This is a genomic window from Tabrizicola thermarum (assembly GCF_003574395.1).
Classification (GTDB): domain Bacteria; phylum Pseudomonadota; class Alphaproteobacteria; order Rhodobacterales; family Rhodobacteraceae; genus Tabrizicola; species Tabrizicola thermarum.
Map to the genome: position 1 here is coordinate 334178 of NZ_QMJY01000013.1, position 55135 is coordinate 389312.

Genomic DNA, 55135 nt, shown 5'->3' on the forward strand with positions numbered 1-55135 from the left:
TGCCCTGTTCGGCTGGTGGCGGATCATCGTCGGCGCCGCCGCGCTTTTCGCGCTGCAACTGGGCTACTGACCCCTCGCTGCCCGCATGTGCCGGGGCGGCCGCCAGGCGACCGCCCCGTGCCGCGTCAAGCCTGGCTCTGGCCCATGGTCGCAAAGCGCTCCGGGTCCGCCGACTTCAGCCGCATCGCCAGAAGATAGCCGATCACGCCGCCCAAGGGGATCAGCGAGGGCAGGATCCAGCTCAGGCTGCCGCCCGTCGTCCCGGTCAGGTCGCCGTAGTTCAGGAAGATGTAGACGAACAGCGCCGCCATGATGATCCCGGCGATGGCAGGCAGGATCTTCGTCGACAGGGGCGAGCCGTCGCCCCGTTTCGCGAAGAAGGCGATCACCGAAGCCGAAGTGATCGCCATCATCCCGATCACCCCCAGCGTGCCGATCTGGCTGATCCAGGTGAACATGTTCAGGATCGGGTCCAGCCCCAGCCCGGCGAAGATCGCCAGCACGATCAGCGCACCCACGGTCTGCACCACCGACCCGACATGCGGGCTTTGATGCGCGTCATGGGTCTGACCAAAGGCCGCGGGCAGCAGCCCGTCACGGCCCGCCACATAGGAATAGCGGGCGATGTAGTTGTGAAAGGCCGACAGTGCGGCGAAGAGGCTCGAGACCAGCAGCAGCCCCGCGATCATCGAGATCGTCGGGTTGGTATAGGTCTCGGCCAGGATGAAGAAATAGGCCGTCGGATCTTCCAGTGCGCCAAGTGTCTCCAGCAGCTTGTCCGCCCCCGTGCCCGCGATCATCAGCCAGGTGGTGAAGACGAAGAACAGCCCGATCATCAGGATCGACAGGTAGGTCGCGCGGGGAATGGTCTTTTCCGGGTTCCTGGCCTCTTCGCCGTAGATCGTGGTGGCCTCGATCCCGATGAAAGACCCCAGGCAGAACAGGACCGCCGCCGTCAGCGATCCCGAGGACAGCGCCGAAAAGTCGAAGATGTTGACGGCAAGCCCCTTGCCCTCGGCCCCGCCTGCACCCAGGATGGCGAAGTCGACGATGAAGACGATCAGATATTCCAGGCCCACCAGCACGACCATCACCCTGGCCGACAGGTCCACCTGCCGATAGCCCAGGATGCCGACCAAGGCGATGGCGATCAGGCTGTAGATCCACCAGGGCAGGTTGATGCCGAACTGGCTGAACACCCCCGCCGAAACGCCGCCCAGAAGACCGATCAGGCCGAACTGCATGGTGTTGTAGGCCACCAGCGCCATCACGGACACCGCCCCGCCCATGCCGCCGCCCAGGCCCCGCGCGGCATAGGCGTAGAAGGCGCCCGCGTTGATGACATGGCGGCTCATCGCCACATAGCCCGCCGCAAAGGCCAGCATGACCAGCGTGAGAAGGATGAAGGTCAGCGGGATCCCGGTCCCGTTGCCCAGAAGAAAGGCCAGAGGCATGGCGCCCGCCACCCCGGTCAGGGGCGCCGCGGCCGAGATGACCATGAAGGTCACGGCGACAAGGCCAAGCGAATTCCGGCGCAGCCGGTTCGGGCCGATTTCGGTAAAGTCAGACATGTTCCCTCCGTGTTGCGCGGCGACCGGTCTTCTTGCCGGTTCACCCTTTGCCCACAGCCATCACGGGCCGCGAGATACTTAACAGTTTAACTATCTCCGCTCAGATGTATAGCCTTTCTGTAGGCCCGCTGCCCGTAAAGCAGCGCCGAACCCTCGCCTGACAGCCGCACCGCCGTGACCCGTCCGACGATGATGTGATGCGTCTCCCACAACAGCGCGGTGGCCAGGCGGCATTCGAAGGCCGCCGTCGCCCCCGACAGGATCGGCTGGCCCAGCGCCCCGGCCTCCCAGGCCGAGCGGTCGAACCGTTCCGCCCGGTCCGTCCCGCTGCGCCCGGCGAACAGGTTCGCCAGGTCCTGCTGGGTCTCGGCCAGAAGGTTGGCGCAGAAGGCCCGGTTCTGCAGGATCGCCGCCGCCGCCGGGGATTGCCGGTTGATGCAGACCAGAAGCGAGGGCTGCTCGCCATCCGCCGAGACCGAGGTCAGCGAGGACACGGTCACCCCGTGCCTCCCGCCCTCGCCATCGGTGGTGGCAACGGCCACGAAGGTCGCGGCGCGGCTCATCCCTTCGACAAAGGCGGCGCGCAGGTCGGCGGTGTCGGTCATCGTGTCATCCAAGATCAAAGAATCGGTCCAGTTCCACATCCGGGACCTTGCGGCGAAACTCGTCGTACTGCGACTCCCGCGTGGCGGTGAACCCGTCCACGAAGCGGTCGCCCAGCCAGTCCCGCGCAAAGGCCGACCCGCGCAGCCGCGCGATCGCCTCGGGCATCGAGCGGGCAAAGTCGCGGTCGGGCGTCCGGGCATAGCCCGAGCCGATGACCTCCGGGTCCGGCTCGATCCTGCCCGATATCCCCGCGATCCCCGCCGCCAGGGTCGCCGCCGTCGTGAGGTAAGGGTTCGTGTCCGACCCAGGCAGCCGGTTTTCCACCCTCAGCGACCCCGGATCATGCCCGACCAGCCGGAAACAGGTGGTGCGGTTTTCATAGCCCCAGGTCAGGCCGGGCGGCGCGAAGGTGCCGGGGGCAAAGCGCCGGTAACTGTTCACCGTGGGCTGGAAGATCAGCGTCATGTCCCCGACATAGGCCTGCAACCCGCCAAGGAAATGCCGGAACGTCTCGCTGACCCCGTTCTTCTGCGCCGCATCCCAGAACACCGGCGCCCCCGCCTTGTCCTTCAGGCTCATGTGCAGGTGGATCGACTGGCTGTCCGCCGTCTCGCTCCAGCGCGGCATGAAGGTCACCGACTTGCCCTGCCGCAGGGCCAGCGCCCGCAGGAAGTTCTTCAGCAGCACCAGCTGGTCCGCCGGCTCCAGCCCGCCGCCCGCCCCGATGCAGGCCTCCATGAACCCCGCGCCGATCTCTTCATGCATCTTGGCCAGATCGACCCTCAACGGCTCGCAGATCGCCGCCAGAGCCTCGTACCATTCCGTCTGCACCGCCTGATACAGGATCAGATCGTGGCTGGCATGCTGGGTCGCGGGCTTGAGATTGCGGTAGCCCTTCGCCCTGGCACTTTCCGGGGTCTCGTCGAACAGCGTGTATTCCAGCTCCATCCCGTATTTCGGGAAGAACCCCGCCTCTGCCGCCCGCGTCAGCACCTTCGACAGGATCGACCGGGGGCACAGCTCCGCCGAGGCCCCGGAGAAATTCGACAGCACCAGCAGGTCATGCCCCGGCTTCGACCACGGCATCCGCCGCACGCTGGCCGGGTCCAGCACCAGCGGATCGTCGTGGAAATCGCCTGCGTCGTCATTCACCCCCGGCAGGTTCAGAAACACATCCGTCGGGTCCAGCGCCAGCTGCGCCGGGGCCATGCCCATCCCGGCCCTGACAATCCCGCGCAGGCTGCTCACCGACACCATCTGCCCGCGCAACAGACCGTTGGTATCCGTCATCGCCACCGTGGCAAAGCGGCTGCCGGGATCGGCCAGATAGTCGTCAAGCGTCATGTCTCACCTGTTGCGAAGGGGCGCTTGCCAGCGCTTCGAGTTGGTGCAGGTCCGGCGCGGGGGCCGTCGAATAGGCCTTCAGGAACACCCGCAGGCCGTTCGTGATATAGCGATGCAGCGTCGCCCGGTCGGGCAGGGCATCGGGCATGTACAATGCCTGCGTCCGGGGCGCCGACAGGATCAGACCCCACAGGTCCTGCGCCGCCAGTTCCGCATCCTCGAACGCCAGCCGCCCGGCGCGGCGCTGGCTGTCCAGATAGCGCATGATCCCGCGCAACAGATGGTCGGGGCCGGATGCCTGATAGGCCCGGCCGATTTCCGGAAACCGCTGCACCTCGCCGATGATAAGCCGCGCCAGCGCCAGCATTTCGGGCCGCATCACCGTGTCGGCATAGGCCCAGGCAAAGACCAAGAGGTCCGCCACCATGTCGCCCGAGGGATGCTCGAACACGTCCAGCATCACGTCGCGCTTGCCCAGCATCATCGCCTGGAACAGGCTCTCCTTCGACGGGAAGTAGCTGTAAAGCGTGGGCTTCGTCACCCCTGCCTCGGCCGCCACCGCATCCATCGAGGCGCCCGTGTAGCCCTGCGCCGCAAAGACCTTCAGCGCCGCATCCAGGATCGCCCGTTCCCGGTTCAGCCGGTTCTGCTGGCGACGCGAGCCGGTCACGGCAGCCGCCCCAGCAGGTCCAGAAGCGGGCGGTTGTAGGCCGCGGGTGCCTCCACATTGCAGACATGGCCTGCGCCTGCAATCACCTCGAACCGCACATCCGGCCGGGGCGCCATGTCCCAGATGCGCCCGGCGATGCCGCGAATCTCGGCCGGCGGCGCGAGGCGGTCATGTTCCCCGGTCATCAGCAAGACGGGCATCGTCAGACGGGAAAAGTCGAACCGCTCCAACGGGTTGGTAAAGCAGGTCAGGGCATCGCGGTAGGTTGCGGCGGGGATGGCGGCCATGCTGTCGAACAACCTCTGCCGCACCGCCTCTGACGCGCCGGGGCTTGCCAGCACCTTCACCACGGCGGGCGCAAAATCGGCCGGGGTCTGCCCCGCGTTCAACGGCACCTCGCGGCTGACCCGGAACGCCTCGCGCTCGTCCGGCCCCGCCTCGGACATGCCGGTGCAGCCGCCGGACAGGACCAGAGCGTCCAGCATCTCGGGATGCCGCATGGCAAAGGAGGTTGCGATCCACGACCCGTAGGACAGCCCCACCAGCACCAGCCGCTTTGCCCCCAGCCTTTCCGCCACCCGCAGGATATCGGCGCAATAGTCGTCCACCGTGGACTGCCGCGCGCCCAGCGAGCTGTCGCCATAGCCCCGCAGATCCAGCGCCGCCGCTCGCATCACGCCGCCCACCGCGCGCAACTGATCCTCCCAGTTCGACCGCCCGCCGCCGATCCCGTGCAGGAACAGGCACAGTCGCCCGCCTGGCGCGTCCCCCCCACCCCCCTCCCCTCCCCACAGGGGGGAGGGGAGGCGCGCAGCGGATGCCGCAGCGCCGGACCCCGAAAGCCGGGAGCCTCCCTCCCCCCGCGTGGGGGAGGGAGGGGGTGGGGGGGCGGCGATGGACAGGGCCAGCCGGGGCAGATCGTCGAAGACGCGCGTCTCCAGCCGGACCCCCGCGTCCGGGCCTGATGCATCTCCCTCTCGCCCGGGGCGCAAGGGTTGGGGAAAGGGTATCGCCGCCGCGTCACCCAGCGCCGCGATGCCCGCTTCGAAAACCCTTTTCGTCCCCTCGCAGATCGCCCCCAGCCGCGCCGCCGGCGCGCGCACTGTCGCGGTCCAGCCGACCACCGACCCGCGCGCCTCGGCCGGGCTCACCGTCACCCGCGCATCATAAGCCTCGCAATCGCGGATGCCCTCCAGATGGGTATAGCCCAGCACACGGTCGCTGTCGGAAAAGTAGGTCAGCTGCTCACGGTAGGTCGTATCCTCGCCCGCGACCGTAAAGGCCCGAATGCGCGCCCCCTTCGCCCCCCGCTCCTCGCGGATCGTCGCCACCCACGGATGCCAGGCCCCGCTGAAATCGCGCACGACCCGCCACACGTCCTCCGGCGCACGGGGCACATGTCCCTGAACCTGGATTATCTCCCGCCCCATCAGCGCAGCGCCTTCAGGGACCCGCTGTCCCCCCGCCACAGGGAATTGCGCGCGCCGCCCTCATCGCCGGGGGCGCTGTCCAACTCGTCCATCTCGTACAGCGCCAGCACCCCGATGTAATCCTCCATGATTTCCGAGGTATAGGGCAACATCAACGCCCCGCAGCGGCTGTCGCGATACATCCGCTCCAGCGGCAGAGACTTCAGCATCGACTGCCCGCCGCAGGTGCGGATCGCCAGGGCGGTGATCTCCTGCACGCCCTCCATCACGTTGTACTGCGCCGCATACATCCGCATCACCTCGGCCTTGGACGGCATCCCCTTCGCCTCGGAAAACGCCTGCCACCACAGCGCCCGCATGTTCGCCAGCCGGGCATACATCTTGCTGACCGCCACCCGCTTGGTCGCATACATCCGCCGGTCGATCGGCGGCTGGCCCGGCACCAGGCCCTTCAGATAGGCGATGGTGAAGTCATAGGCCCCCTGCGCCACGCCCATGTAGGTGGGCGAAAGCGTCGCCATCATGTGCGGCCAGTTCGGCAGGGTCTTGCCGAAGATGCCGCGAGGCATCAGCAGGTCGTCCTTGGTGGCGAAAACGTCTTTCAGAATGAGATCCCGGCTGTTCGTCCCCCGCATCCCCAGCGGGTCCCAGTCCCCCTTCACCGTCAGACCCGGCGCATCCTTGTGGACCACGAACAGCATCGTGTCCTCGTGCCGGGGCTCCTGCCCTTCAAAGACCTCCGTGCAGACGATGGTGTAGTAGTCGCAATACCCCGCCAGCGAGGCGAACTTCTTGAACCCGTTGATCCTCCAGCCGCCCTCGACCGCGCGGCACTGGGTCTGGTTCGGCTTCGAGGTCCAGTTCTGCCCGCCCTCGGATATGGGCTGCGAATAGATCGCCCGCTCCTTCATCGCCCGGGTGAACTGCCGCGCCCGCAGCGGCGCAAACTCCGCCCGCTCGGCCTCGGTCAGGTTCGGCATGTCATACATGAACCGCGACCAGGCCATGGACGAGTTGTGCATGTTGAAGGTCAGCGCCGTCGCCCCGCAGTACTTGGCGATCTCGGCGCCCACCATGGCATATTCGCCCATGGAAAAGCCCCAGCCGCCGAACTCCTCGGGGATCGACAGGCCCAGGAACCCCGCCTCTGCCAGATCGCGGTAATTCGCCTCCGGAAACGACGCCTCGTCATCCACCGCCTTCGCCCGCGCGGCAAAGACCGGCCCCATCGCGTTGATCTTCCGCATCGCCTCGGCCACCTCGGGCCGGACGCGCGTCATGTCGTAGTAATCGGCGGGCATGCTCATCGGCATCGCGGCAACGGGGGTTTGCACGTTCATGGGGCAAGCTCTCCTTGCAGAACGCCGTCCTTCACGACGACGCGCCCGTCGAGGGCGATGGTGCAGTTGCGCATCGGCAAATCGAAATGGCCCAGGGTGTAGCGCCCGGCATACTGGTTCGCGCCCGTGGACCACAGGAACGACCCGGCGATGGCCCGGAACTCCACCGCCTGCATGTCGCGCTTGTCATACATGGCGGCGCTGACCCATGTCGCGCCGGGGTTCATCCCCCAGCCGACATGGCTGATCCCATAGGCGTTCCGGTCGCCCCAGGCCTCCAGGTATTCGCGGAAATGCAGCGCATCGATCCCGTCGCCCCTGATCGCGGTGACGAAGTCGTTCTCGATGGTGACATCGATCCGGCTGGTCAGGACGGTCTTGAAGGTCAGGTTCATGTCGCCCACCCCCATCACGATCCGCCCGTTCACCGCGTTCTGCCCCGGAAAAGCCAGGCACAGCCCCCCCGGCCAATGCGCCACCGACCCCGGAGCCGTCCCGAACCCCGCCGTCCCGCCACAGGGCGCGCCGCGCAGGTCCACCACCAGATCGGTGCCCAGGGCCGAAGTCACCCGCATCTCCGACGCCTCGCGCAACATCTGGATACCCAGCTGAACCTTCGGCCCGTGTTCCGCCTTCGGCTCGGTCCGCTCCAGGATCTCGGGATGCTCGTTGGTGATGACCAAGAGCCGCGTCCGCCCCGCCGCCTCGATCTCCGGCCACTCGGGCGCGTGGATCAGCCCCTCCACCGTGCAATCGACGATCACGTCAACCAGCTTCAGCGCCTCGATCACCGCGCGGTTGCCCTGGATCGCCCAGCTGGTGCCGGTGGATTTGACCGGGACAGGGGCCGTCTGCACCGGGGTCGGCATCTGGATCATGCAGAACTCGGCCCCCAGGTCATAGGCCGCCAACTCGCACAGATGGACCAGCACGGGCCGCGACTGGGTTTCGGACAGGATGGCAATCGGAGTGCCCTTGCCGATCCCGTTCAGCGCCAACACCCGGCGAAAGGCCGCCAGCCATTTGCCTTCGACGCGCTCCTGCAGCATCGCGTTTTCCCCGTTGACGATTCGCGGCTTTGCGAATTTCTTTACTTGTGAGTAAAGGTTCGCGAGCCTGCGACATTCTGTCAACCGAAGTTTCGCAAATCCCGCGAGTTTCGATAAACCCTTGCCGCCTCAGACCTTTCCCTCGGCCTTCAGCCCGGCCCAGGTCGGGCGCGGCAGGTCAAAGCGGTCGTGGGTGCGGATGTATTCCGCCCCGAAACTGCGGGCGACAAGGTCCAGCGCGTCGGTGTCGACATGCGCGCGCTCGGGGTTTTTCAGATAGGCGTCGTCGATATGCACCGCCAGCACCCGGCCGATCACCACGGTCTGACACGGCCCCGTCACCACCGACGACAGCGCCCGACACTCGAAGGCCACCGGGCTGTCCGCGATCCGGGGCGGCACGACATGCGCGCTCGGCAGCACCGCCAACCCGGCCAAGGCCAGCTCGTCCACCCCGCGCGGGGCGTCCGCCGAGGTCAGGTTCATCGCGGCGACCAGCCGCTCCGGCACCAGGTTCACCACGAACTCTCCGGTCTCCAGGATGTTCAGCGCGGTGTCCTTGAACCCCCTGCCAGGGGCTGCCATCAGGCCCAGCGCCACGGTCGGCGGGGCCGATCCCATGACGTTGAAAAAGGAATAGGGTGCTCCGTTCACGCCTTGCGCGCCCTGCGTCACCACCCAGGCGATGGGCCGGGGAATCACCGTCGCGGCCAGCAGCTTGTAGGCGATGGCTTCCGGCACCTGATCCAGATCGTAGCGCATCAGACCTCCCTCGCTGCCGGTTTGGCTTGAGTGTCCACCCCCGGTGCGAACACATCGGGCCGGGCATAATGCCCCGTCACGTCGAAATCAAACCTTGCCCGCATCACCTCGGCCGGGTCGATCTGCGCCCACCCCTTCCGGCGTGCCCAGAGGCTCGGACCTCAGCCAGTATTCCCGGCGCGACTTCGACTACATCGCAAAACTGATGAACGACCGACCCCGAAAGACCCTCGGCTGGCGAACCCCAGCCGAAGCCTTCGCCGAGGAAATCGCAAAAAGCGTTGCAATTGGAACTTGAGTTAACCAATCCCTAACGTCCACAGCTAACCCATTGAAATCCTTTGCGGCCTCCACCGCGCCGCGCGCGGCGCGGGCTCAGCGGTTCACATCCACCACCACCCGTCCCTGCACGCCTCCCTTCAGGATCGCAGCGCCCAAGGCAGGCACCTCCCCCAGACCCACCTCCCGGACCATTGCCTCCAGCTTCCCCATCGGCAGGTCCGCGACCACCCGCCCCCAGGCCCGCACCCGCCGCTCGAAGGGGACGGTCACGGAATCGATCCCCAGCAGGTTCACCCCCCGCAGCAGGAACGGGATGACCGAGGCCGGCAGCGCCGCCCCCCCCGCCAGCCCCACCGCCGCGACCGAGGCGCCGTGCTTCATCTGCCCCAGCACCCGCGCCAGCATCGCGCCGCCCACCGCATCCACGCATCCCGCCCAGGTCTCGCTCTCCAGCGGTCGCTTCACCGTCTCGGCCAGGTCAGCCCGCGGCACGATCCGCGAGGCGCCAAGGTCGCGCAGATACCCCTCAGTCTCTGCCCGCCCCGTCACCGCCGCGACCTGATAGCCCAGACCAGCCAGCACCGCGACAGCCACCGAGCCCACGCCGCCCGAGGCGCCCGTCACCAGCACCTCGCCCTTGTCCGGCGTCAGCCCATGCTCCTCCAGCGCCATCACCGCCAGCATCGCCGTGAACCCCGCCGTCCCCACCGCCATCGCCTGCCGCGTGGTGAGGCCCGAGGGCAGCGGCACCAGCCAGTCCGCCCTGACCCGCGCCTTCTGGGCATAGCCGCCCCAATGGATCTCTCCCACCCGCCAGCCGGTCAGCACCACCTTGTCGCCGGGCCTGTAGCGGGCATCCTCCGACGCCTCGACCGTCCCGGCAAAGTCGATCCCCGCCACATGCGGCCAGGACCGGACGATCCCCCCGCCGGTCGGCGACAGCGCCAACCCGTCCTTGTAGTTCAGCGTCGAATACTCGACCGCCACCGTCACGTCCCCCGCAGGCAGGGCGCTTTCGTCCAGCTCTCGCAGATGCGCCACGGCGGCATCGCCTTCCTTCTCCAGAACCAGTGCGCGGAACATGATCGCCTCCCTTGTTGACCGGCGCCAGTCGGCCCGGTGGAAGCCGGATTGTCAACCCGCGCCGCCTGGGCCACCTTGCCCGGAAAGGAGACCCGCATGACCCAGGAACACATCGGTTTCGCAGGCTTGGGCCTGATGGGCCACGGCATGGCGAAGAACATCGTGGAGAAGGGATACCCCCTGACCGTCACCGCCCACCGCAACCGCGCGCCCGTCGATGACCTGATCGCGCGCGGCGCGACCGAGGCGACCATCGAAGACCTCGCCGCACGCTGCACGATCATCTTCCTCACCCTCCCCGGCTCGCCTCAGGTCTCCGAGGCCGTAGCGAAGATGATCCCCCACCTGAAGCCCGGCGCGGTGATCGTGGACTGCTCCACCTCCGACCCCACGGTCACCGAACGCCTCGCCGCCAACCTCGCCGCCAAAGGTGTCCACTTCGCCGACGCCCCCCTGTCGCGGACGCCCAAGGAGGCGTGGGAGGGCACGCTCGACTGCATGGTGGGGGCCGAGCCCGACATCTTCGCCCGCATCCAGCCCGTCATCGCCACCTGGGCCGGGAAGATCGTCCATATCGGGCGGGTGGGCGACGGGCACCGGATGAAGCTTCTGAACAACTTCCTCTCCCTCGGCTACGCCGCGATCTATGCCGAGGCGCTGGCGCTGGCCGCCAAGGTCGGCATCTCCACCGCCACGTTCGACAGCGTGATCCGCGGGGGCCGGATGGACTGCGGCTTTTACCAGACCTTCATGGGCTACGCGCTGGAGGGCAACCGCGAGGCGCACCGCTTCACCCTGTCGAACGCCTACAAGGACCTGCGCTATCTGGAGAGCATGGCCAACGCCGCCACCGTCACCACCACGATGGCGAGCGCGGCGAAGAACAGCTTCGCATCAGCGGTGGCGCAGGGCGGTGCGGGGCCGGAGGACTATGTGCCCCACCTGACGGATTTCGTCGCATGGGCGAATGGGGTGAAACGCTAGAGTTTCTTCTGGATCCCGGCGTCCTTCAGGATGCCGTTGGCCGTGTGGCGGCTCATGATCTTGTGCGGGACGGTCACGGTCGGCTTGCCGTCGTCATGGCACCATTTCTGGTGTTTCGATCCGCCGTCATGGTAATAGCCCGCCTCGGCCAGAAGCCGCACCACCTCGTCGTAGAAGCCCTTGACCACCCTCAGGCCGCCGCTGCGCCGCCGGTCTGAGGGGCGCGGAACCTGATCCAGGGGATCAGCTCGGACAGCGACCGCTGCGCGAGGTCGCGTTTGGTGATGTGGTTTTCCACGATCAGCTGCGGCCCGAGCTCGGCCGCCGCGGCCTCGAATTCCTCAAGCGTTTCGGCCTCGACATGCAGGCCGATGATGTCGCTTTCCGAGACCCAGACCCCGGCCTCGGAATCCCAGACGGCCTTGACGTAGAATTCAAGGGGTTTCATCGGTAGCTCCTGTTCGCTTGCACTATGCAGCGAGACTGCGGCCAAGATATGGCCCTGCTCCGCACGGATGCAACAGGAAGGTTAGGAATGCGTTCCCTTCGCGCCCCTCACCCGCACTTCGAATGCCCGCACGACCCGCAGGTCAGGCAGCCCTCGACCATCCGCAGATCATACGACCCGCAGGCCGGGCAGGCCTTGCCCTTCGGAGCCTCTCCGACCCGCAAAAGCTCCGCCTTGGGGTCAGACTTCAGCCCCAGCCCCTCGCCCGCGATGAAACCGATGTCGATCAGGTGGCGTTCGATCACGCCTCCGATGGCCGCCAGAATAGACGGGATGTAGCGGCCCTCCATCCAGGCCCCGCCGCGGGGGTCGAAGACGGCTTTCAGCTCCTCGACCACGAACGAGATATCCCCGCCCCGCCGGAAGACGGCCGAGATCATCCGGGTCAGCGCCACGGTCCAGGCGTAATGCTCCATGTTCTTCGAGTTGATGAACACCTCGAAGGGCCGCCGGTGGCCTGCCGTCACGATGTCGTTGATCGTGATATACAGGGCGTGTTCCGTGCCCGGCCATTTCAGCTTGTAGGTCCGCCCCTCCAGCGCCGCAGGCCGGTCGAGCGGTTCGGACAGATACACGACCTCCCCGCCCCGGACCTGATCCGGGGCCTCCCCCGGCACCTTTTCCGAGGACTCGGACACGGTCAGAACACTCCCCGTCACCTCGTTCGGCCGGTAGGTCGTGCAGCCCTTGCAGCCCTGATCCCAGGCGGCCATGTAGACCTCCTTGAAATCGTCAAAGCTGATGTCCGCCGGGCAGTTGATCGTCTTGGAAATCGAGGAATCGACCCATTTCTGCGCCGCCGCCTGCATCCGCACATGGTCGAGCGGCGGCAGGGTCTGGGCGTTGACGAAATGGTCCGGCAGGGGCGCATCGCCGAACTTCTCGCGCCAGAGGCGGACGGCGTAGTCCACCACTTCCTCCTCGGTGCGGGAGCCGTCCTTCTGCAACACCTTGCGGGTGTAGGCATAGGCGAAGACCGGCTCGATGCCCGACGACACGTTCCCGGCGTAAAGCGAGATCGTCCCGGTCGGCGCGATCGAGGTCAGGAGCGCATTGCGGATCCCATGCGCCCGGATCGCCTCACGCACATCGGCGTCCATCCGGGCCATGTTGCCCGAGGCCAGATAGCGTTCGGCGTCGAACAGCGGGAAGGCCCCCTTTTCCCTGGAGAGGTCCACGCTGGCGAGATAGGCCGACCGAGCGATGGCATGCATCCAGATCTCGGTGACGCGCGTGGCCTCCTCGGACCCGTAGCGCAGACCGACCATCAGCAGCGCATCGGCAAGGCCCGTGACCCCCAGCCCGATCCGCCGCTTGGCTTTCGCCTCGGCCTGCTGTTCGGGCAAGGGAAAGCGGCTGACATCGACCACGTTGTCCATCGCCCGGACGGCGGTGCGGACCAGACGGTCCAGCGCCTTCATGTCCATGCTGGAATGCGCGTCGAAGGGATCCTTCACCAGCGTCGGCAGGTTGACCGACCCCAGCAGGCAGGCGCCATAGGGCGGCAGGGGCTGCTCGCCGCAGGGGTTGGTGGCGGCAATGGTCTCGCAATAGTTCAGGTTGTTCATCGCGTTGATGCGGTCGATGAAGATCACCCCCGGCTCGGCATAGTCGAAGGTGGACCGCATGATCTTGTTCCACAGGTCGCGCGCCTGAAGGGTGCGATACACCTTGCCGCCGAAGACCAGCTCCCACGGGCCGTCGGCCTTGACGGCGGCCATGAAGGCATCGGTGACCAGAACCGACAGGTTGAACATGCGCAGCCGCGCGGGGTCGCGCTTGGCCTCGATGAAGGCCTCGATGTCGGGGTGGTCGCAGCGCATCGTCGCCATCATCGCGCCGCGACGGCTGCCCGCGGACATGATCGTCCGGCACATCGCGTCCCAGACATCCATGAAGGACAAGGGCCCCGAGGCATCCGCCGCCACCCCCTTCACCTCGGCCCCGCGCGGGCGGATGGTGGAGAAATCATAGCCGATCCCGCCGCCCTGCTGCATGGTCAGCGCGGCCTCTTTCAGCGCGGTGAAGATGCCCTCCATCGTGTCGGGGATCGTGCCCATGACAAAGCAGTTGAACAGCGTGACGCTGCGCCCCGTCCCCGCGCCCGCCGTGATCCGGCCCGCAGGCAGGAACTTGAACCCTTCAAGCGCCGCGTAGAACTCCGCCTCCCACTTCGCGGGGTCCTGCTCCACCTCGGCCAGGGCGCGCGCGATCCGTCGCCAGGTATCCTCCACGCTGCCGTCGATGGGTGTCCCGTCCGCCTCCTTGAAGCGGTACTTCATGTCCCAGATGGCTTCGGCAATGGGGGCATGGAATCGCGACATCGGGGCGAATCTTTCTGTCTGTTGTGGATAAGTGCGGCGAAGGACCCAAGATACGCCCCAAGCCCCCTCGGGTCAACTTGAAGCCCCCGCCGCAGGCCCTATGATCCGCCGCATGATCCACCTCCTGAAACTCTGCGTCGGCGCCGACTCGGTCGAGGACCTCATCGACTGGCAGCGTGAGCAACGCCCGCATTGGCCCGAAGGCCGCGCGATCCACGTCACCCGCATGTGGCCCAAGCGCGAGGCCGAGGTGCTGGAAGGCTCGCTCTACTGGGTCATCAAGGGTGCGATCCTGGCCCGCCAGCGCATCCTCGACCTGCAAGAGGTGAACCTCGGCGACGGCATCCCGCGCTGCGCCCTGGTGCTGGATCAGGAGGTCATCCGCACCGAAGCCGCTGCCCGCCGCCCCTTCCAGGGCTGGCGCTACCTTGACCCGAAAGAGGCCCCGCGCGACCTGCCCAGGGGCCGGGCCAAGGATGACCCGCTGCCGCCGAAACTGGCGCAGGCCCTGGCGGAACTGGGCCTGCACTGACCCCGCCGGGGACCCGCGGTCACGCTAGAACGGCGACCGGACACCCAGCCGCTGCGCCAGCTGCTCCATCGCCGCCCGGTCCTCCGCCGACCACTCCGCCATCCGGCTGGCCCAAAGCACCGCCTGGCTGGAATGGATCAACCCGTCCGACAGGATGCGCAGGTGGTTGGCCCGCAGGGTCTCGCCCGACGAGGTGATGTCGGCGATGCACTCCGCCGTCCCGTTCTTCACCGTGCCTTCGGTCGCGCCCTGGCTGTCCACCAGCTGATAATCCGCAACCCCTTGCGCCTGAAGGAATTCCCGCACCAGCCGGTGATACTTGGTGGCGATCCGCAGCCGGTGGCCATGCACCTTGCGGAAGGCGGCGGCGGCGGCGTCCAGATCGTCCACCGTTTCCACGTCGATCCAGACGTTCGGCACCGCGATCACCAGATCGGCCTTCCCGAAACCCAGCTTCGCCACCTCGGCCACCTCGTCCTCGGCCAGCTGCTCGCGCACGAGGTCCGACCCGGTCACGCCCAGGTGAATCCGCCCGGCGGCCAGTTCACGCGGGATTTCCCCTGCGGACAGCAGCACCGGGACCACACCCTCCACGCCTTCCACGACGCCCGAATACTCCCGGTCGGACCCGGAGCGCCTCATCATCACGCCCCGTGCGCCGAACCAGTCGAAGCAATCCTGCATCAGCCGCCCCTTGGACGGCACGCCCAGCCGGATCATGCCAGCGCCCCCTTCAGCCGCGCGACGAGGCCGGGCCGGATCACGCCCCCCACCGCCGGGATGAAGGCGCCCGCCCCCAGCACCGCCGTCAGCGCGTCATAGCGCCCGCCACTGGCCACGGGCGGCATACCCTCGGCCAGAAAGCTGAAGACGAAGCCGTCATAGTATTCCAGCGCCGTCCGCCCGTGGCTGGCCTCGAAGGCCAGCGTCGCCACATCGACGCCCCTCGCGGCCAGAGCCTCCAGCCGCGCGGCGAAACGGTCCACCGCAGGGGCGATGGCGGGCAGCATCGGGGTGATCCCGCGCAGATGGGCCAGGGCATGGGCCGCAGGGGCCTCCAGCGACAGAAGGTCGTAGAGCAGCGCCGCCTCGGTCGCCCGGATCGGCGGGGTTTCGGCATCGGCGACCAGAGCCTCGGCCCGGGTGGCGATTTCCTCGGCAGAGCGCAGGCCGACGAAGGTGCCGGCTTCCGCGATCAGCTGCGCCGGGCTTCCCGCCTTAAGCCGTTCCAGCAGCGCCAGCCGCCCCGCCGGAACCGAAGCCCGCCCGGCAAAGCGATCCAGCAGCGCCTTGAACCGGTGCGGCCGCCAGACATGGCGCAAGAGCGCCGCCTTCCGCCGCTCGCTGGTCTCCAGCCCCCGGACGGCGGCCATCAGGATGCCGATGTCGCCGGTGACGGGGCGCAGGTCCAGGCCGGCCAGAAGGTCGCGGAACAGCGCAAAGACCTCGGCATCCGCCACTTCGGGCGCTGCGCGGTCAAACACCTCGTAGCCGACCTGAAGGTATTCGCTGGCCCGGCCCGAACCGCGCGCCTGCTTGCGGAAGACCTCGCCCAGATAGGCATAGCGCGCCGGTTCCGCGCCGTGGGCCATGTGCGCCTGCACCACGGGGACGGTGAAATCGGGGCGCAGCATCATCTCGCCGCGCACCGGATCGTCGGTCACATAGGCCCGTGCCCGGATGTCCTCGCCATACAGGTCCAGCAGCGTGCCCGCCGGTTGCAGGATATCCGCCTCGACCGGCACCGCCCCCGCCTGCACGAAGGCCGCCAGCAGCCGCTCGCCCTCGGCCCGGATGGCGGCCTTGGGGGTCATTGGCCCAGCATCTTCCGGACCGCCGCCACCAGATCGGCGCGCGGCACCTCGACCTGCGCGGGGCGGTCCTTCCATTCTTCCAGCGTGGCGCTTTCGGCGATCTTCGCACCCAGGATCAGGTCCTTGAGGATCACCGTCCCCTTCGCCGCCTCGTCCCCGCCCTGGATCACCGCCACCGGCGATTGCCGCTTGTCGGCGTATTTCAGCTGGTTGCCGAAGTTCTTCGGATTGCCCAGATAGACCTCGGCCCGGATGCCCGCCTGCCGCAACTCGCCGACCATGGCCATGTAATCGGCCATCCGGTCGCGGTCCATCACGGTCACGACGACTGGCCCGGCCGTCTCGCCCCCGACGCGCCCCTTCGCCCGCAGCGCCGCGAGAAGGCGGTCCACCCCGATGGACACCCCCGTCGCGGGCACATCCTGCCCGGTGAAGCGTTTCACCAGCCCATCATACCGTCCGCCCCCGGCGACCGAGCCGAAGTTGCGCGGACGGCCCTTCTCGTCGGTGATCTGGAAGGTCAGTTCCGCCTCATAGACCGGCCCGGTATAGTAGCCGAGGCCCCGGACCACGCCGGGGTCCAGCATGATCCGGTCCGGCCCGTATCCTTGCGCGTCGAGCAGCGCCGCGATGGCTTCCAGTTCGGACACACCCTCGGCCCCGATCACCGAGCCGCCGACCAGCTCGCGCAGCCGAGCCACCGTCGCGGCTCCCGCGTCGCGCTTGGCCGAGGTGAAGCCCATCACCACTTCGGCCTGTTCGGTGCCCAGACCGGCGCCCCTGGTGAAGTCGCCGCTCTCGTCCTTGCGGCCCTCGCCCAGGAGCGCCCGGACACCCTCTGGCCCCAGACGGTCGATCTTGTCGATGGCCCGCAACACGATGCCGCGTTCGGCCTCCTTGTCGTCACCCGCCAGCCCCGCGACCTCCATCACGCCATTCAGGACCTTGCGGTTATTGACCTTCACCACATAGTCGCCGCGGGGGATGCCGACTTCTTCCAGCGCATCGGCCAGCATGGCGCAGATTTCGGCGTCCGCCGCCACGGAAGCCGACCCCACCGTGTCGGCGTCGCACTGGTAGAACTGGCGAAAGCGGCCCGGACCCGGTTTCTCGTTCCGCCAGACCGGGCCCATCGCGTAGCGGCGGTAGGGGGAGGGGAGGTCGTTCCGGTACTGGGCCGCGACCCGCGCCAGCGGGGCGGTGAGGTCGTACCTCAGGGCCAGCCAGTCGCCCTCCTCCTCCCAGGCAAAGACGCCTTCGTTCGGGCGGTCCACGTCGGGCAGGAACTTGCCGAGGGCCTCGACGGTTTCCACGGCGGAGGTTTCCAGCGGGTCGAACCCGTAGCGATGATAGACCCCCGCGATGCGGTCGAGCATGGCCTTGCGTTCGGTGACCTCGGCCCCGAAGTAGTCGCGGAATCCCTTCGGGGTCTCGGCGCGGGGGCGGCGGGGTTTGTCGGCCATGGGCGGGACCTTCGCTTTTGATCGGGGTCCGTGTATCCCGTGGGAGAGAGGCGGGCAAGCGGGGGGTGCGATGGACCGGGTCGAGGCTCTGGAGGAACGGGTGGCCCACCTGATGCGGGCGGTGGAGGATCTGTCGGACGTGGTGGCCCGGCAGGCGGGGGAGATCGCGGGGCTGGAGCGGCGGGTTCGGCTGCTGATGGAGCGGGCTGCGGAGGAGGAGGCCCTGGGGGGAGCCCCTCCGGAGGCGAACGTCCGCCCGCCGCACTGGTGAGCGCGCCGCGCGCGGCGCGGTGGAGGCCGCAAAGGATTCCAAGGGGTTAGCTGTGGGCGTTAGGGGTTTGTTAAGCTTTTGCTGCCATCATTTTCCTGAGTGCTGCCCTACAACTTTGGCTTGTCTCGCATTGCGTCTAAGGTTGATATTGCCTTGAGTAGCGGCCTTTTCAGGACCTAACGAATGAACAAAACTGAGCGTTTGAAGTTACTTTTGGAGAAAGGTCACTTTCCCGCAGAACTTCCACCACCTTTCAACACAGCGGACTTTGCCAAATACCGAAAGTCACTCGCGGCGGCTTGGCCGAACAACGATCCGCCCAAGACTGCACCGGAAGTTTACAACACTCAGCGGCTCGGCTGGAAGCGGCGAAGCTTAGCGATTGTGAATCCAATTTCGCAGTATCACCTGAGCAAGACGATCGCAGACAACTGGATTGCAATTAAGACCTTCCTAGACACAAGCAAGATTTCGCTAGACAGCGCAAACCTAGTGAAAGAAGCAACTAGAGCCGTACCCAAACCTGATTTCTCCCGGATTGAGTTCATGAAGCTCAATGCAGGTGGGGACTTCGACCACATTCTCATAAGTGATATCTCTAGGTTTTATGGAACGATTTACACACATACACTACCTTGGGCCTTTACTGGCAAGGCATGGTGTAAAAGCCATGTTAACTCGCCTCTACTAAAGGCCACGATAGGTGATCAACTGGACCGTGCCGTTCGAAAAGGACAAGACAATCAAACTATAGGCATTCCGATTGGACCCGATACGTCTAGGATTCTATCTGAAATTGTAGCAATTGGAATCGAGAGAGAATTCCTTAGATTGGCAAATCCAGAGATCGGCAGTGCGTATAGATTCGTTGATGATTGGTTCATCGGTCACAACTCAGCTCAAGCCGCCGAGTCTGCCATTCGCTTTCTAGCGGAGGCTTGTGCCGAATTTGAGCTAGAATTAAATCTTGAAAAGACCAGCGTGATAAACGCCAAGGACGAAATTGTTGAAGTGTGGCCCAATGAACTCTTAGAACTAGTAGTAAACCACACCAAAGCCAGTGAGCAAGCCCGTCAATTAAATCGATTCTTCCCAAAAGCATTCAGTTTAGCGAAGGAGAAGCCAGGGAGCAACGTAATGGACTATGCTCTGAAAGCTTCGCGCTCGTTCAGGATTGGCAAGGATACCTATCCACTCTTTGAAAGCTACATCTTAAGGAGCGCGCGGGCTTATCCCATTACGCTCCCTACAGTCGTACAGATACTAGTTAACTACAAGAAAGACAGGGCGCCAGTCAATCTAGCGCGCTGCAAGAAGTTGATTGTGGATGAAATCAAAAGATCCGCGCCACTTCGCCATACAGCGGAAGTTTCGTGGGCACTCTTCCTTGCCAAAGCTCTAGGCATTGCAATACCCTCTTTGGAGCTTGATGTGATTGTGCGAACAGACAACGCCACGTGGGCACTGTTGGTGCTGGATCTTGAGCAGCGCGGCTTGATTGACGGAGTCTTGGACAAGACCTATTGGACAAGTCTTATGGTCGACGGTAGCTTGTATACCGCCAATTGGCTCCTTGTTTACGAGGCTGATCTTAAGGGCTGGCTCACGCCTGCGGACCCAAACTTGATTAGCAACAATCCATGGTTCAAACCCCTTAAAGCGAAGAAGGTTAGCTTCTACGACACCAACAGGAATGTTGAGACATTCAAGAAGTCTAGATCAACTTCTATATCAGCTGCGAAAATACGGCGAGCAGTGACGCAGTCCTGGCTGGAGGCATTCCTTCGCACAAGTTCAATACCTCCAAGCGAAGTTGCGGCTCCATGATTGGCTAGGTCACACCCTCCCAAACCACTCCTCCACCTTGTCCAGCACGTCGTCGATCAGGCCGGGGGACCTCGCCTGGGGGCCGGTGAAGCGGAGGAGCCAGCCGGTGGGGGTGGGCTCTCGGGTGATCGTCAGGCCTTGGCGGAGGCGGAGCAGCCTGCGGGGGCGGCGGGTTGTGGGGTTTGCGGGCTCGCGCGCGATGTCCAGCAGGACGGGGCGGAGGGCGGACCATTGGGTCTCCGGTCCCTTGCCCCCGTGCGGGTGGAGGGTGGCGGTGAGGAGGTCCTCATGCCCGCCGGTGATCGCGGCGGCGAGGGTGTCGAGTTGGCGGGTGGTGAGGGTTTCCGGGGCGGTGAGGAGGGGGCCGAGCGCCTCGACCACGGTCGCATGGGCGCGGAGGCGGCGGTGGGAGGATTTGGGCAGAGCGGGGAAGAGGGTGGCGATGGCGGCGTCGGGGGTGGGGAAGTGGCCCTCGGTCACGGCGTTCAGGATGAGGGCGGCCTTTTCCCACGGGGAGACGGGGGCGCGGATTTCGTTCTCGCTCACCATGGCGGTGAGGGCCTGGGCGAGGGACTGGGGGGAGCGGAGGAAGGCGGGGATGGTTTCGTGGCCGAGGGCGCGGGCTGCGGTGAGGCGGCGGAGGCCGGAGATGAGGCCGTAGCGGAAGGGCTCGCGGGGGGTGGAGAGGCGCCAGACCTCGATGGGGGTGCGCAGGCCCTCGGTCGCGATGGAGTGCTGGAGTTGGGCGAGGGCGTCGGGGTCGAGGGTGGTGCGGTCGCGGAGGAGGGCGGAGGGGTCGATTTCGGCGAGGGGGAGGTGGTGGAGAGGGTCCATGGCGCGTGCTCCTTTCTGCGGGAGGGAACGCCATGGGGGTTAAGGGGCGGTGAGGCGGGCGGGCGGTTATTCGGCCGGGACGGCCGCGCGGCGGGGCTTGAGGAAGGTGCGCTCCGCCCAGGTGTAGAGATGCGCGCCGATGATGCCGGTGATGATCGACAGGATCAGGGCGAGCCAGGGGCGGTGTTCGCCGAAGATTTTGTCGACGAGCGAGATCATCTGGTAGTGCGTCAGGTACATGAACATCGAGGCCCCGGCGATTTCGGCGATGAGGACCTTGACCGGGGCGGGGACGATGAGCGTGCGGATGAAGAGGACGACGGCGACCCCCCCGGCGACGTAGTAGGCGGCGGAGGTGAAGTGCCAGTAGGCGAAGATGGTGACCAGCGAGAGGGCGAAGGCGAAGAGGCGCGAGGGCAGGTCGCGGGCCTGGGCGAGGACCATGCCCAAGGCGAAGCACCAGCCGTAGTGCCAGGGGGTGCGGTCGTAGTTGTAGTCGCCGGTCCACTTGAGCTCGATCACATAGTCCAGCGCGGCGGTGAAGGCGAAGAAGGCGACGGCGCTGAGCATGGGCCGGGCGGCGAAGGCGCGGCGGACCGGGGCGAAGGAGAAGAACAGCGCGGCGAGGATCAGGATCTGGATGTAGAATTCCACGAAGTAGAAGGTGTAGCCGCGGATCGTGTCGGGGTCGAAGTAGTTCGAGACGAGCAGAAGCTCGGGCAGCTCGAACTTGCGGGTGGCGAGTTCCAGGAATACGCCGATCAGGATCGTGGGAATCGCGACGTAGCGGATGGTGCCCCAGAGGGTGCGGGTCGAGCCGGAGCGGATGATCTCGGGCAGCTGGAAGCGGGCGACGGAATAGCCTGCGAGCATGACGAGGAAATAGGCCGCACCCCAGTTGGGGGAGTAGACGAAGGCCTCGGTGTGCAAGGCCACGATGCAGATCATGAAGAAGGCGCGGGTCAGCGTCGCGGTTTCAAGGCGACGCCAGGAGGAGGCGTTGCTGCCGTCGGCATGGGCCTGAAGCTGGGCGACGGTCAGCTTTTCCCAGTCGTCGGGCAGCTGGCCGAAGCGGGATTCGTAGGCCAGCGAGAACTGGATGTAGTGAAGCGAGTCGCCGCCGAGCGAGTCGAAGCTGTCGTCGGGTGACACGTCCTGGCCCGGAAATTCACGGGTGAAGAGCGAGCGGACATCGGTGATCTCGCCCCTGGCCGGAGCGGTCGGGGGGGAAGTGACCTTGCGCAGGGCGAATTGCTCGGCCAGCACGCGGCGCTGGACCTTGCCGGTGCCGGTGACCGGCAGGGCGTCCAGCGCCATCACATGCAGCGCGGAACCGGCTGCGATCCCCATCTCGGCCAGCGCGGCGGTGGCGGCCTCTTTCACCTGGGCGGACTGGTCGGAGGTGCCGGCAAGGGCGACGAGGATGCCATCGCCCCGCTGGGCGTCGGGGACCTTGGCGACAGCGATCTGGAGCCCTGGCTTCAACCGGGCGCGGATGCGGTCTTCCAGCTGGTCGGGCACGACTTTCTGACCGCCGCAATTGATGAGATCATCGGCGCGCCCGTCGAAGAACAGATACCCGTCCTGAAGATGGCCGAGGTCGTTGGTCTGGAGCCAGCCCTCGGCGTCGGTCAGGTCGTGCAGCCCGTCGGCGTCGATGCGCGACCGGGCAACCTGCGGGCCGCGGATGCGGATGCGGCCATCGGCGGAAAGGGCGACTTCGCCCTGCCCCACGGGACGACCGACCGAGTCAAGCTGGGCATCGGTGGCCTCGGAGATGACAAGGAAGGTCGAGCGCGAGGCTTCGGTCAGGCCGTAGTGCTGCACGATCCGGGCCTTGGGGAACATCGCCCGGACCTGGCGCTTTTCGTCGGCCGTCATTGCCTGCGAGCCGATCTCCAGCCAGCGCAGCGCCTTGCCCGCGTTGCCGATGATCGCCGGATCGGCAAGCAGAATGCGCAACAGCGTCGGCACGGCAGAAAGCGCGTTGACCTCGCCCGCAGCCAGCATCCGCGCCAGTTCCATCGGATCGAAACCGCGCGGCGGCATGTAGGCGCGGCCGCCCACTGCGCTGACGGCCCGGTAGCGCGCCATGCCAAAGCTGAAGGTGGCCGGGACACCGACATATTCGCGAATCTCGGATGTCATCTGCATCACGTCGATGATGCGTTCGGTGGTGTAGCCAAGGTTGCGGTAAGTCAGCAGGATGCCCTTGGGCAGGCCTTCGGTTCCCGAGGTGTAGCTGACCTGGGCCGGGAGATCGTCCAGGATCACGGGATGCTGTGCGGTGAACCAGCCGGTCCGGTCGCCGGGGTCGATGGTGCGGTCGATCTGCAACCCGGGAAGCTGGTCGGCCTGCGCGGCACCCGACACCAGCACCAGCGGGCGCCGGGCTGCGTACAGCGCGAACAACTGTTCGACGAAGGCGATCGAGTTCCTGCGAACGACAGCCGTGGCCTGAAGCTTTCCGAAATCCATTCTTACTTCCTGCAAAGACTTGCTAAAACGTGACCCGCGATGCGCGCTTCTAGTCCTGATTGTTGACCAAACTTTGACTGGAAAGCGGTCGGGCGGAGACAGCGTCGATTCAATGCAGGTCAGAAGTGCCGCGCCGAAGGTCGGCTGGCAAGGGCGACTGTTTCGGGTTGTTCGGAGGGCCGGTCACGATTTCCTGACCTGCACAACCTGAGGGCGCAAACCGCGCCGATCAGAACATCTGGAGGAGACGCTTGAGGTAGTCCAGTTCTTCCAGCGGGCGGGCGAGGTCACCGGACCGGCGGCGGATTTCGTCCAGAAGTTCCTGGGCGCGCTGATCGGGAGTGTTCTGGACCATGTTCTCGTCGGAACCGATTCGCGCCGTTTCGCCCGGGCGGCGGCCAAGCGGATCGCTGCCCTGCGGATCGGCAGAGCCGATGTCGCGGTTGCCGCCCTGCGAATCGCGGTTCTCGCGCTGTTCCTGGGCCAGCGCCTCGCCGAAATCGCGCATTCCGTTGCGGAGCGCCTCCATCGCCTCGGCCTGACGGTCGAGCGCGCCGTCAAGATCGCCGTCGCGCAGCGCCTGCTCGGCCTGTTCCATCGCGCGGCCGGCGCGGTCGAGGTTGCGGCGGCCCTCTTCGCCCTGCTCGGTGCCGTCGCCGGGAAGCTGGCCCTGCTGCAACTGGTTGAGCCGGTCGCGCAATTCGCGCTGGCGGTCGGTGAGGCTGCGGTCGTCAGCGCCGCCCTGCCCGTCGCCCTGCTGCGGGTCCTGGCCCTGCTGGTCGCCTTGTTGACCCTGGCCCTGGCTGTCGCCCTGCTGGTCGCCCTGCCCCTGCTGTTCGCCAGTGCGCGGCACGCCCTGGAGGTCGCGGAAGGCGTCGTCGGACAGGCTTTGCTGGTCGCGCAGGGTATCGCCCAGCTCGCCCATCGGGCCGTTCTGGCCCTGCCCCTGGCCCTGACCCTGCTGGCCCTGCACCACCTGCATGTTTTCCATCAGCTGGCGCAGCTGTTCCATCAGCTCGGCGGCTTCGGCGGTCTTGCCCTGCTCCATCAGTTCCTGAAGCTTGTCGAGCATCTGCTGCAGCTGGTCGCCGGACATCATCTGGCCCTGCATCATCTGCTGTTGCTGCTGGTCGCCGGGGTTGCGCTGCGCCTCTTCGGCGAGTTCGCGCATGTATTCGTTCAGCGCCTGCTGCATTTCCTTCATCAGCTGGTCGATTTCCTCGGGCGAGGCGCCGTTCTTGATGGCCTCTTGCAGCCGGTCCTGCGCGCGTTGCAGACGGTCGAGCGCGGACTGGAGGTTCCCCTCCTCGACCATCAGGGCGATCTTCCACAACTTCTCGGCGATGGCATCGCGGTCTTCGGTGGTCAGGCTTGCCTCTTTGGCCTCAAGGTCGCGCATGAGCACGCGGAAGTGCAGGAAGGCGCGGTCGTGGCGGATGAAGCCTTCGGGGCGGTTGGTGACGGCCTTGAGGATTTCGACCGCGCGGGGGGCGTTGACGCGGTTCCACAGGATGTCGCGGCGCATCTCGATGAGCGCGGCGGCGAAGGGGTCGAAGAATCGCTTGCCGTGCAGGGTGACGGCATAGGGGGCGGAGCTGCCCTCGTTGCCGGCAGCGTCCACGGCGGTGAAGACCATGGTCACGGGCAGGTTGGCGAAGACGTGTTTCGACAGGTCGTCGACCAGGGTCGAGGTCAGTTCGGTCCGGCTGCCTTTGCGCGGCATGGGCAGGTCGAGGACGACGGGAGGGGTGGCTTCGGGATCGACTTTCAGGCCGTGGCGGCGGTCGACGCGGGCGAGGTCCAGCGTGATGGTGACGCGACCGGCGGTGACGCCGTAGTCGTCGCTGGCCTTGAAGCCCTGCTTGAAGCGGCCGTCCGCCTCGCGCGTCATCTCGCCGGTGACTTCGATGGTGGGGGCGCGGTCCGGCGTTGCGGTGATCTGCCACTCGCGCCCGCCGGGGCCTTCGATGGCCAGGTCGCCCGAGCGGGTGATGGTCAGGTCGTGGACGCCCTTGATGCCGTTCGGGACGGCGGCGGCGGGGGTGGCCTCGGTGCCGGGTTCGGGGACGGGGGGCGGGGGCACGCCGGCGACGGTCTGGGTGACGGTCAGGCTGCCTTCGGGACCGTAGAGGCGGATCTGCAGGCGGGTGCCGGTGGGGACTTCCAGCGCGGGGTCGGTGATGTCGTTGAGGTAGAGCGAGGGCTTGCCGGTATAGGCGGGGGGCTGGGCCCAGGCCTCCCACGAGGGGCCGGCGGGGGTGGCGAGGGCGGCGCCGGGGGTGAGGCCGGCGACGGAGCCTGCGCGCCAGAACGAGCCGAACAGCGCGGCCATGACGAAGGCGGTCAGCGCGACATAGCGCAAGGAAAAGCGGTCGCGCGAGGACAGGCGCAGGTCGGGCTGGACGGGGCGGGCGCCGGCGGCGCGTTGGGCCATCCGTTCCTGGTGCGCGCGCCAGACCGCCAGCGACGCGGGGTCGGCGGTGCCGATGGCCTGGGTGTCGCGCAGGGCGGCGATGGGGCGGCCGGGCATCGTGCTGTCCAGCCGGTCCAGCGCGTCCATCGCGTTGGGCTTGCGGAACTGCTTCACGCCCCAGGCAAGAAGGCCGAGGGCGAAAAGGGCGATGACGGCGCCGCCGGCCTGCGCGTAGTGAAGGGGGCCGAGGTCCTGGACGCCGAAGGCCAGCGCGGCGAGGGTGACAAGACCCAGCGACCAGAGCGGCCAGAAGGCCCGGGCAAGCCGTTCGGCCCACAGCCCCGCCAGCGTCAGGCGCATCGGCCAGACAAGCGATTTCAGCGGGGGCGATTTCAGCGGGGGTTGGTCCTGGGGTCCGGTCATCTCACCTGCCTGCGACCGGGCACCCCGACGCATGCGGGGTCACAGCCATGGGGGGATGGTATCGCGGTTGAGGATTTCGTCAAAGCTCGGTCTGGCCCGGATGACAGCGAAGTGATCTCCGTGGACGAGCACTTCGGGGATCAGGGGCCGGGTATTGTATTCCGATGCCATGACCGCACCATAGGCTCCGGCGCTGCGGAAGGCCACGAGGTCGCCTTCGGCCAGCAGCGGCAGGTCGCGGCCCCTGGCGAAAGTGTCGCCGGTTTCGCACACCGGGCCGACCACGTCGAACTCTTGCGTCGGGCTGGCCACGGGGGGTTCCGCGACGGGCACGATGTCGTGGTGCGCGCCATACATCGAGGGGCGGACAAGGTCGTTCATCGCCGCATCGAGGATCAGGAAGTCGCGCCCCTCGCCGTTCTTCACATAGATCACCCTGGACACCAGGATGCCCGCATTGCCCGAGATCAGGCGACCGGGCTCGATCTCGATCTCGCAGCCGAGGTCGCCCACGGTGCGCTTGATGAGGGCACCGTAGTCGGTGGGCAAGGGCGGGGCCTCGTTCGTGCGCTGGTAGGGGATGCCAAGCCCGCCGCCAAGGTCAAGGCGAGTGATCGAATGGCCTTCGGACCGCAGGCGGCGGGTCAGGTCGGCGACCTTGAGGTAGGCCTGCTCGAAGGGCTCAAGCTCCGTGAGCTGCGAGCCGATGTGGACGTCGATGCCCACCACCTGAAGGCCCGGCAGGCGCGCGGCCTCGGCATAGACTTCCGAGGCGCGGGCGATGGGGATGCCGAACTTGTTTTCCTTCTTGCCCGTGGCGATCTTCTCATGCGTGCGGGCGTCCACGTCGGGGTTGACGCGGACGGTGATCGGCGCGGTGACGCCAAGGCTGGTGGCGACTTCGGACAGGGCCCGCATCTCGGGCTCGGATTCCACGTTGAACTGCCGGATGCCGCCCGTGAGGGCGAGGCGCATCTCGTCGCGCGTCTTGCCGACGCCGGAAAAGACGATGCGGTCGCCGGGCACCCCTGCCGCCCTGGCGCGGAGGTATTCGCCGCCCGAGACCACGTCCATCCCGGCGCCAAGGTTGCCGAGCGTCTTGAGGACGGCCACGTTCGACAGCGACTTGATCGCAAAGCAGACGAGGTGGGGCAGCGGGCTGAGGGCCTCGGTGAACAGCTGGTAGTGCCGGGTCAGGGTGGCGGTGGAATAGACGTAGAACGGGGTGCCGACGCTGGCGGCAATGTCGGGGATGGCGACGTCTTCGGCCTGGAGGGTGCCGTTCTTGTAGAGGAAATGGTCCATCGCTGTCCCCGGGTGCTTCCGCGCCGTCATAGCCGGGTGGAACGGTGGTGCAAAGCGCCGATTTCTTCGAAGAAATCGGTTCGGAGCCTTTGCAGGCTCCGGTCCGGAATTTTCGATGATTCCGGGGTCTGCAGGGCAGGCCTTCCGCAAGGTGCCGATGGCCGGGCGACAGTGGCGCTGGACGGTTCCCACAGCGAACGGGGCATGTATACTTGCGTGAACTCGGAAAGGGTGCGGCGGATGGCGGTGACGCTGAGAGAGGTGGCGGAACGGGCCGGTGTGTCGCGGTCGGCGGTGTCGCGCACCTTCACCCCTGGCGCCTCGGTCTCGGCCAGGACCCGGGCCAAGGTGGAGAAGGCGGCGGCCGAACTGGGCTATGCGCCCAATGCCCTGGCCTCGAGCCTGACGACGGGGCGGACCAAGCTGATCGGCCTTGTGGTCAACAATTTCCACAACCCGCTGATCCTGGAGGTGTTCGACCTGTTCACCCGGGGCTTGCAGGACCGGGGCCTGCGGCCGCTGCTGGTGAACCTGAGCGGCGCGACCGATCCGGCCGCCACGGTGCGGATGCTGCGGCAGTATTCGGTGGACGGGGTGATCGTCGCGTCCTCGACCCTGCCGGCGAGTTTCGCCGAGGCCTTCAAGGCCGCCGGGCTGCCCGTTGTGCACGCCTTCGGCCGGGCCTCGACCGCGCCGGACGTGTCGGTGGTGGGGATCGACAACGTCGCCTGCGGTCGGATGGCGGCCGAGGCGCTGATCTCGCGCGGATATGCGCGGGTGGGGTTTCTGGGCGGACCGAGGGGGGCGACCTCGACCCAGGACCGGGCCGCGGGGTTTCTGGGCAGGCTGGCCGAACGGCCGGAGATCGCAGTCAGTGTCAGCTATGCCGAGGACTACACCTTCGACGCCGGTCGCGCCCGGATGCAGCGGCTGCTGGAGGGCGACCGGGCCGAGGCCTATTTCTGCGGCGACGATCTGCTGGCGGTGGGGGCGCTGAGCGCGATCCGCGAGGCGGGGCTGTCGGTGCCCAGGGACATCGGGCTGATCGGGCTGAACGACATGGAAATGGCCCGCTGGCAGGTGATCGGGCTGACCACGATCCGCCAGCCGGTGGCGGCGATCATCGACGCGGCCATCGAGATCGTGGTGGCGACCATCGAAGCGCCGGACATGGCCCCCGAGGTCAGGCTGTTTCCCTGCGAGGTGGTCGAGCGCGGGACGCTGCGCCCGGTCGCCTGAACGGGCGCAGGGGGCTTGCGGGCCTAGCGGAACATCGGCGGGCGGGCGTCGACCCAGGTGCCGCCAGCCCTGGCCGAAGCGACGGCGGCATGGACGGCGGCCATCGAGCGGACCCCGGCCGGGGCACGGGGCAGGCCGTCGCGGTGCTCGCCCCGGATCGCGTCGGCGAGGTCGCAGTAGATGTTGGCGACGGCCAGCGGAAAGCCCTCCGGGTGGGCGATGGCGACGCGGGACAGGCGTCGGGCCTCGTCATACAGCCCGGCTTCGCCCTTTTCGATGATCTGGGTGCGGCCGCCGACCGGGGTGTAGATCAGCTGGTTCGGCTGTTCGGAGTGCCAGCGCAGGCCGCCGGTTTCTCCGAACACCTGGATGTCGAAGCCGTGCTGCCGCCCGATGGCGACAGAGGAGGTCCAGAGCCGGCCCACGGTGCCGCGGCCCATGCGGAAGTTGACCATGGCGTCGTCTTCCAGCTGGCGGCTGGGAATCGTCGAGGCGAAATCGGCGGAGAGCTTTTCCACCTCGTCGTCGCAGATGAAGCTGGCCATGTGCAGCGCATGGATGCCGCAGTCGGCGAACTGGCCGGAGACGCCCGCCATCGCCGGGTCATAGCGCCAGCGGACGCGGGGGTTGTCGGCGTCGGTCGCGTCGGCATGGTGGCCGTGGCTGAAATTCGTCACCACGAGGCGCACCTTGCCGATGTCGCCCGCCCGCACCATGGCGCGGGCCTGGCGGATCATGGGATAGGCGGAATAGCAGTAGTTCACCGCGCAGATGCGGCCCGTGCGTTCGGCGATGCGGACGATCTCTTCGCCTTCCTCGACCGTCATCGTCATCGGCTTTTCGCACAGGACGTTGAAGCCGGCCTCGAGAAAGGCCCTGGTGATCTGGAAATGGGTGGAGTTCGGGGTCGCCACCGTCACCAGATCGCAGCGGTCGGGGCGGTTCCTTTCGCCCTCCAGCATCTCCTGCCAGTCGCCATAGGCGCGGTCGGGTGCGATGCCCAGTCGTTGCGCATAGGCGCGCCCGGCTTCGGGCCGGTGGTCCAGCGCGCCTGCGACGAAGGCGAAATGCCCGTCCGCCTGCGCGCCCAGCCGATGCGCCGGGCCGATCTGGCTGCCTTCGCCACCGCCGATCATGCCCCAGTTCAGTTTTGTCATGGTCGGACCCTTCAGAAGCCGATGGATTTCAGATATTTGCGGTTGCGCCGTGCGTCGTCGATGGGATGCACGTCCAGCGTCGGGTCGCAGTCCTGTTCGACGGTGCACCAGCCCTGGTAGCCCGCATCCAGAAGGATCTGGCGGACGGCCGGAAAATCGACATCGCCCTTGCCGAGGTTGCAGAAGATGCCCTGGCCGCAGGCCTCGTAGAAGCCGGTGCTTTTGGCGATGGCATCGGCCTTCACCACCGGGTCGATGTCCTTGAAGTGCATGTAGGAGATCCGCCCGATATGGCGGCGCATGAAGGCCACCGGGTCGTAGCCGGCATAGGAGTGGTGGCCGGTGTCGAAGCAGATCTTCAGGATACTGTCGTCCACCTCGTCCAGAAGCCGTTCGAGTTCCGGCTCGAAGTCGATGAAGCCCGCAGCATGGGCGTGGATGCCGACGGTAAGGCCGAATTCCTCGGTTCCCAGCCGGGCGATGGTGGCGATCCGGTCGCGGAAGGCGGTCCATTCGGCGCGGTCCATCTGCTCGGCGGCATCGGCCCGGCCTGCGGTGGGGGCACGGCGGGGGGAGATCGAGTCGATCAGCACCAGATGCTGCGCGCCGTGGGCGGTCAGCGCGCGGCAGGTGCGCCATGCGGCGTCGCGGACATCGTCCCAGGCGGCGGGGTCGTGGAAGGGCCGGAAGACCACGCCGCCGATCAGGTCGAGGCCGTTCTCCTCCAGCGCGTCGAAGAGGATCGCCGGGTCCTCGGGCATGAAGCCGATGGGGCCGAGCTCGATACCCGTGTAGCCCGCCTCGGCGCAGTCCTTCAGGACCTGCCGCCACGGCGGGTTGCGCGGGTCGCCTGCGAATTCGACGCCCCAGGAACAGGGCGCATTGCCGATGCGGATGGTCATTTGGTCCTCATGTGGCGGGAACGGCGAGCCATTGCCCGCTGTCGGATGACTGGAAGGCGGTTTCGACAAGCTGGCTGACCGCCAGCCCGTCGCGGAAGGTGGGCCAGACGGGCTGGCCGGTCTCGATGGCGGTCAGGAAGTCGCGCGCCTCGATGATGATCTGGTCCTGATAGCCGGTGCCGTGGCCGGGGCCCTGGCAGAAGGCGAGGTAATCCGGGTGGCAGGGTCCGGTCAGGATGCGGGTGAAGCCGCGCGCGGCCTCTGGCCCCTCGGCGCGGTAGAGGTGGACGGCATTCTGGTCCTCCTGATCGAAGCGGATCGCGCCTTTGGTGCCGTGGATTTCATAGGCATAGCCCATCTTCCGGCCCGTCGCGGTGCGGCTGATGTAAAGGTGGCCCATCACGCCGGAGGCGAAGCGGAGCATGATCTGGGCGTGGTCGTCGTTCGTCACCTTCTCGGGACCATTCGGGCCGGGGCGGGTGGCGTGGACCGTCTCGATGCGGGCGTTCAGTTCCGCGACCGGACCCATCAGCGCGAGCATGCAGTTGATCGGATGCGGGGCCAGGTCGCCCATGCAGCCGTTCGCCCGGTCACGGGTGCGCCAGTTGGCGGGAAGCGTCGGGTCGGACAGGAAATCCTCGGTATGTTCGCCGCGGAACCAGGTGATGTCGCCGATGGCGCCCTGCGCCAGAAGCTGGCGGACGAATTGCGTGGCCGGGGTGCGGACGTAGTTGAAGCCGATCATGTTCGGCAGGCCGGAGGCTTCGGCGGCGGCAGTCATGGCGCGGGCGTCGTCCAGCGAGGCGCCAAGCGGCTTTTCGCAGAACACGGGTTTTCCGGCGGCAAAGGCGGCCTCGGCAATCGCGCGGTGGGTGGATTGCGGCGAGGCGATGACCACGGCCTGCACCTTGGGGTCGGCGACAAGGTCCTGCCAGTCGCGGGCGGCGCGGGCGAAGCCGTAGGCCTTGGCGTAGGTTTCGGCCGAGGCTTGCGAGGTGGCCGCGATCACCTCCAGCCGGGGGCGGAGCCTGGTGTTGAACACCGCACCCACGGCGGAATAGGCGACGGCATGCGCCTTGCCCATGTAGCCGCCGCCGACCAGTCCGATCCCGATCTGTGTCATGTCATGGTCCTGCGCGGCGGCATGTGCCGTTGGTGTTGCAACCGGTTGCAAAAGTTGTATCGTGGCCTTCGAAGGCGCGCAAGTCCCTCTGTGGGGCTGCGGGCGGGGGTGGAGAGCGGGATGGCAGAGCTGGAGCGGCTGAAGGGACGGAACTTTCTGGTCATCGGCCGGGCCGGGATGGACCTTTATGCCGATCCTGCGGGCACGCGGATCGAGGAGGCAAGCCGGTTCGTCGCGCATCTGGGCGGGTCCTCGGCCAATATCGCGGTGGCGCTGGTCCGGCAGGGCTGCAAGGCCGCGCTGCTGACGCGGGTGTCGGACGATGCGGTGGGGCGGTTCTGTCTGGCGCAGCTGGATGGCTATGGCGTGGACCGGACGCTGGTGCAGGTCGCGGGCGGCGAGGCGCGCAACTCTCTGGCGGTGGTGGAGACGCGGGTCGAGGACTGCCAGTCGGTGATCTATCGCAACGGGGCGGCGGATTTCGCGATGGTCGCGGCGGATGTCGAGGCGGTGGATTACGCGGGCTTTTCCGCGCTGGTCACCACGGGGACGGTGCTTGCGGCGGAACCCTCGCGGTCGGCGGCGTTCCGGGCCTTCGATCTGGCGCGGGCGGCGGGGCTGCCCCTGGTCTTCGACGTGGACTACCGGCCCTATTCCTGGCCCTCGGCCGAGGCCGCCGCCGAGACCTATTCCCGCGCGGCGGCCCTGTGCAACGTGATCGTCGGCAATGATGTGGAGTTCGGCTTCATGGCCGGGCATCCCGACCGGGGTCTGGACAAGGCGCGTGAGTTGGTGGCCGAGGGGGCGCAGGTCGTCGTGTACAAGATGGGCGAGAAGGGGGCGGTCACGATCACCCGTGAGGGCGAGTTTGCGACCGGCATTTACCCGACGCGGGCGCTGAAACCGACCGGGGCCGGGGACAGTTTCCTTGGCGCTTTCCTTGCGGGCCTGGCTTCGGGCCTGCCGGTGAAGGCCGCCGTTCTGCGCGGGTCGGCGGCGGCGGCGCTGGTCGTGGCGCGGGTCGGCTGCGCCCCGGCGATGCCGACGGGACCGGAGCTTGACGAATTTCTAACCACCCACCCCGGCCCAAGTGCCTGAAGGGACATCCGATGCACATTCCTCCGCATGACAACCGCAACCGGGCCATTGTCGACATGGCCGATCCGCTGGTGCCGCTGGTCTATTTCAACATCGTCCGGCTGAAACCGGGCGAGCATTTCGACTATCGCACGCCGGGCTACGAGACCTGCGTGGTGCCCGCGACGGGGACGGTGACGGTCGAGGTCGGGGGCGAGGTCTTTGCCGATATCGGCAACCGGGGCGTCGATGTCTGGGATGGAGAGCCGGAGGGGGTTTATGTGCCCAGTGGCACCGGCACGCGGATCACGGCGCGGACAGAGACGGAGTGTTTCATCGCCGGGGCGAAGTTCGATGAGGCGCTGAGCCCGTTTGCCGTCAGGTCAGGCGATCTGGATGTGGTGCAATACGGGTCGGACGAGACGAAGACTCACCGCAAGATCAAGCATATCCTGGGGACCAGGTATCACGACCGGGTGGGGCGGCTTCTGGTGAGTGAGCTGTTCACCGTGGGCGCGGGGGGCTGGTCGGGGTTTCCGTCGCACAAGCATGACACCGACCGCCTGCCGGAGGAGACGCGGCATGACGAGTGCTACAATTTCCGCTTCCGGCCCGACTATGGCTCGGGGCTCCAGATGTTGCAGCGGGTGGATAACGAGCCGGGGGATGCCTATCACATCATGAACCGGTCCACGGTGCTGATCGACAAGGGCTATCACCCCTGCTGCGCGCTGCCGGGTTATGAGATGTATTACTTCACCATCCTTGGCGGGCAATCGCAGCGGAGTCTGAAGCAGTACTTCCAGCCGACCCATGCGGCGCAGGTGCAGACGATCCCGGGGATCATGGACATGGTGGCCAAGTTCAGATGATCGCCACGCTGGCCGAGGTGCTGGGGCCCGCCCTGCGGGACGGCTATGCGGTGCCGGGGCTGGTCTGCCTGGGCTGGGAGGATGCGCGGGCCTATGTCCGGGCGGCCGAGGCAGAGCGGGCTCCGGTGATCCTGCAGGCGGGGCCGGGGGCGCGGGCGCATATGCCGGTCGGCGTTTGGGGGGCGATGTTCCGCGCTTTGGCCGAGAGCGCGTCGGTGCCGGTGGTCGCGCATCTGGACCATGGGCTGACGGTGGGGGATTGCCGGGAGGCGATTGCGGCGGGGTTCAGTTCAGTGATGATCGACGGGTCGGCTTTGCCGCTGGAGCAGAACATCCGCCTGACGGCAGAGGTCGCGGCGCTGGCCCATGCGGCGGGGCTGTCCTGCGAGGGTGAGCTTGGCGTCGTCGGCTATGCGGGGGGCAAGGCCTCGACCGGGACCGACCCGGAGGAGGCGGCGCGCTTTGTCCGCGAGACGGGGGTCGATGCGCTGGCGGTGTCGGTGGGGAATGTCCATTTGCAGCAGGACGCGGGTCAGGGGCTGGACCTGGCGCGGCTGCGGGCGATCGAGGCGGTGACGGGCTTGCCGCTGGTGATCCATGGCGGGTCGGGCGTGCCGGTGGATCAGCGCGCGGCGCTGGCGGCGGGGTCGCGGATCGCCAAGTTCAACATCGGCACAGAGCTGCGGATGGCCTTCGGCGCGGCGCTGCGGGCGGCGGTGGCGAAGGACCCGGGGCGGTTCGACCGGATTGCCATCCTGCGCGACACGGAGGAGCCGGTGATGGAGGCGGCGCGGGCGGTGTTTCGCGGCATGGGCGCCTCAAACCGGGTGTAGCGCTGGCGAGGGGCCCCGCCAGCGCCGGTCTGGCCTACTTGCCCCAGATCGCGGCATAAGCCTCGCGGTAGCCATTGTTCGGGTCGAAGGCGTTGCCCTCGGTGCCCGCAAGGGCTTCCTCGGTCACCAGCGCAGGCGCGGTGATGTAACCCGAGCAGGGTTCACCCTGGATGGCACGGTTCAGCTCATCGACCAGCTGCCAGCCCTGGAGGTTCAGGGGCTCCGCCACGGTGACCGCCTGATACTGCCCGGTGCGGATGCGCTGGAAGGCGGCTTCGGAGCCGTCGCCCGCCGAGCCGTTCCGGGGCGCGCCCTTGCCGTCGATCCCGGCAGCGGCCAGCGACGGCCCCATGAAGTCGAAGTAGAGGTCGTTGATCGCCAGCGAATGGGTCCAGGCCGCGCCGTATTTCTGCAGCAGCGTGGTGGTCAGCGGGCCCATGCGGGTGGACGTCTCGGCAATGGGCGTATCGACATATTCCAGCACCGTGCCGCCTGCGTCCTCGATGGCCTTCTTCATCCGGTCGGCCTTGTCGATGGCGATCTGGTAGGTGGAATCGGTGAAGATCACCACGCCCGGCTTGCCGCCCGCATCCTCGATGGCCCATTTCGCGGCCACGTCGGACACCTGCATCGCGTCGGTCGAGACGTTGGCGAAGATGCCGCCCGGCGCGTCGCAGCCGATCTTCGGGCCGGAGTGCCACGATACCATCGGGATGCCCGCCGCCGTGACGCCCTCAAGAGCTGCGGCCTGTTCGGCGGCGTCGAAGCCGTTGATGACGATCCCGTCAGGGTTCAGCGCCAGCGCCTGGCCCACGGCGGCGGAGCGGCTTTGCACCGAGCCCGCGCCATCAAGGACTTTCACTTCCCAGCCGATCCTGGCGGCGGCTTCCTCGATGCCGGTGGTGACGCCCAGGATACCGCCGTTCTTCAGATCGGCGGCGAGGACGACGATGGTCTTGCCTTCCGCCGCTTTCGGGCCGGTGGTCGGGCCGTCGAAGGCCTCTTGCGCGAAGGCCGCGCCTGCGAAGGCAAGGGCCGTTCCGGCGAGAAGTGTCTGTAGCAGGGTCCGTCTCAGCATGGTTGGTATCCTCCCGTAAGATGCTGTTGTCATTTCGATTTCGCGCCCTTCTTGCGCTGGGCGTATCCGGCGATGCCGATGGCGATCAGCAGCGTGGTGCCGTTGAAAAGCGGTTCCACCCAGAAGCTGCCGCCGAACTGCTGGATGCCGCTGATGCCGACGGCAAGGATCATCACGCCGACGATGGTGCCCCAGACGTTGACGCGGCCCGGCTTGATGGTGGTGGAGCCGAGGAAGGCCCCGACAAGGGCGGGCAGCAGGAATTCGAGGCCGACGCTCGCCTGCCCGATCCGCAGTTTCGAGGCGAGAAGGACCCCGGCAAGGGCGGTCAGGGCGCCGGAGGTCACGAAGGCTCCGATGACGAATTTGCGCGTCGGGATGCCGTTCAGCTCTGCCGCGCGCTGGTTGGCGCCGATGGCATAGAGGTAGCGGCCGATGGGGGTGTAGTCGAGGACGACCCAGAGGATCAGGGTTACGCCCAGGACGTAGAAGGCGGTGATCGGCAGGCCCAGGACGAAGGTGCCGTTGATCGCGTAGAAGGCGTCGGGCAGTTGGCCGACCATCTGGCGGCCGCCGGTGTGCCAGAGGGCCAGCGCGTAGAGGATCGTGCCGGTGCCCAAGGTGGCGATGAAGCTGTCGATGCGGGCGACTTCGACGAGAAGGCCGTTGAGGGCTCCGACCACGATGCCGAGGATCAGGACAATACAGACCGCGACCGGCCACGGGATGCCGTAGATGGTCTGCAGGCTGATCGCGAGGATGTGCCAGAGGACGATGCCGTAGCCGACGGTCAGGTCGATGCGGCCCGCGACCATGGGTATCATCGCGGCCAGCGACAGGAGGGCGATGATCGCCTTGTCCGACAGGATGGAGCGGAGATTCAGAAGCGTCGGGAAGGTGTTCGGCAGGAGGAGCGAGAAGAACAGGATCAGCGCGACCATCAGGATGACGAGGCCGTAGGTGGGCGCGAGGCGGATCAGCTTCTGCCCGGTGGAGAGGCCGCGGAGTTCGTCCTTGGTGGGCTCGACGGCGTTGGATTCGATACCGGGCATGCGGGACCTTTAAGCGGCTTCACCGGCCGATGCGGCCTGGATCAGGGATTCGGTGGACAGTTCGACGCCGGTCAGTTCGGCGACGGGGAGGCCCCGGCTGAACACAATGGCGCGGTGGCAGATGTTGGCGATTTCCTCGAAGTCGGTGGAGACGACGAGGACCCCCATGCCGGAGGCAAGCGCCTGGTAGAGCAGGTGGTAGATCTCGGCCTTGGCGCCGACATCGACGCCGGCGGTGGGGTCCTCGGTGACCAGAAGTCGGCGGCCGGAATCGAGCCAGCGGCCGACGACGACCTTCTGCTGGTTGCCGCCCGAGAGGGCCTCGATGGCGAGGGTCGGGTCGTTCGGGGAAAGGCCGACGCGGGTGCCGATGGCCTTGGCCTTGGCTTCTTCCCTGCCGGCAGCCATCAGCGTCAGGAGGCCGCGACCGGTGGCGGAGGGGTTGAGGAAGGCGTTCTCGCGGATCGCCATGCCGGGGGCGACGCTTTCGCCGACGCGGTCGCGGGCGACGAGGCCGATGCCGGAGCACATGGCGGTCTGGGCGGTGCGGAGGTCGGGTTGCTTGCCGTCGAGGGTAATGCGTCCGGCATGGGGGATGACGCCGAACAATGCGCGGCCGATGTCTTCGTGGCCTGCGCCCCGGAGACCTGCGAGGCCGAGAAGCTCGCCGCGCCTGATCTGAAAGCTGACGGGGCCGACGGCGGGGGTTTTCAGGTGTTCGACGTTCAGGATCGCGGGGCCGTCCTGCACGGGGGGCCGGGCGATTTCGCGCGCCTTGCGGCCGACGATGAGGGAGACCAGCTCCTCGGGCGTGGTGTGCTCGACGGGGCGCATGCCGACCATCTGGCCGTCGCGCAAAACGGCGACGCGGTCGGCGATGCGGAAGATCTCGTCGAGGCGGTGGGAGACGTAGATCATGCCAACGCCCTTGGCCTTCAGCGGGCGGAGGGCGCCGAACAGGAGTTCGACTTCGTCGGCTGGCAAGCTGGCGGTGGGCTCGTCGAGGACGAGGAAGTCGCAGTCGGCAGCCAGCGCCCGGGCGATGGCGACGAGGGATTTCTGCGTGCGCGTCAGGCTGGAGACGCGGGCGGTGGCGGGAAACTCGGCTTTGACCAGCTTGAGGGCTTCGTCCGCGCGGGCTTCGGTCGCGGTCCAGTCGATGCGGCCGCCCCTGCGGACATAGCCGAGGGAGAGGGCGATGTTTTCGGCGACAGACATCCAGTCGATCAGGCCGAGGTCCTGGTGGATGAAGGCGACCTTCTGGCCGCCGGACCTTCCGGCCTCATGCGCGTAGGGCGTGCCGTCGATCAGCACGCCGCCTGCTTCGGGGCGATGGATGCCGCCGAGCACCTTGATGAGGGTGGATTTGCCCGCACCGTTTTCGCCGAGAAGCGCCACGATCTCGCCCCGCGCGACCTTCAGCGAAACGCCCTTCAGCGCCTGCGTCCCGCCGAAGGACTTGACGATGCGGTCGAAGAACAGGCCGTCGGACGACGGTTGCATGGGCAGGCTCCTCCCCTTCCCGGTGTGCCCGATCTTGCGTCAGGTTTACCGGTAACGTAGCCTAGCCTGAGCCCGTGGCCCTTTCGAGTCAAGCGGAAAGTTATCGATAACATATGATCGGGTGAGCGTGCGCATGAAGGCCAATCTGGAGGACATCGCAAAGGCGGCGGGGGTGTCGAAGATGACGGTCAGCCGCGTCTTGCGCGGGGGGACCGGGTTTTCCGACGAGACGCGGGACCGGGTGATCAAGGTCGCGGAAAGACTGGGATATGTCCCGAACAAGCTGGCGGCGGCCTTCGGGTCGTATCAGGCCAGCACACTGGTGGGCATGTGCGTGCCGCGCCTCACCTCGGGCCTCTTTGCGCATGTGCTGGACGGGGTGGACCGGGCGCTGAGTCGGCTTGGCTATCAGCTGATGATCGGGGCCAACAACCATTCCACCGCCGAGGAGGAAGCCTGGGTCCGCCAGATCGTCAGCTGGCGGCCTGCGGGGCTGATTCTGTCGGGGCGGAATCATACGCCCGCGACGGTTGACCTCTTGCGGCAGGTGGCGGTGCCGGTGGTGGAGATCTGGGACCTGACGACCAGCCCGATCGACATGTCGGTGGGGTTTTCGCATTACGACTGCGGGGCGGAGATGGGGCAGTTCCTGCTGCGGCGGGGGCGGCGGCGGGCGGGCTATGTGGGCGCGCTGGCGCGGGCCGACGTGATGGGTCAGGCGCGGCTGGAGGGGTTCCAGGCGGTGCTGGCGCAGGCGGGCGCCCCGCTGGTGGACCGTGAGGTGCTGCTGGACATGCCGGGGTTCTATGCCGGGTATTACGGGCTGGAGACGCTGCTGACCCGGACGCCGGACCTGGATGTGGTCTATTTCCACAACGACGACATGGCGGTGGGGGGGTTGGCCTATGCACAGGCCAAGGGCATCCGGGTGCCGGAGGATCTGGGGATCGCGGGCTGGGGCGGAATGGAGGCGGCGTCGATCCTGCCCCGGCGGCTGACGACGACGGTGGTGCCGACAACGGCGATCGGGAAGGCTGCGGCAGAGGCCCTGGTCGCGCGGCTGAAGGGCGAGCCGGGTCAGGAGGTGACGGTGGTGCCCACGCGGCTGGTGCCGGGCGAGACGGGGTAGCAGGGCGCCGGAATTCGAGGAATTCCGGTCCGATTTCCGTGCGGAAATCGGTGGTCAGCCGTGCGCCCAGGGGCCGTGGTGGAGGTCCTTCCCGTCCAGCCGATCGAACCCGTGCAGGCCGAAGAAATCGCGCTGGCCCTGGATCATGTTCGCCGTCCCGCGCGCGGTGCGCATCAGGTCGAACCAGGCGAGGCCGGCCGAAAGAGCGGGCAGGCCAAGGCCATGCAGCGCCCCGGCGGCGACGACGCGGCGGAGGGCGGGCACCGACCGGCGCAGGTGGTCGGCGAAGAACGGGGCGAGCATCAGGTTGCGCGCGGGGTCCTGGGCGAGGGCGGTTACCATATCGTTCAGCATTGCCGAGCGGATGATGCAGCCCGCGCGCCAGACCCGCGCGATGGCGGGCATGTCGAGCGCCCAGCCGAACTCTTTCGCGGCGGCGGTCATCATGGCGAAGCCTTGCGCGTAGCAGAGGATCTTCCCGGCGATGAGGGCGTGTTCGAGGTCGGCGAGCGGGACCTCGGCGCGTTCCGGCGCGGGGCCGTAAAGCGCCTCTCCCATGGCGCGCTCCTCCCGTCGGGCGGAGACGTTGCGGGCCATGACGGCGGCTTCGATCACCGGGATCGGCGCGGCAAGGTTCTGCGCCTCGATCGCGGTCCAGCGGCCGGTGCCCTTCTGTCCTGCGGCATCGACGATCATGTCGAGAAGCGGGCCGGTGCCGTGCGGGTCCCTGGCAGCGGCGACGGCGGCGGAAATCTCGACGAGGTAAGAGCGCAGCGTGCCTTCGTTCCAGCGGGCGAAGACCGGGGCGATTTCGGGCGCGGTCAGGCCAAGACCGTCGCGCATCACGCCGTAGACCTCGGCTATCATCTGCATGTCGGCGTATTCGATGCCGTTGTGGACCGCCTTGACGAAGTGCCCGGCCCCGGCCTGCCCCATATGGTCGGCGCAGGGGGTGCCGTCCTCGGCCCTGGCGGCGATGGCCTGAAACAGCGGGGCCATGCGCGCCCAGTCCTCTGCGGTGCCTCCGGCCATGATTGCCGGGCCGTGGCGGGCGCCCTCTTCGCCGCCCGAGACGCCGATGCCCATGAAGCGGAAGGGCAGGCCCGCGGCGGTGCGGCGGTTGGTGTCGTGGAAGTTGGCGTTGCCCGCGTCGATGACGAGGTCGTCGGGGCCAAGCAGGGGCGCGAGGGCGGCAAGCTGGTCATCGACCGCCGGGCCTGCGGGTACCATCAGGATGATCACGCGGGGCGGGGCGATGGCGGCGACGAGATCGGCGAGGGTGTCGGTGGGGGTGATGCGGTCGGCAAGGATGCCCGCCGTGGCGTGGAAGTCGTGCGTGCGGCTGGTCGTGCGGTTGAATACAGCGATGGGAAAGCCCTTTTCGGCGATGTTCAGCGCCAGCGCGGCGCCCATCGTGCCAAGGCCGATCAGGCCGGTTTGCGGTTTCGTCATGGCCATTGCACGCCCTTGCGGTTCAGGATCACGGAGTAGAGGCTGGTCGTCGCGGTGATGAACAGCCGGTGTTTGGCGCGGCCGCCGAAGCAGATGTTGGAGACGGTCTCGGGGACGAGGATCTTGCCCATCAGCTGCCCGTCCGGCGCGATGCAATGGACGCCGTCCCCGGCTGAGGACCAGAGATTGCCGTCAGTATCCACCCGGATGCCATCGGCGCAGCCCTTGTCGATGCGGTGGAAGATGCGGCCGTTCGTGGGGCGGCCTGCGACCATGTCGAAGACCTTGATGTGCTGGGGGTCTTTGCTGAACATCCGCCCGGTGTCGGCGACGTAGAGGCGGGACTCATCCGGGCTGAAGGCCAGGCCGTTGGGGCAGGCCATGTCGGTGATGACGGCCTCGATCCGGCCCGAGGGATCGACGCGATAGACCTGACAGGGCAGCTCCTGCGGGGATTTGTAGCCTTCGTAGTCGGTCATGATCCCGTAATGCGGGTCGGTGAACCAGATGGCTCCGTCCCTGGCCACGATGACGTCGTTGGGGCTGTTCAGAGGCTTGCCGTCGAAGCTGTCGGCGATGACGGTGATCGTGCCGTCCCATTCGGTGCGGGTCACGCGGCGGCCCCCGTGTTCGCAGCTGACGAGGCGGCCCTGAAGGTCGCGGGTGTGGCCGTTGGTATAGTTGGCGGGCTGGCGGAAGGTGGTGAGGCCGTCCTCGCTCCAGCGGAGGATCCGGTTGTTGGGGATGTCCGAGAACAGAAGGCAGTTCTGATCGCCGAACCAGACCGGGCCTTCCACCCAGTCGAAGCCGGTCGCAAGGCGCTTGAGGGGCGCGTTGCCCATGACGAAGGTCGCAAAGGCGGGATCGTGGATTTCGAAGAAGGACATTGGCGTCTCCCTGCGGGCAGTCTGGGCGACCCCGGGCGAAGGGTCAAACCGGAAGGCGGTCAATCGGCGAACAGGATCTGTGCCTTCATCGCCTGTGAGCGGTCAGAGGCGAGGCGGAAGGCGTCCTCGGCCCGGGCCAGCGGCACGGTGTGAGTGATGAGGGGGCGCACATCGATCAGGCGTTTCTGCATCAGGCCGACCCCCACGGCGAATTCGGGGTGAAAGCGGAAAGAGCCGCGCAGGTCCAGTTCCTTGGCGGTGATCGCCATCATCGGCAGGGTCATGTCGCCGCCGAGGCCGAGTTGGAGGATCACTCCCCTTGGGCGCAGGGCGGCGATGCCCTGGGCGAGGGCGGCCGCGACGCCGGTGCATTCGAAGAGGACGTCGAAATGGCCCTTGTCGGGGGTGTAGGCGGACAGTGCGTCGGGGTCCGTGGCGGTGTTGATGGTGCGGTCGGCGCCCACCTTGGCGGCGAGCGAGAGGGTGAAGTCGGAAAGATCGGTGGCGACGATTTCCGCAGCCCCGGCGCGGCGGGCGGCGAGGATGGCGAGCGTCCCGATCGGGCCGCAGCCGGTGACGAGGACGCGTTTGCCCAGCATCTCGCCTGCGCGGCGGGTGGCGTGGAGCGTGACTGCGAGGGGTTCGGCCATGGCGGCTTCGCCGGGGGTAAGGCCCGTGGCATCGACGCATTGGCTGGCGTCGGCGATCAGCACTTCGCGGAAGGCGCCCTGGATGTGGGGGAAGGGCATCGCGCTGCCGTAGAAGCGCATGTCGAGGCACTGGTTGGGCAGGCCTTCGCGGCAGAACTTGCAGGTCCCGCAGGGACGCGAGGGGGAGACGGCGACAAGTTGGCCTATGGCGAAGGCGGTGGTGCCGGGGTCCTCGACGTAGGCGGAAACCTCGTGGCCGAGGATCATCGGTTCCTTCAGCCGCACCGCGCCAAAGCCGCCGTGGTTGTAGTAGTGCAGGTCCGAGCCGCAGACGCCACCGGTGGCGAGGCGGAGACGGAGTTGGCCGGGGAGGAGGGGATCGGGGTCGCGGTCCTCGATCCTCAGGTCGCGGGCGGCATGGATGACTATCGCCTTCATAGCGCGACCGGGGTGACCAGGGGTTGCCCGGCGAAATGCGCGGTCAGGTTGTCACGCATGAGTTTCCCCATGGCCTTGCGGGTATCGACGGTTCCGGACCCGTGATGCGGTTGCAGAAGGACGTTCGGGGCCGAAAGGAACCGGGGGTTCAGGTTCGGCTCGCCTTCGAAGACGTCCAAGGCGGCCCCGGCGATCTCGCCCTGTTCCAGCGCGTCGAGGAGGGCCGATTCGTCCACGTTTGCGGCGCGGCTGATGTTGATGACGGTGCCATCGGGGCCCAGCGCCTGAAGCACCTTGGCATTGACGATGTGGCGGGTTTCGGGCGTGGCGGCGAGAGCGACGAACAGGTGGTCGCAGTTGCGGGCCAATTCGACGGCGTCGGGGATGTAGGTCCAGTGCTCGGCGCCGGGCTTGGGGCTGCGGGCGGAATAGGCGATCTGCATGCCGAAGCCCTCGCAGCGCCGGGCGATGGCCGCGCCGATGCGGCCGAGGCCAAGGATGCCCGCGCGGGTGCCCGAGACCTTGCGGGTCAGCGGGAACATCCCCTTGGCGGCCCAGTCGCCGGAACGGACCCACTCTTCCGCCTGCCCCGTGCGGCGGACGAGGGCCAAAAGCATGGCCAGCGCGATGTCGGCAACGTCCTCGGTCAGGACGTCGGGCGTGTTCGAGACCTTGATCCCCCGCGCCCGGCAGGAGGCGAGGTGGACGGCATCATAGCCGACGCCGAAGACCGCGATCATTTCAAGGTTCGGGCAGGCGGCGATCATTGCCTCGGATGCGCCAAGATCGCCGCGTGTGGCGATGGCGCGGATGTTCGGGCCGACCTCTGCCAGAAACGCGTCCTTGTCGGCGGCCTCCCACCAGCGGTGGATGGTATAGGCGGCGTCAAGGGGGGCCTGGTCCCATTCGGGATAGGGGCCGACCTGGAGAACCTGCGGTTTGGCCATCTTGTCCTCTGCATCCTTGACAGGCGTTGTTATCGATAACATAAACGGGAGCGACAAGGCTTGTCGAGAGCGAAGTGAAGGGACTTGACGCATGGGACATCGGCTGTTCGACCTGACCGGGCGCCGGGCGCTGATCACCGGGTCGTCGCAGGGGATCGGCTTCGCCCTGGCCGAGGGGCTGGCCGAGGCGGGGGCGCAGGTGGTGCTGAACGGGCGCGATACGGGCAAGCTCGCGGCAGCGGCGGCGCGGATCAAGGGGGCCGAGGTGCTGGCATTCGACGCGACGGACCATGAAGGCGTCCGGGCGGCGGTGGATGCGTTCGAAGGCGCGGGCAAGCCCATCGACATCCTGGTGAACAACGCCGGGATGCAGCACCGGGCTCCGCTGGAGGAGTTTCCGGCGGAGGCGTTCGAGAAGCTCTTGCAGACCAACATCGCCAGCGTGTTCCATGTGGGGCAAGCGGTTGCCCGCCACATGATCGCTCGGGGGCGGGGGAAGATCATCAACATCGCCTCGGTCCAGACGGCCCTCGCACGCCCCTCCATCGCGCCTTACACGGCGACGAAGGGGGCGGTGGGAAACCTGACCAAGGGGATGGCGACGGACTGGGCGAGGCACGGGTTGCAATGCAACGCGATTGCGCCGGGGTATTTCGACACGCCGCTGAATGCCGCGCTGGTGGCGGACCCGGCGTTTTCCGCCTGGCTGGAGAAGCGGACGCCTGCGGGGCGCTGGGGACGCGTGGAGGAGTTGCAGGGGGCCTGCGTGTTCCTGGCCTCGGATGCGTCGTCCTTCGTCAACGGGCATATCCTTTATGTCGATGGCGGCATCACGGCCTCGCTATGACCCTGCGTGTCGTCATCATGGGGGTTGCGGGCTGCGGCAAGTCGTCGGTGGGCGAAGGGTTGGCGGCGCGGCTGGGGGTGCCGTATCGGGACGGCGATGACCTGCATAGTCCCGAGGCGGTCGGGAAGATGCGGGCGGGGATACCGTTGACGGACGAGGACCGCTGGCCCTGGCTGGACCGGGTGGCTGGGGTGCTGGCGGCGGAGGCTCCGGTCATCGTGGGGTGTTCGGCGCTGAAGCGGGCGTATCGGGACCGGATCCGGGCGGGCGCCGGGGGGCCGGTGCGGTTCGTGCATCTGGCGGGCAGCCGCGAGGTGATCGCGGGCCGCATGGCGGCGCGGAGGGGGCATTACATGCCGACGTCCCTCCTCGACAGCCAGTTCGCGGCGCTGGAGCCCCCGGGGCCGGAAGAAGCGGTGACGGTGGAGATCGACCAGCCTTTGGCGGCCATTGTGGACGCCGTTCTTGCGCAGTTGAACGGAGAGACGGCATGACGGTTGCGCTGATCGGGGCGGGGGCGATGGGCGGTGCCATTGGCGCGCGGCTGCTGACGACGGGCGCGGCGCTGCGGGTGTTCGATCTGGACCCGGTAAAGGTTGCGGCTCTGGTTGATCCTGGGGCGGTGGCGGCCCCATCGGCGGCGGAGGCTGCGCGGGGCGCGCGGGCGGTGATCCTGTCGCTGAACGCCGCCCATATCGTGCGGGCGGCGGTGTTCGGCCCGGGGGGCGTGGCGGAGGGCGCGGCCAGGGGGACGCTGCTGATCGACATGTCCTCGATCGACCCGGAGGCGACGAAGGTGCTGGCGGCAGAGGCGGCGGAGAAGGGGTTGCGCTGGGTGGACAGTCCCCTGTCGGGCGGCATCCCGAAGGCCGCGACGGGGGAGTTGACGCTGATGCAGGGCGGTGCGCCGGAGGATGTGGCAGAGGCGCAGGAGGTTCTGCGCGGCGTGGCGTCGAACCAGACGCGGATGGGCGGTCCGGGGGCGGGGCAGACAACGAAGCTCATCAATCAGGTGCTGTGTGGCCTCGGGTTCCTGGCGGTGGCAGAGGCGACGGCGCTGGCCGAGGCGGCGGGGGTGGATGCGCAGATGATCCCGAAGGCTTTGGCAGGGGGTCGGGCCGACAGCGCGATCCTTCAGGAATACATGCCCCGGATGGCCGCGCGGGATTACCGTCGGACGGGGCGGATCGACAACATGGTCAAGGACCTGAATGGCGCGGCGGACCTTGCGCGGGCGACCGGGACGGCGATGCCGCTGACTGCGCTTTGTGCCGAAGTGCACCGGATGCTGACGGCGGCGGGGCTGGGCGGTGAGGATCAGGCGGCGCTGATGGAATTTTTCAAAGGGCCGAGAAAGGACCTGACGCAATGATTACCCGCTACGCTCTGTTCGAGGGGACGTTGAAGGACGGCCACACCGAGGCCTTCCGGCGCGATGTGCTGGCGGAAATCCTGCCGGTCTGGCGGCGGTTTCCGGGGGCGCTCGCGATCCATGTCACCTTTGCCGAGAACCGCGACGATGGCGCGCCGGAGTATCCGCTGATCCTGGCCATCGACTGGCCGGATCTGGCGACGGTAGAGGCCTTCCTGGCCCATCCGATCCGCAAGGAGGGGCGCGCGGCGACGGAAAGCGTGCTGGCACGCCACTTCACGGGCCGCATCCATCACCACGTCACCACGGCCCACACGTTCGCCCCCGCATGACCCAGCCCCGCAAGACCCCGACCATGGCCGATGTCGCCCGCCTTGCGGGGGTTTCGCCGATGACGGTCAGTCGGGCCTTCAAGCGGGACACCTCCGTCAGCGAGGCGACGCGTGAGGCGATCCTGAAGGCGGCCGAGGAGATCGGCTATGTCTTCGACTCGGCGGCATCCTCCTTGCGCTCGCAGCGGACGGATTTCGTGGCGGTGACGATCCCCTCGATCAACAACGCCAACTTCGCCGAGACGCTGCGGGGCCTGACCGAGGGCCTCAAGGTCCGGGGCTTGCAGATCCTCTTGGGCTATACCGACTATGACATCCACGAGGAGGAGCGGCTGGTCGAACAGCTGCTCCGCCGCCGCCCGGAGGCCATCGTGGTCACGGGGGGCAAGCACACGCCGCGCACCCGGCGGCTGCTGGAGAATGCGGGCATCCCGGTGGTGGAAACCTGGGATTTGCCAGAGGCGCCCATCGGGCATGTCGTGGGCTTTTCCAACGCCGATGCGGTGCGCGGGATGGTCGATCATTTCGTGGCGCGCGGCCTGACGCGGATCGCGTTCATCGGCGGCGATGCCGACCGCGACACGCGGGGGACGGACCGGCGCGAGGGCTTTGTGGCGGCGATGCAGGCAAACGGGCTGGAGGCGACGCGGCTGATCGCGGCAGGCGCTCCGCCGATCTCGATGCGCGAAGGGGCGGATGCGATGGGGCGGCTGTTGGACAGCTTGCCGGACACCCAGGCGGTGATCTGCGTCTCCGACCTCTCGGCCTTTGGCGCCCTGACCGAATGTCAGCGCCGCGGGGTCCGGGTTCCCGAGGACATCTGGATCGCGGGTTTCGGCGACTATGAGATCGCCGAGGTCGCGGTCCCTGCCCTGACCACGATCAACCCTTTCCCGCGCGAGATCGGGGCGAAGGCGGCGGCGCTGATCCTGGAGGTGCTGGACGGGCGGCAGGCCGGGCCCGTGACGCTGCGGATCGCACCGGAACTGATGATCCGGCAGTCAAGCCGCTAGCGCAGGATCACGCAGAGGCGTGGCGCGAGCGCAGGAACAGATAGAGCGGCAGGCCACAGCTGACCCCGATGCAGAAGGTGGCCGGGATCGCCACCAGATCGACCCAGCTGCGGCGGCTGGCGGCCTCGACCACGACCCAGATCGTCAGCGCGATCGCGGCAATGGTCAGGTCCCAGGTCAGCCCGGTGGTCGAGGCATTCACATACCAGGCGTCGATCAGGCCGGACAGGCCGGTGCCCGTCTCGCGCATGTGTTTGAGGAACCAGTACATCGGATGCACCGCGCCCCAGACGGCAAGCGCCAGCCAGGTCAGGCGCAGCGGCGTCACTTCAGCACCACGCCCATCTGCACCTCGCCCGAGATGCCGACACCGCGCGTCGGCGCCTCGGGTGGGCCATCGGCCCCGCAGGCGGAAAGGATCAGGCAGGCGATCAGCGCGATACGGGGGGAAAGCTGCGGCATCGGGCGGTCCTTCGGTCGGTCTTCCGGCATCATGTTCACATCCCCCGCCCTGCCCGACAAGGCAGGTTTCACTGACGGTGCCCCGGCATCAGCCCAGCGCCGCTTTCCAGCGCGCGACCTGGGCACGCACCTGATCCGGCGCGGTGCCGCCATAGGATGTGCGGCTGCGGACCGAGTTTTCAACGCCAAGAACGCCGAACACGTCGGCGGTGATTCCGGCATGGACCGACTGCATCTGCTCCAGCGTCAGGTCGGGCAGGTCGCAGCCCTTGCGTTCGGCCATCGCCACCAGCGCGCCGGTGACGTGATGCGCCTCGCGGAACGGCAGGCCCAATGCCTTGACCAGCCAGTCGGCAAGGTCGGTCGCCGTGGAAAAGCCGCTGGCCGCCGCGGCCTTCAGCGCGTCAACGTTCGCAGTCATGTCGCTGACCATCCCGGTCATCGCGGCAAGGCCCAGCATCAGGCTGTCGGCGGCATCGAAGACCTGTTCCTTGTCCTCCTGCATGTCCTTGGAATAGGTCAACGCCAGGCCCTTCATCACGGTGAACAGCGCCACCGTGGCCCCGAGAATGCGCCCCAGCTTGGCGCGGAGGAGTTCCGCCGCGTCCGGGTTCTTCTTCTGCGGCATGATCGAGGAGCCCGTGGTCCAGCGATCCGACAGCCGGACAAAGCGGAACTGGGCGGAGGACCAGATCACCAGTTCCTCGGCGAACCGGGACAGGTGCATGGCGCAGATCGAGGCGGCGGCAAGGAACTCCAACGCGAAGTCGCGGTCGCTGACCGAATCGAGGCTGTTCGCCGTGGGCCGGTCGAAACCCAGCGCCCTGGCGGTCATGTGCCGGTCGATGGGGAACGAGGTCCCGGCCAGCGCGGCGGCACCGAGGGGGCATTCGTTCATCCGGTTGCGCGCGTCCTGAAACCGGCTGCGGTCGCGGGCGAACATTTCCACATAGGCCATCATGTGGTGGCCCCAGGTGACGGGCTGGGCGGTCTGGAGATGGGTGAAGCCGGGCATCACCCAATCGGCCCCGGCCTCGGCCTGGGCGAGGAAGGCGCGCATCAGCCCGGTCAGCCCGTCGATGGCCTGATCGCACTGGTCGCGGACCCAGAGCCGGAAGTCCACCGCGACCTGGTCGTTGCGGCTGCGCGCGGTGTGCAGGCGCTTGCCCGCTTCGCCGATGCGGTCGGTCAGGCGGGCCTCGATGTTCAGGTGGATGTCTTCCAGATCGGGGGTGAAGGGGAAGTTTCCGGCCTCGATCTCTGACAAGATCGCGAGGAGCCCTTCCCCGATCGCCTCGGCATCCCTAGAAGAGATGATGCCTTGCGCGGCCAGCATTGCCGCATGGGCCCGGCTGCCCGCGATGTCCTGGGCGTAGAGCCGCTGGTCGAAGCCGATCGAGGCGTTGATCGCCGTCATGATCGCGCTGGGACCTTCGGCGAAGCGCCCGCCCCACATCGTGTTGGCGGATTTGGGATCGCGGGCGTCGGACATGGGCGGGGCTTTCTGGGCAGGACGGACAGGGTGATGAAGGTGCGGAAATGGCTGGTCGTCCTTTATACGGCCTTGATCCTTGGTGCAAACCCGGGCTGGACCGATGTCGCTGCCTTGCGCGACGGCGACATGAAGAAGCTGATGCTGCACGAGGCCCCGGTGCCGGTGCCCGAGTCGGCGCTGCTGGATGCCGAGGACGGCACGCATTCCCTTGCCGACTATCGCGGCAAATGGGTGGTGCTGAACTTCTGGGCCACCTGGTGCGCGCCCTGCCGGCAAGAGATGCCCTCGCTGGACCGGCTGCAGGCGGCGATGCCCGAGATCGCGGTGGTGCCGGTCGCCACGGGGCGGAACGCGGTGGAAGGGATCCGGCGGTTCTTCGAGCAGGCAGAGGTGAAGGGCCTGCCGATCCTGCGCGATCCGACATCCGAACTGGCGCGCGCGATGCATGTGCTGGGCCTGCCGGTCACTGTCATCCTCAACCCCGAGGGGCAGGAAGTCGCCCGGCTGATCGGCGATGCGGAATGGGACAGCGACAGCGCCAGGGCGATCCTGGCGGCGCTGGTGGCGGGGTTCTGACAAATTCCTTCGAAGGAATTTGCAAATCTTTTCGAAAAGATTTGGTCCTACAGATCAAACGTCGCGAAGACCGGGACGTGGTCCGACGGCTGCTCCCACCCCCGCACCGGGCGCAGGATACGGCTGCCATGGGCAGCGCCGGAGATATCGGGGGTGGCCCAGATATGGTCCAGCCTGCGGCCCTTGTCGGCCCCGTCCCAGTCGGGGCTGCGATAGCTCCACCAGCTGTACAGCCGACCTTCGGGGATGTCCTGCCGCGTCACATCGACCCAGCGGCCGGCCTCCATCGTCTCGCCCAGATGCGCGACCTCGACGGGGGTGTGGCTGACGATCTTCAAGAGCGCCTTGTGGTCCCAGACGTCATCTTCGCGGGGCGCGATGTTCAGATCGCCCACGAGGATCGCCTTCTCCGGCCGGTCGGCGTGGAAGTGGTCGCGCATGTGGGTCAGGAAGTCGAGCTTCTGGCCGAACTTGAGGTTTTGCTCACGATCCGGGATGTCACCGCCCGCAGGGACATAGAAGTTGTGGATCGTGACCCCGTTGTCCAGCCGCGCCGCGACATGCCGCGCGTGACCCAGGGTCGCAAAGTCATGACCGCCTGCATCGGTGATCGGCAGCTTCGACAGGATCGCGACGCCGTTATAGCCCTTCTGCCCGCGCGCCACGATGTGGCTGTAGCCCAGCGCGCGGAAGCTGTCCAAGGGGATCAGCTCTACCGGGCACTTGCATTCCTGGAGGCAGAGGATGTCCGGCGCCTCTTCGGACAAGAGCCGCGAGACGAGCGCCTCGCGCAGGCGGACGGAATTGATGTTCCAGGTGGCAAGGGTGAAGGGCATTTGCGGGGTCTCCTGTCGCGGCGACCCTAGGGGGAAGGCTGGGCGACCTCAACCGCAGAAAAAAGGCCGGGCACGAAGCCCGGCCAGGTCCAACAGGGAGGATGCCGCGCCATAACCCCGACGCGACCAGGGGAACTTGCTGCACAACCCGTGCATGAGGAAAAGGTAGCAAGCGAATCCGGCAACAATAAGCCCTAAGCGGCAAGATTTCGTGTTTGTTGCAAGGCAGCCGCATTGTGGCCGCCCTGCAACGAGCCGTCAGGCCACCAGCCGATAGCCGCCGCTTTCGGTCACCAAGAGCCGCGCGTTCGAGGGATCGGGCTCGATCTTCTGGCGCAGGCGGTAGATGTGGGTTTCCAGCGTGTGGGTCGTCACGCCGGCGTTGTAGCCCCAGACCTCGTGCAAGAGGACATCCCGCGCCACCACGCCGCTGGTCGAGCGGAGGAGGTATTTCAGGATGTTGGTTTCCTTCTCGGTCAGGCGGATCTTCTTGTCCTTTTCGTCCACCAGCATCTTCTGGGCGGGCTTGAAGGTATAGGGGCCAAGCTGGAACACCGCATCTTCCGACTGTTCATGCGTCCGCAACTGCGCGCGGATGCGGGCCAGAAGGACCGGGAACTTGAAGGGCTTGGTCACATAATCGTTGGCACCGGCGTCCAGACCCAGGATCGTGTCGCTGTCGGTGTCATGCCCGGTCAGCATCAGGATCGGGCACTTCACGCCCTGCTTGCGCATCCGGCGGCAAAGTTCGCGCCCGTCAGTGTCGGGCAGGCCGACGTCCAGGATCACCAGGTCGAACAGACCGGCCTTGACCTTCTCCATCCCCTCGGCGCCGGTTCCGGCCTCGAACACGTCGAAGTCCTCGGTCATCACCAGCTGTTCGCTCAGCGCCTCGCGCAGGTCTTCGTCATCATCGACAAGCAGGATCTTTCGCAGTCCGGCCATGGGTTCCTCCATTGCTCTGGCGGCAGAGATGCGCCCCGATCACGAAGCCTGCAAGATTTGCAACGAAATGCTCACGCGGACGTGTCGGTTCCGCTGGCAATGTTTCAATTTCGTCATGCCGCAGCTATGGATGGGCGCATGAGCCTGCGTCTTTCCATCCCCGAACGCCTGACCCGAGCCCGCAGCGACCTGCGCATGGGGGTGCCGGTGCTGCTGTGCGGGGCGGGTGGGGCGGCGCTGGTCGCAGCGGTCGAGACGCTGGATGCCGACCGTCTGGCCGATCTGCGCGGCTACGGGGCGCCGGTCCTGGCGATCACCGCGCGGCGGGCCGAGACGCTGAAGGCCCGGGCCTATGACGGCGATCTGGCGCGGGTGGTGCCCCCGGCGGATACGGGTCTGGACTGGCTGCGGTCGGTGGCGGACCCGGCGGATGACCTGCGCACCCCGATGAAAGGCCCGCTGCAATCCTTGCGCGAGGGTCCGGCGGATCTGGCCCGCGCGGCGCTGGCCTTGGCCAAATCGGCGCATCTTCTGCCCGCCGCCCTGCTGGTACCGGTCGAGAACCCGCTGCCGCTGGCCGGGTCCCACGGGCTGACGCTGTTGACGCTGGACGAGATTTCCCCTGCCCTGGCCGCCCTGCCGCCGATGGAAGAGGTCGTCTCGGCCAGGGTGCCGTTGGTGGCGTCCAGCGCGGGGCGGGTGCATGTCTTCCGCCCCGATGACGGCGGCGAGGAGCATTACGCCATCGAGATCGGCCGCCCGGACCGCGACAAGCCCGTCCTCGCCCGGCTGCATTCGGCCTGTTTCACCGGCGATGTGCTGGGGTCGCTGAAATGCGACTGTGGCCCGCAGCTTCGCGCGGCCCTGGCGCAGATGGGCGAAGAGGGCGCGGGCGTGCTGCTGTACCTCAACCAGGAGGGCCGGGGGATAGGTCTGGCCAACAAGATGCGGGCCTATTCCTTGCAGGATCAGGGCTTCGATACGGTCGAGGCCAATCACCGGCTGGGCTTTGAAGACGACGAGCGCGACTTCCGCATCGGGGCGCAAATCCTGCGCAAGCTGGGCTTTTCCAGCGTGCGGCTTCTGACCAACAACCCGAAGAAACTGGCGATGATGGAAGGCTGCGGCCTGCACGTCACCGAGCGCGTGCCCCTGCGCGTCGGCGAGACGGCCGAGAACCGCGCCTATCTGGCCACCAAGGCGGCAAAGTCGGGCCACCTGCTGTAGGTCACTCGAACCGGGGTTCCTCCAGCCGCCGCTTGCGGACATGGATCTCTGGCGCTTCGCCACCGCCTTCGGGCGGGCGCGCGTTGAAATAGTGCTTCTGCCAGCCCTGCCGCAGGGTCTCGGGGTCCTTCTCGGCGTGCAGCTTCAGGAAGGTCGAGCGCGCCTCGCGCCAGGCCTCGTATTCTGCCTTCAGCTCGGGAGCGTCCTCCAGCTTGCGGATCACCGGTTCGACGGTGTCGAGTTGGTAATGCGGGATCAGGGTGATGAAGCAGAACGGCTCGCCCTTCCTGAACCGCGCGCGTCCCGGCCGCGTCATCCGCCAGTTCATCGTGAAGGGAAACGGCAGCCAGTCGGTCTCGATCAGGCCGGTCAGCGGCTGGATCGCGTCCTTGACATGGTTCGGCGCGCCCGTGGCCCAGATCGCCCAGCCGGGCGGCGTGCGGAAAAGATAGCCGGGGTGAAAGGTCAGGATGCCGCCGCCGAAATGCGACAGGGCCAGACCCTCGGCCTCGGGCGAGACCTTCAGCGCGTCGATCTCCGGCCGCCCGTCCCATTCCACCTGGAAATCGGCCGTGCAGCGGATCTCCCAGCCCGAGGTGTTTGCCATCGACAGAGGCAGGCAGCGATAGGGAAAGCGTTGGTTGAAGGCATCCATCCAGTCGCGGTCGGGGACGCCGGCCACCAACGGCGGGGGCGAGGGCTTTACCGTGAAACAGTCCAATCGCATGAGCTTCTCCGGATGTTCGGGCGTATGGCGATCAGCTTAAGCGAGAGGGTTTGACCGCACCACCGTTTCGAATAGATCAACGGCATGACTGCGCTGGACCTTGTCATCACGCCGATGGGCGCCCTGTTCCGCGGCCGCCGCTTGCCCTGCACCGTCGGGCGCGGCGGGATCGTCGCCGCCTCCGCCAAGCGTGAGGGGGACGGGGCGACCCCGGCAGGCGTGCACCGGCTGGTCGGGATGCTGTATCGTCCCGACCGGCTGGAGCGTCCTGCCGACTGGGCGCTGCCGATCGGGCCGTCGGACCTGTGGTCGGACGATCCCCGGGACGAGGATTACAACCTGATGGTCCGCGCCCCGCATCGGTTCAGTCACGAACGCCTGCGCCGCCCCGATCCGATGTACGATCTGGTGATCCTCACCGACTGGAACTGGCCCCATGCCGAACCGGGACGCGGCTCGGCGATCTTCATCCACCAGTGGCGCAGGCCCGGCGCGCCCACGGCGGGCTGCATCGGCCTGTCGCGCCGCGACCTGCACTGGATCGCCCCGCGCATCACGCACCAGACGCGGCTGATCGTGCGGCTGTAGAGGCCTTTCCAAAACGCTTTGACCGGCATAGACTCTGCCCAATCAGGGGGGAGCCATGGCCAGACCGACCAGTGCCGACGATCAGCTATTCGACCTGCGGCTGGCCCGGTCCGCCCCCGACCTGTTCCCGATGCTGGAGGCGCTGTATGGCGCGCGGCCCGATTACCCGGCCTTCCGCGACAAGCTGGTGAAGGCGCTGCGCAAGGGCTGGGCCGACCGGCCCGAAGACCTGAAACGGCTGGACCTGGCCCGCGACCTGGAACCCGACTGGTTCCAGCGCCCCGGCATGGCGGGCTATGTCTTCTACATCGACCGCTTCAACGGCACTCTTCGGGGCGTGCTGGACAAGCTCGACTACCTGGAGGACCTGGGCGTCACCTACGTTCACCTGATGCCCTGCCTGAAGCCGCGCCCAGGCGACAGCGACGGCGGCTATTCGGTGATGGACTACCGCCAGATCAACCCGGCCTTCGGGACCATGGCGGATTTCGAGGCGGTCAGCCGCGCCCTGCGCGCGCGCGGCATGTCGCTCTGTGTCGATCTGGTGCTGAACCACACCGCGAAGGAACATGCCTGGGCGAAGAAGGCCGCCAAGGGCGATCCGGTCTATCAGGACTATTACCTGATGTTCGACACGCCCGATCTGCCGAACCTCTATGAACAGACGCTGGTCGAGGTCTTCCCCGACAACGCTCCGGGCAACTTCACCCATTACCCGGACATCGGGAAATGGGTCTGGACCACCTTCAACGAACACCAGTGGGACCTGAACTGGGCCAACCCGGCGGTGTTCCTGGAGATCGTCGAGATCATGCTGTTCCTGGCCAACAAGGGGGTCGATGTCCTGCGGCTGGATGCCGTCGCCTTCATGTGGAAGCGGCTGGGCACCCGCTGCCAGTCGGAACCCGAGGTGCACATGCTGTTGCAGGCCCTGCGGGCGTGCAGCCGGATCGCCTCGGCCGCGGTGATCCATCTGGAAGAGGCCATCGTCGCGCCCGCCGAGATGCTGCCCTACCTCGGGCGTGGTCGGCATGACGGGAAAGAGGGGAACCTCGCCTACCAC

54 protein-coding genes and 1 pseudogene (2 of these 55 cut by a window edge) are annotated in these 55135 nt (G+C 67.2%); 20 read left to right on the forward strand and 35 right to left on the reverse strand.

Features of this window, described 5'->3' with window-relative positions; genetic code table 11:
- A protein-coding gene (locus D5084_RS06445; protein WP_128514688.1) for an undecaprenyl-diphosphate phosphatase crosses the window boundary here: on the forward strand, positions 1-70 show its 3' portion. It extends 731 nt beyond the left edge of the window; 70 of the gene's 801 nt are visible here — the last part of the coding sequence; its start codon lies beyond the left edge, outside the window; it ends in the stop codon at positions 68-70.
- Between the two features lie 55 nt (positions 71-125).
- On the opposite strand, the gene D5084_RS06450 is transcribed toward D5084_RS06445, so the two are convergent.
- From D5084_RS06450 to D5084_RS06485, 8 genes are all read right to left on the reverse strand, one after another.
- Complete coding sequence (locus D5084_RS06450; protein ID WP_128514689.1) at positions 126-1571, reverse strand: APC family permease; 1446 nt, start codon at positions 1569-1571, stop codon at positions 126-128.
- A gap of 86 nt (positions 1572-1657) precedes the next feature.
- Positions 1658-2176: a flavin reductase family protein gene (locus D5084_RS06455; protein WP_162302394.1), complete on the reverse strand. Its 519-nt coding sequence runs from the start codon at positions 2174-2176 to the stop codon at positions 1658-1660.
- 4 nt (positions 2177-2180) lie between these two features.
- Positions 2181-3521: a glutamine synthetase family protein gene (locus tag D5084_RS06460; RefSeq protein ID WP_128514691.1), complete on the reverse strand. Its 1341-nt coding sequence runs from the start codon at positions 3519-3521 to the stop codon at positions 2181-2183.
- Positions 3511-4191 carry a TetR/AcrR family transcriptional regulator gene (locus tag D5084_RS06465; protein WP_128514692.1) on the reverse strand — a complete coding sequence of 227 codons (681 nt, stop codon included), beginning with the start codon at positions 4189-4191 and terminating at the stop codon, positions 3511-3513. The genes D5084_RS06460 and D5084_RS06465 overlap by 11 nt, the downstream gene beginning before the upstream one ends.
- Positions 4188-5621, reverse strand: a complete 1434-nt coding sequence (locus D5084_RS06470; protein WP_128514693.1) for an alpha/beta fold hydrolase — start codon at positions 5619-5621, stop codon at positions 4188-4190. The genes D5084_RS06465 and D5084_RS06470 overlap by 4 nt, the downstream gene beginning before the upstream one ends.
- The gene (locus tag D5084_RS06475; protein ID WP_238382544.1) at positions 5621-6961 is read right to left on the reverse strand and encodes an acyl-CoA dehydrogenase family protein; all 1341 of its coding nucleotides are present in this window, start codon (positions 6959-6961) and stop codon (positions 5621-5623) included. Before D5084_RS06475 ends, D5084_RS06470 begins: the two co-directional genes overlap by 1 nt.
- Positions 6958-8010 (reverse strand): 2,5-dihydroxypyridine 5,6-dioxygenase NicX family protein, encoded by a 1053-nt coding sequence (locus tag D5084_RS06480; RefSeq protein ID WP_128514694.1) that lies wholly within the window; start codon positions 8008-8010, stop codon positions 6958-6960. Before D5084_RS06480 ends, D5084_RS06475 begins: the two co-directional genes overlap by 4 nt.
- Positions 8011-8139: 129 nt before the next feature.
- Positions 8140-8772 (reverse strand): flavin reductase family protein, encoded by a 633-nt coding sequence (locus D5084_RS06485; protein ID WP_128514695.1) that lies wholly within the window; start codon positions 8770-8772, stop codon positions 8140-8142.
- A gap of 145 nt (positions 8773-8917) precedes the next feature.
- Here D5084_RS06485 and D5084_RS18655 point away from each other — a divergent pair.
- A pseudogene (locus D5084_RS18655) lies at positions 8918-9070 on the forward strand (IS30 family transposase); the annotation flags it as partial.
- Between the two features lie 77 nt (positions 9071-9147).
- Here the strand turns inward: D5084_RS18655 and D5084_RS06490 are convergent.
- A complete protein-coding gene (locus D5084_RS06490; RefSeq protein WP_128514696.1) occupies positions 9148-10137 on the reverse strand; it encodes an MDR family oxidoreductase in 990 nt (329 codons plus the stop codon).
- 36 nt (positions 10138-10173) lie between these two features.
- On the opposite strand from D5084_RS06490, the gene D5084_RS06495 reads away from it, so the two are divergent.
- The gene (locus tag D5084_RS06495; RefSeq protein WP_274378870.1) at positions 10174-11121 is read left to right on the forward strand and encodes an NAD(P)-dependent oxidoreductase; all 948 of its coding nucleotides are present in this window, start codon (positions 10174-10176) and stop codon (positions 11119-11121) included.
- Here D5084_RS06495 and D5084_RS06500 read toward each other — a convergent pair.
- The 3 genes from D5084_RS06500 to D5084_RS06510 all read right to left on the reverse strand — a co-directional run bounded on the left by D5084_RS06500 (position 11118) and on the right by D5084_RS06510 (position 13953).
- On the reverse strand, positions 11118-11309 hold the full coding sequence (locus tag D5084_RS06500) for a type II toxin-antitoxin system HicA family toxin (protein WP_128514698.1): 192 nt from the start codon (positions 11307-11309) through the stop codon (positions 11118-11120). The genes D5084_RS06495 and D5084_RS06500 overlap by 4 nt on opposite strands.
- Before the next feature lie 2 nt (positions 11310-11311).
- A complete protein-coding gene (locus D5084_RS06505) occupies positions 11312-11569 on the reverse strand; it encodes a DUF1902 domain-containing protein (protein ID WP_128514699.1) in 258 nt (85 codons plus the stop codon).
- A gap of 107 nt (positions 11570-11676) precedes the next feature.
- Positions 11677-13953, reverse strand: a complete 2277-nt coding sequence (locus D5084_RS06510; RefSeq protein WP_128514700.1) for an adenosylcobalamin-dependent ribonucleoside-diphosphate reductase — start codon at positions 13951-13953, stop codon at positions 11677-11679.
- Between the two features lie 112 nt (positions 13954-14065).
- On the opposite strand from D5084_RS06510, the gene D5084_RS06515 reads away from it, so the two are divergent.
- Entirely contained in the window at positions 14066-14485 is a 420-nt protein-coding gene (locus tag D5084_RS06515) for a DUF1489 family protein (protein WP_435532660.1), read from the forward strand.
- A 24-nt stretch (positions 14486-14509) separates the two neighbouring features.
- On the opposite strand, the gene hisG is transcribed toward D5084_RS06515, so the two are convergent.
- From hisG to hisS, 3 genes are read right to left on the reverse strand one after another with little or no spacing between them, the layout of a single operon-like run.
- Positions 14510-15205, reverse strand: coding sequence for an ATP phosphoribosyltransferase (hisG, locus tag D5084_RS06520; RefSeq protein ID WP_128514701.1), 696 nt, complete (start codon positions 15203-15205; stop codon positions 14510-14512).
- Complete coding sequence (locus tag D5084_RS06525; RefSeq protein WP_128514702.1) at positions 15202-16299, reverse strand: ATP phosphoribosyltransferase regulatory subunit; 1098 nt, start codon at positions 16297-16299, stop codon at positions 15202-15204. Before D5084_RS06525 ends, hisG begins: the two co-directional genes overlap by 4 nt.
- The gene (hisS, locus tag D5084_RS06530) at positions 16296-17762 is read right to left on the reverse strand and encodes a histidine--tRNA ligase (protein ID WP_128514703.1); all 1467 of its coding nucleotides are present in this window, start codon (positions 17760-17762) and stop codon (positions 16296-16298) included. The genes D5084_RS06525 and hisS overlap by 4 nt, the downstream gene beginning before the upstream one ends.
- Before the next feature lie 70 nt (positions 17763-17832).
- Between hisS and D5084_RS06535 the strand changes: the two genes are divergently transcribed.
- A complete protein-coding gene (locus D5084_RS06535) occupies positions 17833-18033 on the forward strand; it encodes a SlyX family protein (RefSeq protein ID WP_128514704.1) in 201 nt (66 codons plus the stop codon).
- Positions 18034-18216: 183 nt separating this feature from the next.
- Positions 18217-19860 carry an RNA-directed DNA polymerase gene (locus D5084_RS06540; protein ID WP_128514705.1) on the forward strand — a complete coding sequence of 548 codons (1644 nt, stop codon included), beginning with the start codon at positions 18217-18219 and terminating at the stop codon, positions 19858-19860.
- A gap of 9 nt (positions 19861-19869) precedes the next feature.
- Here the strand turns inward: D5084_RS06540 and D5084_RS06545 are convergent, their stop codons facing one another.
- The 4 genes from D5084_RS06545 to lysA form a co-directional block, all read right to left on the reverse strand.
- Positions 19870-20694, reverse strand: coding sequence for a ParB/RepB/Spo0J family partition protein (locus tag D5084_RS06545; RefSeq protein WP_128514706.1), 825 nt, complete (start codon positions 20692-20694; stop codon positions 19870-19872).
- Between the two features lie 66 nt (positions 20695-20760).
- Positions 20761-23172 (reverse strand): AMP-binding protein, encoded by a 2412-nt coding sequence (locus D5084_RS06550; RefSeq protein WP_128514707.1) that lies wholly within the window; start codon positions 23170-23172, stop codon positions 20761-20763.
- 229 nt (positions 23173-23401) lie between these two features.
- Entirely contained in the window at positions 23402-26008 is a 2607-nt protein-coding gene (locus tag D5084_RS06555) for a TIGR02302 family protein (RefSeq protein ID WP_128514708.1), read from the reverse strand.
- A gap of 39 nt (positions 26009-26047) precedes the next feature.
- Positions 26048-27313 (reverse strand): diaminopimelate decarboxylase, encoded by a 1266-nt coding sequence (gene lysA / locus D5084_RS06560; protein WP_128514709.1) that lies wholly within the window; start codon positions 27311-27313, stop codon positions 26048-26050.
- A 240-nt stretch (positions 27314-27553) separates the two neighbouring features.
- Between lysA and D5084_RS06565 the strand changes: the two genes are divergently transcribed.
- Positions 27554-28552 (forward strand): LacI family DNA-binding transcriptional regulator, encoded by a 999-nt coding sequence (locus D5084_RS06565; protein ID WP_128514710.1) that lies wholly within the window; start codon positions 27554-27556, stop codon positions 28550-28552.
- A 23-nt stretch (positions 28553-28575) separates the two neighbouring features.
- Here the strand turns inward: D5084_RS06565 and D5084_RS06570 are convergent, their stop codons facing one another.
- From D5084_RS06570 to D5084_RS06580, 3 genes are read right to left on the reverse strand one after another with little or no spacing between them, the layout of a single operon-like run.
- Positions 28576-29709: a Gfo/Idh/MocA family protein gene (locus D5084_RS06570; RefSeq protein WP_128514711.1), complete on the reverse strand. Its 1134-nt coding sequence runs from the start codon at positions 29707-29709 to the stop codon at positions 28576-28578.
- Positions 29710-29720: 11 nt separating this feature from the next.
- Entirely contained in the window at positions 29721-30611 is an 891-nt protein-coding gene (locus D5084_RS06575; RefSeq protein ID WP_128514712.1) for a TIM barrel protein, read from the reverse strand.
- A 7-nt stretch (positions 30612-30618) separates the two neighbouring features.
- On the reverse strand, positions 30619-31734 hold the full coding sequence (locus D5084_RS06580; protein WP_128514713.1) for a Gfo/Idh/MocA family protein: 1116 nt from the start codon (positions 31732-31734) through the stop codon (positions 30619-30621).
- 120 nt (positions 31735-31854) lie between these two features.
- On the opposite strand from D5084_RS06580, the gene iolC reads away from it, so the two are divergent.
- Genes iolC through D5084_RS06595 form a run of 3 tightly spaced genes read left to right on the forward strand, consistent with a single transcriptional unit; the run spans position 31855 to position 34516 of the window.
- Positions 31855-32832 carry a 5-dehydro-2-deoxygluconokinase gene (gene iolC, locus D5084_RS06585; RefSeq protein ID WP_128514714.1) on the forward strand — a complete coding sequence of 326 codons (978 nt, stop codon included), beginning with the start codon at positions 31855-31857 and terminating at the stop codon, positions 32830-32832.
- Positions 32833-32843: 11 nt separating this feature from the next.
- A complete protein-coding gene (locus D5084_RS06590; RefSeq protein WP_128514715.1) occupies positions 32844-33683 on the forward strand; it encodes a 5-deoxy-glucuronate isomerase in 840 nt (279 codons plus the stop codon).
- Positions 33680-34516 (forward strand): class II fructose-bisphosphate aldolase, encoded by an 837-nt coding sequence (locus tag D5084_RS06595; protein WP_128514716.1) that lies wholly within the window; start codon positions 33680-33682, stop codon positions 34514-34516. The genes D5084_RS06590 and D5084_RS06595 overlap by 4 nt, the downstream gene beginning before the upstream one ends.
- A 34-nt stretch (positions 34517-34550) precedes the next feature.
- On the opposite strand, the gene D5084_RS06600 is transcribed toward D5084_RS06595, so the two are convergent.
- The 3 genes from D5084_RS06600 to D5084_RS06610 are packed head-to-tail and all read right to left on the reverse strand — an operon-like array spanning position 34551 to position 38149.
- Positions 34551-35594 (reverse strand): substrate-binding domain-containing protein, encoded by a 1044-nt coding sequence (locus D5084_RS06600; RefSeq protein WP_128514717.1) that lies wholly within the window; start codon positions 35592-35594, stop codon positions 34551-34553.
- Positions 35595-35623: 29 nt separating this feature from the next.
- Positions 35624-36646: an ABC transporter permease gene (locus D5084_RS06605; RefSeq protein ID WP_128514718.1), complete on the reverse strand. Its 1023-nt coding sequence runs from the start codon at positions 36644-36646 to the stop codon at positions 35624-35626.
- A 9-nt stretch (positions 36647-36655) separates the two neighbouring features.
- Positions 36656-38149, reverse strand: coding sequence for a sugar ABC transporter ATP-binding protein (locus tag D5084_RS06610; RefSeq protein ID WP_128514719.1), 1494 nt, complete (start codon positions 38147-38149; stop codon positions 36656-36658).
- A gap of 133 nt (positions 38150-38282) precedes the next feature.
- On the opposite strand from D5084_RS06610, the gene D5084_RS06615 reads away from it, so the two are divergent.
- On the forward strand, positions 38283-39278 hold the full coding sequence (locus D5084_RS06615; protein ID WP_238382545.1) for a LacI family DNA-binding transcriptional regulator: 996 nt from the start codon (positions 38283-38285) through the stop codon (positions 39276-39278).
- Positions 39279-39332: 54 nt separating this feature from the next.
- On the opposite strand, the gene gnd is transcribed toward D5084_RS06615, so the two are convergent.
- Genes gnd through D5084_RS06635 form a run of 4 tightly spaced genes read right to left on the reverse strand, consistent with a single transcriptional unit; the run spans position 39333 to position 43652 of the window.
- Complete coding sequence (gnd, locus tag D5084_RS06620) at positions 39333-40730, reverse strand: NADP-dependent phosphogluconate dehydrogenase (RefSeq protein ID WP_128514721.1); 1398 nt, start codon at positions 40728-40730, stop codon at positions 39333-39335.
- On the reverse strand, positions 40727-41617 hold the full coding sequence (locus D5084_RS06625; protein WP_128514722.1) for an SMP-30/gluconolactonase/LRE family protein: 891 nt from the start codon (positions 41615-41617) through the stop codon (positions 40727-40729). Before D5084_RS06625 ends, gnd begins: the two co-directional genes overlap by 4 nt.
- A 59-nt stretch (positions 41618-41676) precedes the next feature.
- Positions 41677-42705, reverse strand: coding sequence for an L-idonate 5-dehydrogenase (locus tag D5084_RS06630; RefSeq protein WP_128514723.1), 1029 nt, complete (start codon positions 42703-42705; stop codon positions 41677-41679).
- Positions 42702-43652: a 2-hydroxyacid dehydrogenase gene (locus D5084_RS06635; protein WP_128514724.1), complete on the reverse strand. Its 951-nt coding sequence runs from the start codon at positions 43650-43652 to the stop codon at positions 42702-42704. Before D5084_RS06635 ends, D5084_RS06630 begins: the two co-directional genes overlap by 4 nt.
- Positions 43653-43743: 91 nt before the next feature.
- Between D5084_RS06635 and D5084_RS06640 the strand changes: the two genes are divergently transcribed.
- From D5084_RS06640 to D5084_RS06660, 5 genes are read left to right on the forward strand one after another with little or no spacing between them, the layout of a single operon-like run.
- Complete coding sequence (locus D5084_RS06640; RefSeq protein ID WP_128514725.1) at positions 43744-44499, forward strand: SDR family oxidoreductase; 756 nt, start codon at positions 43744-43746, stop codon at positions 44497-44499.
- A complete protein-coding gene (locus D5084_RS06645) occupies positions 44496-44993 on the forward strand; it encodes a gluconokinase (RefSeq protein ID WP_128514726.1) in 498 nt (165 codons plus the stop codon). Before D5084_RS06640 ends, D5084_RS06645 begins: the two co-directional genes overlap by 4 nt.
- On the forward strand, positions 44990-45871 hold the full coding sequence (locus D5084_RS06650) for an NAD(P)-dependent oxidoreductase (RefSeq protein ID WP_128514727.1): 882 nt from the start codon (positions 44990-44992) through the stop codon (positions 45869-45871). The genes D5084_RS06645 and D5084_RS06650 overlap by 4 nt, the downstream gene beginning before the upstream one ends.
- Positions 45868-46203 (forward strand): hypothetical protein, encoded by a 336-nt coding sequence (locus tag D5084_RS06655; RefSeq protein ID WP_128514728.1) that lies wholly within the window; start codon positions 45868-45870, stop codon positions 46201-46203. Before D5084_RS06650 ends, D5084_RS06655 begins: the two co-directional genes overlap by 4 nt.
- Positions 46200-47216, forward strand: coding sequence for a LacI family DNA-binding transcriptional regulator (locus D5084_RS06660; RefSeq protein ID WP_128514729.1), 1017 nt, complete (start codon positions 46200-46202; stop codon positions 47214-47216). The genes D5084_RS06655 and D5084_RS06660 overlap by 4 nt, the downstream gene beginning before the upstream one ends.
- A 7-nt stretch (positions 47217-47223) precedes the next feature.
- On the opposite strand, the gene D5084_RS06665 is transcribed toward D5084_RS06660, so the two are convergent.
- Genes D5084_RS06665 through argH form a run of 3 tightly spaced genes read right to left on the reverse strand, consistent with a single transcriptional unit; the run spans position 47224 to position 49170 of the window.
- Positions 47224-47544 carry a DUF2834 domain-containing protein gene (locus D5084_RS06665; protein ID WP_128514730.1) on the reverse strand — a complete coding sequence of 107 codons (321 nt, stop codon included), beginning with the start codon at positions 47542-47544 and terminating at the stop codon, positions 47224-47226.
- Positions 47541-47711: a hypothetical protein gene (locus D5084_RS18315; protein WP_238382546.1), complete on the reverse strand. Its 171-nt coding sequence runs from the start codon at positions 47709-47711 to the stop codon at positions 47541-47543. Before D5084_RS18315 ends, D5084_RS06665 begins: the two co-directional genes overlap by 4 nt.
- A 55-nt stretch (positions 47712-47766) precedes the next feature.
- Positions 47767-49170 carry an argininosuccinate lyase gene (argH, locus tag D5084_RS06670; protein ID WP_128514731.1) on the reverse strand — a complete coding sequence of 468 codons (1404 nt, stop codon included), beginning with the start codon at positions 49168-49170 and terminating at the stop codon, positions 47767-47769.
- A gap of 33 nt (positions 49171-49203) precedes the next feature.
- On the opposite strand from argH, the gene D5084_RS06675 reads away from it, so the two are divergent.
- On the forward strand, positions 49204-49749 hold the full coding sequence (locus D5084_RS06675; RefSeq protein ID WP_128514732.1) for a TlpA family protein disulfide reductase: 546 nt from the start codon (positions 49204-49206) through the stop codon (positions 49747-49749).
- Between the two features lie 47 nt (positions 49750-49796).
- Here D5084_RS06675 and D5084_RS06680 read toward each other — a convergent pair whose 3' ends face one another.
- Complete coding sequence (locus D5084_RS06680; RefSeq protein WP_128514733.1) at positions 49797-50585, reverse strand: exodeoxyribonuclease III; 789 nt, start codon at positions 50583-50585, stop codon at positions 49797-49799.
- Between the two features lie 258 nt (positions 50586-50843).
- Complete coding sequence (locus D5084_RS06685; protein WP_128514734.1) at positions 50844-51530, reverse strand: response regulator transcription factor; 687 nt, start codon at positions 51528-51530, stop codon at positions 50844-50846.
- 138 nt (positions 51531-51668) lie between these two features.
- On the opposite strand from D5084_RS06685, the gene ribA reads away from it, so the two are divergent.
- Positions 51669-52757 (forward strand): GTP cyclohydrolase II, encoded by a 1089-nt coding sequence (ribA, locus tag D5084_RS06690; RefSeq protein WP_128514735.1) that lies wholly within the window; start codon positions 51669-51671, stop codon positions 52755-52757.
- A gap of 1 nt (position 52758) precedes the next feature.
- Here ribA and D5084_RS06695 read toward each other — a convergent pair whose 3' ends face one another.
- Positions 52759-53484 carry a DUF6065 family protein gene (locus D5084_RS06695; protein WP_128514736.1) on the reverse strand — a complete coding sequence of 242 codons (726 nt, stop codon included), beginning with the start codon at positions 53482-53484 and terminating at the stop codon, positions 52759-52761.
- Positions 53485-53568: 84 nt separating this feature from the next.
- Between D5084_RS06695 and D5084_RS06700 the strand changes: the two genes are divergently transcribed.
- Entirely contained in the window at positions 53569-54072 is a 504-nt protein-coding gene (locus tag D5084_RS06700; RefSeq protein WP_128514737.1) for a L,D-transpeptidase family protein, read from the forward strand.
- A 55-nt stretch (positions 54073-54127) separates the two neighbouring features.
- On the forward strand, positions 54128-55135 hold the 5' portion of the coding sequence (locus tag D5084_RS06705) for an alpha-amylase family protein (RefSeq protein ID WP_128514738.1). The gene runs 852 nt beyond the window's last position; 1008 of the gene's 1860 nt are visible here — the first part of the coding sequence; the start codon lies at positions 54128-54130; its stop codon lies beyond the right edge, outside the window.

What these genes read in the sequence shown, in the direction of transcription:
- D5084_RS18315 (WP_238382546.1), bottom strand. Translation starts at nt 47,711, where the DNA reads ATGATGCCGGAAGACCGACCGAAGGACCGCCCGATGCCGCAGCTTTCC.
- D5084_RS06580 (WP_128514713.1), bottom strand. Translation starts at nt 31,734, where the DNA reads ATGACACAGATCGGGATCGGACTGGTCGGCGGCGGCTACATGGGCAAG.
- D5084_RS06555 (WP_128514708.1), bottom strand. Translation starts at nt 26,008, where the DNA reads ATGACCGGACCCCAGGACCAACCCCCGCTGAAATCGCCCCCGCTGAAA.
- D5084_RS06650 (WP_128514727.1), top strand. Translation starts at nt 44,990, where the DNA reads ATGACGGTTGCGCTGATCGGGGCGGGGGCGATGGGCGGTGCCATTGGC.
- D5084_RS06640 (WP_128514725.1), top strand. Translation starts at nt 43,744, where the DNA reads ATGGGACATCGGCTGTTCGACCTGACCGGGCGCCGGGCGCTGATCACC.
- D5084_RS06450 (WP_128514689.1), bottom strand. Translation starts at nt 1,571, where the DNA reads ATGTCTGACTTTACCGAAATCGGCCCGAACCGGCTGCGCCGGAATTCG.
- D5084_RS06490 (WP_128514696.1), bottom strand. Translation starts at nt 10,137, where the DNA reads ATGTTCCGCGCACTGGTTCTGGAGAAGGAAGGCGATGCCGCCGTGGCG.
- lysA (WP_128514709.1), bottom strand. Translation starts at nt 27,313, where the DNA reads ATGGACCATTTCCTCTACAAGAACGGCACCCTCCAGGCCGAAGACGTC.
- gnd (WP_128514721.1), bottom strand. Translation starts at nt 40,730, where the DNA reads ATGACGAAACCGCAAACCGGCCTGATCGGCCTTGGCACGATGGGCGCC.
- D5084_RS06475 (WP_238382544.1), bottom strand. Translation starts at nt 6,961, where the DNA reads ATGAACGTGCAAACCCCCGTTGCCGCGATGCCGATGAGCATGCCCGCC.
- ribA (WP_128514735.1), top strand. Translation starts at nt 51,669, where the DNA reads ATGAGCCTGCGTCTTTCCATCCCCGAACGCCTGACCCGAGCCCGCAGC.
- D5084_RS06600 (WP_128514717.1), bottom strand. Translation starts at nt 35,594, where the DNA reads ATGCTGAGACGGACCCTGCTACAGACACTTCTCGCCGGAACGGCCCTT.
- iolC (WP_128514714.1), top strand. Translation starts at nt 31,855, where the DNA reads ATGGCAGAGCTGGAGCGGCTGAAGGGACGGAACTTTCTGGTCATCGGC.
- D5084_RS06660 (WP_128514729.1), top strand. Translation starts at nt 46,200, where the DNA reads ATGACCCAGCCCCGCAAGACCCCGACCATGGCCGATGTCGCCCGCCTT.
- D5084_RS06545 (WP_128514706.1), bottom strand. Translation starts at nt 20,694, where the DNA reads ATGGACCCTCTCCACCACCTCCCCCTCGCCGAAATCGACCCCTCCGCC.
- D5084_RS06610 (WP_128514719.1), bottom strand. Translation starts at nt 38,149, where the DNA reads ATGCAACCGTCGTCCGACGGCCTGTTCTTCGACCGCATCGTCAAGTCC.
- argH (WP_128514731.1), bottom strand. Translation starts at nt 49,170, where the DNA reads ATGTCCGACGCCCGCGATCCCAAATCCGCCAACACGATGTGGGGCGGG.
- D5084_RS06635 (WP_128514724.1), bottom strand. Translation starts at nt 43,652, where the DNA reads ATGGCCAAACCGCAGGTTCTCCAGGTCGGCCCCTATCCCGAATGGGAC.
- D5084_RS06590 (WP_128514715.1), top strand. Translation starts at nt 32,844, where the DNA reads ATGCACATTCCTCCGCATGACAACCGCAACCGGGCCATTGTCGACATG.
- hisS (WP_128514703.1), bottom strand. Translation starts at nt 17,762, where the DNA reads ATGGCCGACAAACCCCGCCGCCCCCGCGCCGAGACCCCGAAGGGATTC.
- D5084_RS06655 (WP_128514728.1), top strand. Translation starts at nt 45,868, where the DNA reads ATGATTACCCGCTACGCTCTGTTCGAGGGGACGTTGAAGGACGGCCAC.
- D5084_RS06480 (WP_128514694.1), bottom strand. Translation starts at nt 8,010, where the DNA reads ATGCTGCAGGAGCGCGTCGAAGGCAAATGGCTGGCGGCCTTTCGCCGG.
- D5084_RS06645 (WP_128514726.1), top strand. Translation starts at nt 44,496, where the DNA reads ATGACCCTGCGTGTCGTCATCATGGGGGTTGCGGGCTGCGGCAAGTCG.
- D5084_RS06460 (WP_128514691.1), bottom strand. Translation starts at nt 3,521, where the DNA reads ATGACGCTTGACGACTATCTGGCCGATCCCGGCAGCCGCTTTGCCACG.
- D5084_RS06595 (WP_128514716.1), top strand. Translation starts at nt 33,680, where the DNA reads ATGATCGCCACGCTGGCCGAGGTGCTGGGGCCCGCCCTGCGGGACGGC.
- D5084_RS06575 (WP_128514712.1), bottom strand. Translation starts at nt 30,611, where the DNA reads ATGACCATCCGCATCGGCAATGCGCCCTGTTCCTGGGGCGTCGAATTC.
- D5084_RS06455 (WP_162302394.1), bottom strand. Translation starts at nt 2,176, where the DNA reads ATGACCGACACCGCCGACCTGCGCGCCGCCTTTGTCGAAGGGATGAGC.
- D5084_RS06510 (WP_128514700.1), bottom strand. Translation starts at nt 13,953, where the DNA reads ATGTCGCGATTCCATGCCCCCATTGCCGAAGCCATCTGGGACATGAAG.
- D5084_RS06630 (WP_128514723.1), bottom strand. Translation starts at nt 42,705, where the DNA reads ATGAAGGCGATAGTCATCCATGCCGCCCGCGACCTGAGGATCGAGGAC.
- D5084_RS06470 (WP_128514693.1), bottom strand. Translation starts at nt 5,621, where the DNA reads ATGGGGCGGGAGATAATCCAGGTTCAGGGACATGTGCCCCGTGCGCCG.
- D5084_RS06515 (WP_435532660.1), top strand. Translation starts at nt 14,066, where the DNA reads ATGATCCACCTCCTGAAACTCTGCGTCGGCGCCGACTCGGTCGAGGAC.
- D5084_RS06505 (WP_128514699.1), bottom strand. Translation starts at nt 11,569, where the DNA reads ATGAAACCCCTTGAATTCTACGTCAAGGCCGTCTGGGATTCCGAGGCC.
- D5084_RS06680 (WP_128514733.1), bottom strand. Translation starts at nt 50,585, where the DNA reads ATGCCCTTCACCCTTGCCACCTGGAACATCAATTCCGTCCGCCTGCGC.
- D5084_RS06550 (WP_128514707.1), bottom strand. Translation starts at nt 23,172, where the DNA reads ATGGATTTCGGAAAGCTTCAGGCCACGGCTGTCGTTCGCAGGAACTCG.
- D5084_RS06675 (WP_128514732.1), top strand. Translation starts at nt 49,204, where the DNA reads ATGAAGGTGCGGAAATGGCTGGTCGTCCTTTATACGGCCTTGATCCTT.
- D5084_RS06605 (WP_128514718.1), bottom strand. Translation starts at nt 36,646, where the DNA reads ATGCCCGGTATCGAATCCAACGCCGTCGAGCCCACCAAGGACGAACTC.
- D5084_RS06485 (WP_128514695.1), bottom strand. Translation starts at nt 8,772, where the DNA reads ATGCGCTACGATCTGGATCAGGTGCCGGAAGCCATCGCCTACAAGCTG.
- D5084_RS06685 (WP_128514734.1), bottom strand. Translation starts at nt 51,530, where the DNA reads ATGGCCGGACTGCGAAAGATCCTGCTTGTCGATGATGACGAAGACCTG.
- D5084_RS06700 (WP_128514737.1), top strand. Translation starts at nt 53,569, where the DNA reads ATGACTGCGCTGGACCTTGTCATCACGCCGATGGGCGCCCTGTTCCGC.
- D5084_RS06540 (WP_128514705.1), top strand. Translation starts at nt 18,217, where the DNA reads ATGAACAAAACTGAGCGTTTGAAGTTACTTTTGGAGAAAGGTCACTTT.
- D5084_RS06625 (WP_128514722.1), bottom strand. Translation starts at nt 41,617, where the DNA reads ATGTCCTTCTTCGAAATCCACGATCCCGCCTTTGCGACCTTCGTCATG.
- D5084_RS06570 (WP_128514711.1), bottom strand. Translation starts at nt 29,709, where the DNA reads ATGACAAAACTGAACTGGGGCATGATCGGCGGTGGCGAAGGCAGCCAG.
- D5084_RS06695 (WP_128514736.1), bottom strand. Translation starts at nt 53,484, where the DNA reads ATGCGATTGGACTGTTTCACGGTAAAGCCCTCGCCCCCGCCGTTGGTG.
- D5084_RS06565 (WP_128514710.1), top strand. Translation starts at nt 27,554, where the DNA reads ATGGCGGTGACGCTGAGAGAGGTGGCGGAACGGGCCGGTGTGTCGCGG.
- D5084_RS06615 (WP_238382545.1), top strand. Translation starts at nt 38,283, where the DNA reads ATGAAGGCCAATCTGGAGGACATCGCAAAGGCGGCGGGGGTGTCGAAG.
- D5084_RS06535 (WP_128514704.1), top strand. Translation starts at nt 17,833, where the DNA reads ATGGACCGGGTCGAGGCTCTGGAGGAACGGGTGGCCCACCTGATGCGG.
- hisG (WP_128514701.1), bottom strand. Translation starts at nt 15,205, where the DNA reads ATGATCCGGCTGGGCGTGCCGTCCAAGGGGCGGCTGATGCAGGATTGC.
- D5084_RS06525 (WP_128514702.1), bottom strand. Translation starts at nt 16,299, where the DNA reads ATGACCCCCAAGGCCGCCATCCGGGCCGAGGGCGAGCGGCTGCTGGCG.